The 57,573-nt window shown below is 39.9% G+C and carries 45 protein-coding genes; 14 read left to right on the top strand and 31 right to left on the bottom strand.

The window, feature by feature from the left end; genetic code table 11:
• Positions 1-231, bottom strand: a 231-nt coding sequence (locus B0B05_RS10120) for a DUF4372 domain-containing protein (protein WP_143745996.1), incomplete at its 3' end; no start/stop codon positions are given.
• A 483-nt stretch (positions 232-714) separates the two neighbouring features.
• Here B0B05_RS10120 and B0B05_RS10115 point away from each other — a divergent pair.
• Positions 715-1,707, top strand: a complete 993-nt coding sequence (locus B0B05_RS10115) for an LLM class flavin-dependent oxidoreductase (RefSeq protein ID WP_076783531.1) — start codon at positions 715-717, stop codon at positions 1,705-1,707.
• Here B0B05_RS10115 and B0B05_RS10110 read toward each other — a convergent pair.
• The 13 genes from B0B05_RS10110 to B0B05_RS10050 form a co-directional block, all read right to left on the bottom strand.
• Complete coding sequence (locus B0B05_RS10110; RefSeq protein WP_076783530.1) at positions 1,679-2,452, bottom strand: TatD family hydrolase; 774 nt, start codon at positions 2,450-2,452, stop codon at positions 1,679-1,681. The two genes, B0B05_RS10115 and B0B05_RS10110, sit on opposite strands and share 29 nt — an antisense overlap.
• A gap of 53 nt (positions 2,453-2,505) precedes the next feature.
• Positions 2,506-3,459, bottom strand: coding sequence for a GSCFA domain-containing protein (locus B0B05_RS10105; RefSeq protein ID WP_076783529.1), 954 nt, complete (start codon positions 3,457-3,459; stop codon positions 2,506-2,508).
• Between the two features lie 82 nt (positions 3,460-3,541).
• Positions 3,542-4,513 (bottom strand): polyprenyl synthetase family protein, encoded by a 972-nt coding sequence (locus tag B0B05_RS10100; RefSeq protein WP_076783528.1) that lies wholly within the window; start codon positions 4,511-4,513, stop codon positions 3,542-3,544.
• 109 nt (positions 4,514-4,622) lie between these two features.
• On the bottom strand, positions 4,623-5,768 hold the full coding sequence (locus B0B05_RS10095; protein WP_076783527.1) for an inorganic phosphate transporter: 1,146 nt from the start codon (positions 5,766-5,768) through the stop codon (positions 4,623-4,625).
• Positions 5,769-5,790: 22 nt separating this feature from the next.
• Positions 5,791-6,429 carry a DUF47 domain-containing protein gene (locus B0B05_RS10090; RefSeq protein ID WP_076783526.1) on the bottom strand — a complete coding sequence of 213 codons (639 nt, stop codon included), beginning with the start codon at positions 6,427-6,429 and terminating at the stop codon, positions 5,791-5,793.
• A 149-nt stretch (positions 6,430-6,578) separates the two neighbouring features.
• On the bottom strand, positions 6,579-8,261 hold the full coding sequence (locus B0B05_RS10085; protein ID WP_076783525.1) for a DEAD/DEAH box helicase: 1,683 nt from the start codon (positions 8,259-8,261) through the stop codon (positions 6,579-6,581).
• A gap of 200 nt (positions 8,262-8,461) precedes the next feature.
• Positions 8,462-8,839, bottom strand: a complete 378-nt coding sequence (locus B0B05_RS10080) for a PEGA domain-containing protein (RefSeq protein ID WP_076783524.1) — start codon at positions 8,837-8,839, stop codon at positions 8,462-8,464.
• A 96-nt stretch (positions 8,840-8,935) separates the two neighbouring features.
• Complete coding sequence (locus B0B05_RS10075) at positions 8,936-10,354, bottom strand: L-serine ammonia-lyase (RefSeq protein WP_076783523.1); 1,419 nt, start codon at positions 10,352-10,354, stop codon at positions 8,936-8,938.
• Between the two features lie 69 nt (positions 10,355-10,423).
• Positions 10,424-11,137, bottom strand: a complete 714-nt coding sequence (locus B0B05_RS10070) for a 3-ketoacyl-ACP reductase (protein WP_076783522.1) — start codon at positions 11,135-11,137, stop codon at positions 10,424-10,426.
• Between the two features lie 162 nt (positions 11,138-11,299).
• The gene (locus B0B05_RS10065; RefSeq protein WP_076783533.1) at positions 11,300-12,883 is read right to left on the bottom strand and encodes a calcineurin-like phosphoesterase C-terminal domain-containing protein; all 1,584 of its coding nucleotides are present in this window, start codon (positions 12,881-12,883) and stop codon (positions 11,300-11,302) included.
• A gap of 100 nt (positions 12,884-12,983) precedes the next feature.
• Positions 12,984-14,432: a SusD/RagB family nutrient-binding outer membrane lipoprotein gene (locus tag B0B05_RS10060; RefSeq protein ID WP_076783521.1), complete on the bottom strand. Its 1,449-nt coding sequence runs from the start codon at positions 14,430-14,432 to the stop codon at positions 12,984-12,986.
• A 9-nt stretch (positions 14,433-14,441) separates the two neighbouring features.
• Complete coding sequence (locus B0B05_RS10055) at positions 14,442-17,420, bottom strand: SusC/RagA family TonB-linked outer membrane protein (protein WP_076783520.1); 2,979 nt, start codon at positions 17,418-17,420, stop codon at positions 14,442-14,444.
• Positions 17,421-17,853: 433 nt separating this feature from the next.
• Positions 17,854-18,600 (bottom strand): glycerophosphodiester phosphodiesterase family protein, encoded by a 747-nt coding sequence (locus tag B0B05_RS10050; protein ID WP_076783519.1) that lies wholly within the window; start codon positions 18,598-18,600, stop codon positions 17,854-17,856.
• Positions 18,601-18,882: 282 nt separating this feature from the next.
• Between B0B05_RS10050 and ligA the strand changes: the two genes are divergently transcribed.
• Positions 18,883-20,886 carry an NAD-dependent DNA ligase LigA gene (gene ligA, locus B0B05_RS10040; RefSeq protein ID WP_076783517.1) on the top strand — a complete coding sequence of 668 codons (2,004 nt, stop codon included), beginning with the start codon at positions 18,883-18,885 and terminating at the stop codon, positions 20,884-20,886.
• A 147-nt stretch (positions 20,887-21,033) separates the two neighbouring features.
• Here ligA and B0B05_RS10035 read toward each other — a convergent pair whose 3' ends face one another.
• The 8 genes from B0B05_RS10035 to B0B05_RS10000 form a co-directional block, all read right to left on the bottom strand.
• Complete coding sequence (locus tag B0B05_RS10035) at positions 21,034-21,597, bottom strand: sugar O-acetyltransferase (protein WP_143745995.1); 564 nt, start codon at positions 21,595-21,597, stop codon at positions 21,034-21,036.
• A 289-nt stretch (positions 21,598-21,886) separates the two neighbouring features.
• Entirely contained in the window at positions 21,887-22,690 is an 804-nt protein-coding gene (locus tag B0B05_RS10030; RefSeq protein WP_076783515.1) for a family 1 encapsulin nanocompartment shell protein, read from the bottom strand.
• A gap of 94 nt (positions 22,691-22,784) precedes the next feature.
• The gene (locus B0B05_RS10025) at positions 22,785-23,804 is read right to left on the bottom strand and encodes a Dyp-type peroxidase (RefSeq protein ID WP_084173929.1); all 1,020 of its coding nucleotides are present in this window, start codon (positions 23,802-23,804) and stop codon (positions 22,785-22,787) included.
• A gap of 137 nt (positions 23,805-23,941) precedes the next feature.
• Positions 23,942-25,522, bottom strand: coding sequence for a DHA2 family efflux MFS transporter permease subunit (locus B0B05_RS10020; RefSeq protein ID WP_076783514.1), 1,581 nt, complete (start codon positions 25,520-25,522; stop codon positions 23,942-23,944).
• A gap of 76 nt (positions 25,523-25,598) precedes the next feature.
• Positions 25,599-26,714, bottom strand: coding sequence for an HlyD family secretion protein (locus B0B05_RS10015; RefSeq protein ID WP_076783513.1), 1,116 nt, complete (start codon positions 26,712-26,714; stop codon positions 25,599-25,601).
• Between the two features lie 43 nt (positions 26,715-26,757).
• Positions 26,758-28,059 (bottom strand): TolC family protein, encoded by a 1,302-nt coding sequence (locus tag B0B05_RS10010; protein WP_076783512.1) that lies wholly within the window; start codon positions 28,057-28,059, stop codon positions 26,758-26,760.
• A gap of 34 nt (positions 28,060-28,093) precedes the next feature.
• Positions 28,094-28,726 (bottom strand): TetR/AcrR family transcriptional regulator, encoded by a 633-nt coding sequence (locus tag B0B05_RS10005; RefSeq protein ID WP_076783511.1) that lies wholly within the window; start codon positions 28,724-28,726, stop codon positions 28,094-28,096.
• A gap of 193 nt (positions 28,727-28,919) precedes the next feature.
• Positions 28,920-30,026 (bottom strand): DNA polymerase III subunit, encoded by a 1,107-nt coding sequence (locus B0B05_RS10000; protein ID WP_076783510.1) that lies wholly within the window; start codon positions 30,024-30,026, stop codon positions 28,920-28,922.
• Positions 30,027-30,330: 304 nt separating this feature from the next.
• Between B0B05_RS10000 and B0B05_RS09995 the strand changes: the two genes are divergently transcribed.
• The 3 genes from B0B05_RS09995 (at position 30,331) to B0B05_RS09985 (ending at position 33,414) form a co-directional block, all read left to right on the top strand.
• The gene (locus B0B05_RS09995) at positions 30,331-31,611 is read left to right on the top strand and encodes a BamG family beta-barrel-assembly machinery protein (protein WP_076783509.1); all 1,281 of its coding nucleotides are present in this window, start codon (positions 30,331-30,333) and stop codon (positions 31,609-31,611) included.
• A gap of 85 nt (positions 31,612-31,696) precedes the next feature.
• Positions 31,697-32,227: an LPS export ABC transporter periplasmic protein LptC gene (locus B0B05_RS09990; protein ID WP_076783508.1), complete on the top strand. Its 531-nt coding sequence runs from the start codon at positions 31,697-31,699 to the stop codon at positions 32,225-32,227.
• Between the two features lie 128 nt (positions 32,228-32,355).
• Positions 32,356-33,414, top strand: a complete 1,059-nt coding sequence (locus B0B05_RS09985; protein WP_262488149.1) for an anhydro-N-acetylmuramic acid kinase — start codon at positions 32,356-32,358, stop codon at positions 33,412-33,414.
• Here B0B05_RS09985 and B0B05_RS09980 read toward each other — a convergent pair.
• Entirely contained in the window at positions 33,411-33,797 is a 387-nt protein-coding gene (locus tag B0B05_RS09980) for an SRPBCC domain-containing protein (protein WP_076783506.1), read from the bottom strand. The two genes, B0B05_RS09985 and B0B05_RS09980, sit on opposite strands and share 4 nt — an antisense overlap.
• A gap of 36 nt (positions 33,798-33,833) precedes the next feature.
• Between B0B05_RS09980 and B0B05_RS09975 the strand changes: the two genes are divergently transcribed.
• Positions 33,834-34,445, top strand: a complete 612-nt coding sequence (locus tag B0B05_RS09975; RefSeq protein ID WP_076783505.1) for an NUDIX hydrolase — start codon at positions 33,834-33,836, stop codon at positions 34,443-34,445.
• A 13-nt stretch (positions 34,446-34,458) separates the two neighbouring features.
• Here the strand turns inward: B0B05_RS09975 and B0B05_RS09970 are convergent, their stop codons facing one another.
• Together B0B05_RS09970 and gldJ are read right to left on the bottom strand one after the other, a co-directional pair.
• Positions 34,459-35,730, bottom strand: coding sequence for a UDP-N-acetylmuramoyl-tripeptide--D-alanyl-D-alanine ligase (locus B0B05_RS09970; protein ID WP_076783504.1), 1,272 nt, complete (start codon positions 35,728-35,730; stop codon positions 34,459-34,461).
• Between the two features lie 83 nt (positions 35,731-35,813).
• Entirely contained in the window at positions 35,814-37,418 is a 1,605-nt protein-coding gene (gene gldJ, locus B0B05_RS09965) for a gliding motility lipoprotein GldJ (protein ID WP_076783503.1), read from the bottom strand.
• A 158-nt stretch (positions 37,419-37,576) separates the two neighbouring features.
• On the opposite strand from gldJ, the gene porU reads away from it, so the two are divergent.
• The 3 genes from porU (at position 37,577) to B0B05_RS09950 (ending at position 45,100) form a co-directional block, all read left to right on the top strand.
• Positions 37,577-41,533 (top strand): type IX secretion system sortase PorU, encoded by a 3,957-nt coding sequence (gene porU / locus B0B05_RS09960; protein WP_076783502.1) that lies wholly within the window; start codon positions 37,577-37,579, stop codon positions 41,531-41,533.
• Positions 41,534-41,575: 42 nt separating this feature from the next.
• Positions 41,576-42,715: a type IX secretion system outer membrane channel protein PorV gene (gene porV / locus B0B05_RS09955; RefSeq protein WP_076783501.1), complete on the top strand. Its 1,140-nt coding sequence runs from the start codon at positions 41,576-41,578 to the stop codon at positions 42,713-42,715.
• A gap of 126 nt (positions 42,716-42,841) precedes the next feature.
• A complete protein-coding gene (locus tag B0B05_RS09950) occupies positions 42,842-45,100 on the top strand; it encodes an FUSC family protein (RefSeq protein WP_076783500.1) in 2,259 nt (752 codons plus the stop codon).
• Here B0B05_RS09950 and B0B05_RS09945 read toward each other — a convergent pair.
• On the bottom strand, positions 45,073-45,687 hold the full coding sequence (locus tag B0B05_RS09945) for a 4'-phosphopantetheinyl transferase family protein (RefSeq protein WP_076783499.1): 615 nt from the start codon (positions 45,685-45,687) through the stop codon (positions 45,073-45,075). The genes B0B05_RS09950 and B0B05_RS09945 overlap by 28 nt on opposite strands.
• A 140-nt stretch (positions 45,688-45,827) precedes the next feature.
• Between B0B05_RS09945 and B0B05_RS09940 the strand changes: the two genes are divergently transcribed.
• The 4 genes from B0B05_RS09940 (at position 45,828) to B0B05_RS09925 (ending at position 52,310) form a co-directional block, all read left to right on the top strand.
• Positions 45,828-46,202, top strand: a complete 375-nt coding sequence (locus B0B05_RS09940) for a hypothetical protein (RefSeq protein WP_076783498.1) — start codon at positions 45,828-45,830, stop codon at positions 46,200-46,202.
• A 180-nt stretch (positions 46,203-46,382) separates the two neighbouring features.
• Positions 46,383-47,468 (top strand): efflux RND transporter periplasmic adaptor subunit, encoded by a 1,086-nt coding sequence (locus tag B0B05_RS09935; RefSeq protein ID WP_076783497.1) that lies wholly within the window; start codon positions 46,383-46,385, stop codon positions 47,466-47,468.
• Between the two features lie 92 nt (positions 47,469-47,560).
• Positions 47,561-50,752, top strand: coding sequence for an efflux RND transporter permease subunit (locus B0B05_RS09930; protein WP_076783496.1), 3,192 nt, complete (start codon positions 47,561-47,563; stop codon positions 50,750-50,752).
• A gap of 190 nt (positions 50,753-50,942) precedes the next feature.
• Positions 50,943-52,310 carry a TolC family protein gene (locus tag B0B05_RS09925; RefSeq protein WP_173786364.1) on the top strand — a complete coding sequence of 456 codons (1,368 nt, stop codon included), beginning with the start codon at positions 50,943-50,945 and terminating at the stop codon, positions 52,308-52,310.
• 100 nt (positions 52,311-52,410) lie between these two features.
• Here the strand turns inward: B0B05_RS09925 and B0B05_RS09920 are convergent, their stop codons facing one another.
• Positions 52,411-52,935 (bottom strand): pyridoxamine 5'-phosphate oxidase family protein, encoded by a 525-nt coding sequence (locus B0B05_RS09920; protein ID WP_076783495.1) that lies wholly within the window; start codon positions 52,933-52,935, stop codon positions 52,411-52,413.
• A 160-nt stretch (positions 52,936-53,095) separates the two neighbouring features.
• On the opposite strand from B0B05_RS09920, the gene ahcY reads away from it, so the two are divergent.
• A complete protein-coding gene (ahcY, locus tag B0B05_RS09915) occupies positions 53,096-54,409 on the top strand; it encodes an adenosylhomocysteinase (RefSeq protein ID WP_076783494.1) in 1,314 nt (437 codons plus the stop codon).
• A gap of 185 nt (positions 54,410-54,594) precedes the next feature.
• Here the strand turns inward: ahcY and B0B05_RS09910 are convergent, their stop codons facing one another.
• From B0B05_RS09910 to B0B05_RS09895, 4 genes are all read right to left on the bottom strand, one after another.
• The gene (locus B0B05_RS09910) at positions 54,595-55,548 is read right to left on the bottom strand and encodes a transketolase family protein (protein WP_076783493.1); all 954 of its coding nucleotides are present in this window, start codon (positions 55,546-55,548) and stop codon (positions 54,595-54,597) included.
• A 69-nt stretch (positions 55,549-55,617) separates the two neighbouring features.
• Positions 55,618-56,469, bottom strand: coding sequence for a transketolase (locus B0B05_RS09905; protein ID WP_076783492.1), 852 nt, complete (start codon positions 56,467-56,469; stop codon positions 55,618-55,620).
• A gap of 126 nt (positions 56,470-56,595) precedes the next feature.
• Positions 56,596-57,153: a porin family protein gene (locus B0B05_RS09900; protein WP_076783491.1), complete on the bottom strand. Its 558-nt coding sequence runs from the start codon at positions 57,151-57,153 to the stop codon at positions 56,596-56,598.
• A gap of 127 nt (positions 57,154-57,280) precedes the next feature.
• Positions 57,281-57,573, bottom strand: a 293-nt coding sequence (locus B0B05_RS09895) for a transposase (RefSeq protein ID WP_143745927.1), incomplete at its 5' end; no start/stop codon positions are given.

The raw sequence follows: 57,573 nt of genomic DNA, 5'->3' as shown, positions 1-57,573 counted from the left end.
AGCTTTGTTTACTCCAAGATGGTTTAAATTCCCGGTGGCAGAACGTATCCCGTTACTTATATCCCGAACAGACTGGCTTTTTGCAAATTGGCAGAAAAGCATTGAAACCAAATGATTCCAGCTGCTGAATCCTTTAGTATGTTTATCGGTTTGTTTACTTGCAACTAATTTATTGAATTTTGAACGGTCTAATTTTGCAATAATCTGAGAAAACAATGTTATATTTGGCATCAGAGGGACGAGTTTGGTTGTGCAACCTCAAAGATAATTTGAGATACTTAATTCAACCCTCTTTTTTTTGACTTTTTTTTAAACGTTTAGGACGCGATTGATTGATAAACTTCTTATAAAACAAGAAATAAAAACATTCTTCACCAATAAAAATGTTATCTAGAAAAAAGACTGAGCTAATAATGATCGCAGTTTACACCACTCATATTTCTAATAAACATCTTGATAATTTTCAAAAAGACAAGTTTATTATAAGTGGTAAAGAAGTTTTTTATAGGTATAACATTATTTTCGCATCATAATGTTACTTTTATATAAGTGCTATATATTGTAAATAAACAGATGTATTAATAATTAAACAACTTAGTGTGATTATACTTGAAATTAATCCATTTACATTAATCATTTGATTTCTGTGATATTATGTCAGTATTTTGCTGTTGGTTTGTTTTTTGAGATAAGACTTCTACAAACCACAAAATTATGGCACTCAAATATTCTATCCTGGACCTGGCGACCATCGTTAAAGGTGACAGCATACACACAACTTTTAACAAATCCGTAAAATCTGCACAATTGGCCGAGTCTCTTGGTTTTGAGCGGTATTGGTTCTCAGAACATCACAACTTTCCAAATGTGGCCAGTGCAGCAACATCGGTTCTTATAGGCCATATCGCCTCTCAGACAACAACACTGCGTGTAGGTTCCGGTGGTATCATGTTACCTAATCATACAACTCTTTCTGTAGCAGAGCAGTTTGGGACTTTGGACGGTCTTTTCCCCGGCAGAATAGATTTGGGCTTGGGCAGAGCACCGGGAACGGATTCCCTTACAGCAAGCATCCTGAGAAGAGGCCAGCTGGATCCGCATTACAATTTTGAATATGCGATCAGAGAACTTCAAAAATATATGTCTGTAACAAACAGTGAAGCGAAAGTGAGAGCGATCCCTGGCGAGGGCGCTGATGTCCCGCTTTATATCTTGGGAAGTTCTACAGATTCTGCATTTTTAGCCGCCAAACTGGGCTTACCTTATGCTTTTGCTGCGCATTTTGCACCTTCTCAACTGGATGTTGCTCTCGAGATCTACAGGGAACATTTCCAGCCATCGGATGTACTGGATGAACCTTATGTCATGATTTGTATTAATGTTATCGCAGCTGACACAGTGGATGAAGCACATTATTTATCGACTTCCCACTTCCAGGCTTTTGTGAATATCCTAACGGATCAGAGACAACCACTTTTGCCGCCTGATGAGACCGATTTGACCCATATTTCAGACGAAGTGGCATTACATCTTAACAGGATGGCTGCCAAAACTTTTGTAGGCGACCATGATACTCTGAAAGAAAAATTAAGCCGCTTTGTAAAAGATTACCAACCAGATGAGATCATTGTCTCAGGAAACATCTACGATTTTGAAGCGAAACAGAACTCTTACAAGATTATTTCGGAAGTTTTGAAAACACTCTAAGTGCATTTTCTGTCGTGACCTGGTTGATTTCCGCGAAATCTTTTTTGTAGACATCCACCAGTTTGCCGGCAACAAGATCCAGATAGGCACTCTCATTCCTTTTTCCACGGAAAGGGACAGGTGGTAGATAGGGAGAATCCGTTTCCAGAACAATTTTATCCAAAGGAATTTGGTTGAGAAACTGATCTATTTTACCATTTTTGAAGGTCACAACACCACCAATACCAAGGATAAAATTAAGGTCTATGGCATGTTGAGCCTGCTCAAGATTTCCTGAAAAACAATGAAAAATACCGCGAAGCTTTCGATGCTTTTTTCTTTCCAGAACTTCAAAAGTCTCGTCAAAACTATCTCTTGTATGAATAACAATCGGGAGGTCTTTTTCTATTGCCCAGTCGATCTGTTGCTCAAAAGCTTTTACCTGAATATCCAGTGTCGATTTGTCCCAATACAAATCGATCCCGATCTCACCAATTGCGCAAAAGGGCCTGTTTTTAAGCCAGGTTTCTACAATTAGCAATTCTTTTTCCCAGGATTCCGGCTGAACAGAGCAAGGATGCAAACCCATCATCGCGTGGATCTTATCCGGGTATTGTGCCTCTAAATCCAGCATTTTACGATGCGTTTCCGAGTCTATTGCAGGCAAAAAAAACTGTTCTACGCCTTTATCTATCGCACGCTGAATGGCTTCTGCACGATCATTATCAAATTGTTCTGAGTAGAGATGGGTGTGGGTGTCTATCATAATGTTTGCGACTGGCAATTGGCAAATAGCTAATAGCGATCAGCCAAGAGCAATTAGCTGAATATCTTGTGTTTCACTTTTTGCTGTTGTGCAACAATTCTGGCATTGATTTTATCTAAAAACTCCTGATACTTAGGATTTTTATCGTCGGCGGTTTTATGATTAAGAGCTGTCATAATTTTATTATTTTCATTAATAAAAACCTTGGCTTCATCAGAAAAATAGGCATTCCCAAACTTTTCCCAAACATACTGAACTGCCTGTGAATTGGGATGGATGAGATCATCCTTGTAGAAACGGTAATCCCGAAGGTCATCCATCAGTATTTCGTAAACAGGCAGATAATGGCAATTTTCTTTACCAGAAACCGACTCGTGGATTGCAGTGATTAATTTTGATTTGCTTAACTGGTTTTCTACCATGCCGTCTTTTGTATGACGCACCGGCGAAACCGTGAACAAAATCTGAACATCATCTTTACAAATATCCAGCAGCAGGTCGATGGTTTTACCAATAGATTCGGTTAACTCCTGATGGGATAAAAACCGTTTTTCAAAAAACTTCTGCGGTATCTTGTGACAATTGGCAACCAACCTGTTTTGTGGTAAAAACTCATAGATATAGGACGTGCCAAAGGTGATAATCACAAAACCGGTGTTCTGCAAAAACTGATTGGCCTCCTCTATATTTTTATTGATTTTATCAAGTGTGATATGCGCAAAACGGGAATCAAAGGAGGAATGATGATCGAGACTGATATAGCTATCGTTGGCCAAAATCAGATCATTCTCCTGATATTCTTTGGCATCATAAACCTGCTTCACCGCCTGCAGGATAGAATATGGATTGAAGACCGTCCCAAACGGATTGCTGAGGGACTGGATCTGGCCTTCGGAAAACTTCTCGTGCATTTCCGATGCAAAACAGGATCCTATAGAAAAAATACAATCTTCTATCCCCAGTTTTTTTTCACTTTCATTAATCTCGACTTCTGTACGGAATTTCATTATTTCGATTTAACAATTTACCAATGTAGCAATTAACCAATGCTTGGATTACAGTTGCATTGGTCAATTAATACTTGTTATATTATGATTCTCTTCTCAAAAGATAGTTGGCCAGTTCACGGAACGGCAGTTTTCTTTCCTCCGGAAGATCAATTTTCTCCAGATAACTCTGCCCTATCTCGTTATGCTTCTGGATCAGGCGAAGGACTTTATCATCCACTTTGGTCCTTCGGAAAATTTTCTCGACACTGTATACTTTATCAATGTTATCTGTCTTTTTGGAAAACCAATAGTTAAGTTCTGATAACTCCTGCTCATTAGCATGCTCCAGAGCCAAAAGGTAGAGAATTGTCTTTTTGTTTTCGTAGATATCACCGGCATGTTTTTTACCAAACTGCTCCTGATTTCCAAAAACATCCAGGTAATCATCCATAATCTGAAAGGCAATCCCAATATGCTTACCAAAATTGTACATCGCCTCGGCATCCTTTTCCGAAGCACCGGCTATCAATGCACCAATCTGGAAAGACGAAGCACTGAGAACACCTGTCTTGTAGGTAATCATTTTGATATAATCATCATAAGTAACATTGGACATATTCTCGAAGTTGATGTCCAGCTGCTGACCTTCGCAAAGCACAGCTCCAGTCTCCGAAAATATTTTGATACATTTTTTGAAAAGCTCCGGCTCGAGATCCTCAAAAAACTGGTAAGCCTTGATCAAAAGCGCATCTCCGGAAAGAATCCCAACATTGATCCCGTGCAAAGTGTGGATGGTTGGTTTATTCCTTCTTAGAGGAGCTTCATCCATAATATCATCATGGATTAACGTAAAATTATGGAAAAACTCTATGGCCAGTGCGGGTTTCATGGCATCTTCCAGATTACCTTTGAAGAGATCACAGGCCATCAGAACCATGATCGGGCGAAGGCGTTTCCCACCATGGGAAATGATATAATTCATCGGGCTGTAAAGCTCGTCGGGCTTATTTTTAAAAGTATATTTTTCTATAGCTTCTGCTACGATTGTCTGATACTGATCCAGGAATTCCATTTAAAAAAATTGTTTACTGCAAAAATACGGTTTTGCATACTTTTAAAAAATAAAAACTCTGCCAAATAAGGCAAAGTTTTTACATTAGTCAATATTGTTATTTAAAAAGCTACTTAATAAGGGATACCAGAAAATAGGTAACTCCTGCAACAACTGCAGATACTGGTATGGTTAGAACCCAAGCCCAAAGCAGACTTACGGTTACACCCCACCTTACCGCAGATATCCTTTTGGTAAGCCCTACCCCAATAATTGATCCTGTAACGGTGTGTGTTGTAGAAACGGGAATACCAAAATGGTCTGTTATGAACAGTGTTAAAGCTCCAGCAGATTCCGCAGCTACACCTTCCAGCGGTGTTACTTTGGTAATCCTGGTACCCATGGTTTTGATGATCTTCCATCCACCACTCATGGTTCCCAGTGCGATCGCTACAAACGAAACCAACGGTACCCAAAGATAATGTTCTGTAAAGAAATTAAAACGGTCTGCAGATGGGAGGTTAACATATAACGGATCATTGATCAAATTAACATGGTAAAAAATCGCCGCAGCTCCAATGATCCCCATTACCTTCTGTGCATCATTGAGGCCATGCCCCAAACTAAACAGTGCAGACGATACGAGTTGTAATTTCTTAAAATGCCTTTCTGCCTTGTGTGGATTACTCTTCTTGTAAGCCTGAATAATCAGCAAGGTAATAATGATGGAAATTACCATCCCGATAAGCGGCGCAAGGAAGATAAACAAGAAAATAGGGATGACAACTTTGAACTTCACCACATCCTGTCCAAATAATTGTTTGAAAGCCAATGACAGCCTGTCATAAAACGAAAGATCTGGCTGAGCCAACGTAATCTGATGATAATCTATCAGCAGCGCATGCATCAGAGCTGCACCTATAAAGCCACCAATCAATGTATGGGAAGATGATGAGGGTATCCCGAACCACCAGGTTAAAAGATTCCAAAGGATAGCTGCCAAAAGCCCTGAGAAAATAACCTCGAGTGTTATATAATTTTCGCTGACGGTTTTTGCGATTGTATTACCAATTTTAAAACCACCCGGCAAAATGTAAGCTGCGAGGAAAAATGCAGCAAAGTTCCAAAGTGCTGCCCAAAGTACCGCCTGGAAAGGTGTCAAAACTTTGGTAGAAACGATGGTTGCTATTGAGTTTGCCGCATCATGAAAACCATTAATGTAATCAAATATAAGGGCAAGCGCAATGATAATAATAAGTAGAATAGGAAAATCCATTCGTATAATTTTAGGTTAACGCCTAAGCGTATTTTATAACGATGCTTTCCATTGTATTGGCTACATCTTCTGCTTTGTCAGTTACTACTTCCAGATACTCAAGAATAGATTTTTGCTTGATGATAAGAATGGCATCATTAGTTTCAAAAAGCCTAACGATGGCTTGGCTCAATACATCATCAGCAATATTCTCATAAGAATTGATCTTGATGCAAGACTCTTTTACTTCTGCAGGGTTTCTGAAATCTTTTAGGTTTTCCAACGCTTTTTTAACTTCGAGACAAGACTTGTAGATCAAAAGAGAAAACTCTGAGTAAACTTTGTTCTCAGGGCTTTTATACAAATAGATATATTTTGCTGAAGCATAGATGTAATCTGCAATATCATCCAAGCCAGATGCAAGATAGTTGATATCCTCACGGTCAAACGGTGTGATAAAGTTTTTGCCCAGCTGTACAAAAATCTCGTGGGTAAGATCATCCATTTGATGTTCAAAATCACTCATCTGATTGAGCAACGTCTCGTCATTGATATCAAACTCAAGCAATCCCTCGTGGAAGTTTTTGGACATCTGTACCAGTGTATCTGCGACCTGAAGAAACAAGTCAAAGAAGATTTTATCTTTTGGCTGAAAAGCCCTGAAAATATTACCTATCCCCATTTTTTTAGTTAATTTGTGCAAATATGATAAAAAACCAAGTCTCGGAGAAACTTTAATATTAATTTTTCATTAAGAATAAAAACAGCAAAAACCTGTTGATTAACAGGTTTTTACATATTATTTTTGATCAGGAAATTACAGATCGGTTCTTAATTCGCAACTTCTGCGCGCATTTCTTTTCCCCGAAACTTCATGTCGCTTAATCCGCTCATAACTTCATTTTTGAAAGACTTTTCTATTTCGAAAAAGCTAAACTTGTCCAGGATTTCTATATCACCGATATCCGCTCTTTTTTTAGATTTGGATGTCGCTTTGTTAATGATTTCCAGCATGTCCATTTTTTTCAGTTGATCTCTCTTCCCAAGGTTGAAAAAGAACCTCACCATATCTTCATTTTTGCGTCTTGGCTTGCTGCTTCTGTCGCTTCTCTCCCTTCTGTCACCACTGCGCTCGCTACCTCTTTCGCGGTCTCTGCCACGCTCTCTTCTGCTCGGTTTCTCGTCTCTGCTGAATTTTTGTTCAGTAATATCATTCCTGTTCTGATAGTATGTCGCCATCTCTTTCAACTGGAACTGCAATAACTGATGTACCAACTGCTCTTTTGTAAAGTTGGTAAGATCAGGAATCAGGCTTTGGTCAAAATCAAAGACATTCTCGTGTTCAGTAAATAGTTTTTCAAAAACACCGCCTACCTGAGCTTTGATAATTTCTTCACCAGTCGGGATGTTCTTCTCAGTCATCTCAATCTTGGTTTCAGATTTAATCTGTTTCAGTTTTCTGCTTTCTTCCGGTTTGATTAAAGCCATAGAGATACCGTCTTTACCAGCACGACCGGTTCTTCCGCTCCTGTGAACGAACACTTCCGGATCATCCGGTAAAGAGAAGTGGATAACGTGGGTCAAAGAGTCCACATCCAAACCTCTTGCTGCAACGTCTGTTGCAACCAAAATATCGATATTTTTCAGACGGAATTTCTTCATCACAGTATCTCTCTGCGCCTGAGAAAGATCGCCATGTAGTGCATCTGCTGCATATCCGTTCTGCATCAAGAAATCTGCAATCTCCTGCGTCTCCATTCTGGTTCTGCAAAAGATAATTGAATATTGATTCGGGTTTGAATCAATTAATCTCTTAAGAGCATCTTTTTTCTGCCTGTACCCTACTACATAATATTCGTGCTTGATATTTTTCTTAACGGCATTGATTGATCCAACAGAGATCCTGTGTGGATTGGTCAAATAGTTTTTAGAAATACGTTCTACTTCTTTGCTCATTGTTGCAGAGAAAAGAAAAGTCTGCTTAGTTTCCGGCGTTTCGCTAAGAATAGTTTCCAAATCATCTTTGAAACCCATGGAAAGCATCTCATCTGCTTCATCCAAAACTACCCATTGCACGTCAGAAAAATCGAGTGCTTTTCTGCCGATCATGTCTATCACACGCCCCGGAGTTCCCACAATAATCTGTGGCTTGTCCCGCAAGGAGCGGATCTGGTCCATAATGCTGCTGCCACCATAAACTGCAGTAGTTTTGATGTTTTTAAGGTATTTCGTGTAATTTTTGATGTCTTTGGTAATCTGAAGGCAAAGTTCACGAGTAGGGCAAAGCACCAATAATTGGATTTTACGACTGCTGTCGTCTATCATATCCAAAATCGGAAGCGAAAATGCTGCTGTTTTGCCTGTTCCTGTTGCCGCAAGTGCGATAAGATCGCGAGTATCTGTAGAGATAAAAGGAATAGTCTGTTTTTGGATTTCTGTCGGCTCTACGAAGCCGAGGTCGCCAATAGCCTGAAGAACTTCAGGACTTAGATTGGATTCCGTAAATAAATTCATTTAAAGATCGTCTAATTTGTTGCAAAGATACGAATTTTATTTTTGATAATGTAATGCCTTCTTTTTTAAGGATTTGTTATTAATGAATAATTAATATATCCAAGTCACTATACAGTCTTTGTATTGGTCAGATTATAAATAAAAAAAACCTCATCAGAGGTTATGATTTCTGATGAGGTTTTATATTAGGAATCAAAATATTAATTCTGCTTTAGCTCCACAGTATAAGTTTTTGGATCGTATTTTAAAAATGCCCCGGTACCCAAGTCGATACCAAATCCAATAATACCACCGAAAATAAGGTTAACCAAAGTCACAGCATTAAAGTTTTTTTCTAATTTCACCTCCTTAGACTCAAAGCCATCTTTTTTGATTTCTACCGTACGCTTACCCAAAGTTCTCTGAAACTCTGTAGTACAAGGCGTAACACACTTCTCAACACCCTGAAAGATCACCTTCGCTCCTTCTGGTTTTGTATTAAAAGTAATTGAATCTTTGGATCCTGTAAAAATTGTAGCACATGATGTTGTAGAAAGAATGACACTAAGTGCACAAGCAACAGTAAAGATTTTTTTCATAGTTTAGATTTTTAAATTAATTTTTGGCAAATATACTTTAAAAACCTTAACAACAATTACGGTAAACCGTAAAAATTAAATCTTTTTTTTAAAATTTTAACATTCTGCAACGTTTACTGCAACGGCAAGGCCTCCTTCGGACGTTTCCTTGTATTTAGAATTCATGTCCTGAGCTGTTTCCCACATCGATTGGATCACACTGTCCAGAGAAACTTTGGCTTTTGACGGATCGCCGTCCAATGCCAACGACGATGCTGTAATTGCCTTCATGGCACCCATAGAATTCCTTTCGATACAAGGTATCTGCACCAATCCGCCAATGGGATCACAGGTTAAGCCCAGATGATGCTCCATCGCAATCTCGGCTGCCATCAGAACCTGAGCCGGCGTGCCGCCTGAGATCTCCGTGAGTGCCGCCGCTGCCATTGCGGAAGAAACGCCCACTTCTGCCTGGCAACCGCCCATAGCAGCAGAAATTGTCGCATTTTTTTTGAAAATAGTCCCGATCTCACCTGCAACCAAAAGAAAACGGATAATATCATCCTGCGTATTATAATCTGTAAAAGTTTGCGCGTACATCAGCACAGCCGGTATTACACCACTCGCCCCATTGGTCGGCGCTGTGATAATCCTTCCAAATGAAGCATTCTCTTCATTAACTGCCAACGCAAAACAAGACACCCATTTGGTGACAGAATTAAAGGTTTTTTCCTGGCGCTTAACCATATCAAACCATTCATTTTTATTTTTGTAAACCTGTGTGCCGAGTAATCTTTCATTCATCTCCGATGCGCGCCTGGTTACATTGAGGCCGCCCGGCAAAATCCCCTTTTTATTAATGCTTCTGTAAACACAATCTTTGATACTTTCCCAAATTTCCAGTGCTTTATCCTTTGTTTCCTGCTGCGTACGCCAGGACTCCTCGTTCATCAAAACCAAGTCTGATATCTTATCAAGATTCAGTTTTTCACAATAATTGAGAATATCTTTGCCATGATGACAAGGGTATAAAGTCCTTATGCAACGGTCTTGCAGAGAGTTATCTTCGCGGGTTGCCACAAAACCACCTCCTACCGAATAATAATCCTGACTCAGCTCTTCTTCATCTTTAAAAACTACCTTGAAAATCATCCCGTTAGGATGAAAATCCAAAGATTTTTCTTTATTAAGAATCAAGTGGTGACCATAGATAAACGGTAACCAAACTTCGCCACCCAGATGGATCTGTTGTTCAGATTTTATTTTATCAATTTTTTCATCAATCTTATTGGTATTGATGGTTTGGTAGTTTTCGCCACTCAGCCCCAACATGCCGGCAATATCTGTCCCGTGCCCAATGCCTGTTTTTGCCAGAGAGCCAAAAAATTCTACAAACACTTCTTTGACCTCCTGTAAAGGTCGGTGTCTTTTTACAAGATCCAGAAACATTTGTGCAGCATTCCATGGTCCCATTGTGTGGGAAGATGACGGGCCGATGCCAATTTTTATAATATCAAAAACACTGATAGACTCCATTGAACAGAAGAGTAATTATCTGCTGTAAAAGTAATTGATTTTTTAAAAAACCTGCAACTTAATTATTTCTTAAGGATTGGTAGAGAAAATAGACGCATTGGCAATCATCGCTCTCCTGTTCATTTTGAGGATATCGCGTACCCATTCCGCAAAATCTTCCGGCTGCAGGACTTTATCGGGATTACCGTCCGTTAATCCACCATTAATGCTCATATCAGAAGCGATTGTACTTGGCGTCAGTGTAATTACACGGATGTTTTGTTTTCTCCATTCTGCCATCATAGACTGCGAAAGAGAAACCACTGCCGCTTTGGACGCTGCATAAGCCGACATATTTGGGCCACCTTTTAAACCTGCTGTAGAGGCAACATTCACTATATCGCCCTGGCCTTTTTCTTTAAGGAAAGGATAAACCGCTTTTGAAGTAAAATAAACACCAAAAAGATTGGTTTTAATCACCTGCTCCCATGTTTCGGAAGGCATTTCCTCGATACTGCCAAAGTCTCCGATGCCGGCGTTATTAATCAAAATATCAATTCCTCCCAACTCATTGGCCAGAGATTCGATGCCTGCTTTTACTTCCAATTCGTTATCGACGCTGAAAACGGCGTAAGCGACTTTCACACCAATTGCTTTCAGCTCATTCGCGGCTATTTTAAGATAATTTTCGTTTCTTCCGGTGATACCTACATTCACACCTTCATTGGCCAGTGCCAGTGCAACAGCTTTCCCCAATCCTTTTCCTCCACCAGTGATGATGGCATTTTTACCTTTTAAATCCATAACTTTATTATATTGTTAAAATACAAAATTACCTAACACCAGTTTAAAAATAGAATAATACTGCAGAATTAATAAAATTTTAGCATTCACACGGCCAATAAAAAGCCAGCTCCGAAAAGCTGGCCTGTAAAAAATAAAACTTAAAAAATGAAATCTAAAAAACTACGGAATGATAATATTATCCTGTACATCAAACTCTTCTGATGCGGAAAACTGATTACCATACATATCCTCGGCTTTTACCTCAACCTTGTGCTTGCCGAGCGTTAATTTGTTACCAAAACCAGCCACCCAGATGTGTTTTGCATCTTCTGGGTTAGAAGGCCTTCTGCCAGGAAATAGTTTATCTGTCATATCCCACTTATAAACCGATTGTGCAAAACTGGGATCTACGGTTTCTGTATAATCCATATCCTGCCATTTGCCGCCGTCTATCCTGTACTGAAGTTTGTCTTTTTTACTACCCATGAAGAAATTAGCCAAAATTTTCGCGGACGTTTTGGACGGAAAAGGAATCACTTTTGGTACATACAAACTGATCTGATAATCCTCCGGCTTGCCGGCTATTTTGTACTTAACGTTGTACTGATTATCATTGAAACTGATGAAAGAATAACCTTTTGCCGTACCATCTCTCATGGTAGAAGTTGGCAACCCTGTATCGTCGGCAGTGCCAGACCACCAATCGCCGCAGGTTGTACCTACATTATACTCATGAAGGTCTTTTGCACCGTTCCAGCCCTGAGCTTTCCCGTAAAAAATCTGCTGCTGGACGTGCGTATGTGCAGATAATAGCAAAGCGTTAGGAAATGGTGCCAGTGCATCAAACAACTTCTGACGATCGGCATTCCTGAAACTATCCTCATTATGATGCTCCAGAGGAATATGGAAAGAGATGACTATCAACTTATTCTTATCTACCAGCTTGAGATCATTCTGGATAAACTGAATCTGATCTTCGCGAAAACCGCCCCAATAACCTTTACCATCTCTTGGATCCGGATAGAGAATATCATCCAAAACCATAAAATGTACATTACCATAATCAAAAGCGTAATTGGCCGGGCCAAAATTGGACTCAAAAGTCTCGTCGGACAGCTGGTCCTCTTTGGCGTCATAATTCATATCATGGTTGCCCATAACATTATACCATGGCAATCCCATTTCTCGCATTATATCAGCATAAGGCTTTTGCAAACTGAGATCATCCCAAACCAGATCGCCCAAAGAGATCCCAAAAACCGTATTTTTCTTATTCGATTTGGCCTCGTGAACGATGGCTCTTTTAAAATAATCCAGTTCTTTTGCGGTGCGCGGCTGTGGATCTCCGAATACGAGAATATCAAAATTTTTATTTTCGTTCTGTTTATACAAAGCAAAATTTACTTCCTGAGGAAGTGCACCGGTAGGCGCAGTACCTTTATACTTGAAATCAGCCGGCGAACCATTAGGTTTGTACTGATAATAATACTGCGGCAGGTTGTTCTGATTAACGGGAACGCCGTAGCCGGAAGGTTTGATAACAAACACCGTTTGCCCGTCTGTAATTGGTAAACTGTATCGCCCGTTTTTATCTGTTAAGACAACCTGTGCACCGTTGGAAACGGAAACTCCGCTAATTCCCTTTTCCCGGTTTTCTTTTTTCTGGTTTTTATTAAGGTCCTCAAACACATAGCCTGAAACGGAAGTCTGTGCCAATGCCATTGCTGAGATCAGTAATGATGGTAATATCAATTTTATATTCATAGGTAGATATTTATATTTTTTCACCTCGTCTTTGTCAGTTTTTGCCAGCAAAGATATTGATGGTGATTTCATAACAATTTTATTAAAGATTAAGTGTCAGTTATTGATTCCACCAAACTTTTGTATTGACATTATCGCCACCAATAGCCTGAGAAGCCGCAGCGTAATTATCGTAGTTCTGAACCTTGGTAACTGTTGGATAAGGGATTCTCTCCGGCATTTTTCCGTCATTCAGTAATCCACCATTGTTCGGTAAAACAGGGAACCCGGTTCTTCTCTTCTCATACCATTGTTGGTGGTCTACAAAGAACAATCCCACATACTTCTGAAGCATGATGCGCTCCAACGTACCATCATAAGCGACTTTTGGATTGGCAAAGTAATTGGCAGGCACTACAGCGCCCCATTGTTCTATTGTAGCTTTTACACCATTCTCATAGTAAGTTTGTGCGCTGCCCGAAATAATCCCCCTGAAAGCGAGCTCCGAAAGAATGAACTGTAGTTCTGCATAAGGCATGATTAGGATTTTAAGCGGTGCTTTTGCCAAATTCTGATTGAGATTGGACGGCTGATAATCAAAGGTAGTACCGAAAGCATAGCCAGATGGTGCACCTTTGTAGCCAATATCAGTATTGTCTTTCAGTAATTTTGCTTTTGAAAAAAACAAACTGAGACGCGGGTCATTATTGGACTTCAAAGTCTCAACAAAAAATTCTGATGCTGCCCGGCCCGTGGTAAAATCCTGTGGCCTGGCAATAGGAGGCAACAGCGGCGCAACACCAGAGATGTCAAGCGTGGCTCCGTCTGCATTGTTTTGGAAAATCGGGTATGTTACAGGATCGCTTACAATCTGATTGATCCGCTCATAGACATTCACTTCGCCATTCTTTTTCAGGATTCTTGTAAGTAATCTTAATGACAATGAGTTACAGAACTTTTTCCATTTAACCATTCCTGCTGTGCTGGAGTTGGCTTGAAAAAACAGGTCGTTTTCACTCAATGTTTTGGTGGTGTCAAAAAGGCTGTTAGCCTCCTTCAGGTCATTAATCAAAAAGGTATAGATATCCTTCTGTTTATCATATTTTGGTCTTAGGATATTATCCTCCAGCCTTAGCGCTTCCGTCATTGGGACATCGCCATAAGCGTCTGTAAGGTTGGCCATAATCCATGCATTAAGAACTTTGGAAATGGCCAGGTAATTATTATTACCTTCTTTTTTGGCCGCTTCGTTCATTTCCTTTATTTGCTTCAGCCATTTGTAACTGGTGTTCCAAAAGCCGTTTCCGGTACTTTCCGTTAGATAATAGCGGCTAACCGAGTTGCCTTCATCGGTAAATGGTAAGCTTACCTGCATGATATCAAAGGTGAAACCGTCTGCCCGGTTATAACCATAAGAGCCCATCTCATACTGTATAGGAACCAGAAAACTTCCTACAGACGGCGCTTTTATTCTGCTGGTATCGGTGTTAATATCTTCGAAGCTTCTGTCACAAGAGTTGAGGCAGGCAACAGCGATTACAATTAGGCTTGATAAAAATATTTTTTTCATTGGATTGAATTAAAATTTTAAATTAACTTGGAAACCCACCGTTCTGGCTGTTGGCAACTGCCCAATTTCTGCGCCTGGTGTGATGGTAGAATCATTAAGAGCCGCCACTTCGGGGTCAAACATTGGGAACTTGGTCCACATCCACAGGTTTTTACCAAAGACGGCCAAGGTAAGTTCGGTAAGTTTAAGCGGTGCAATGACATCTTTTGAGAAAGAATAAGCAATTCTTGCATCCCTAAGTTTTACAAATGACGTGTCGAATGTGTTGGTCTCCACATTAGCCCTTCTGTAATAATCGCCATAATAAGAAGTCAACGAAACCGCTTTGGTATTGGGGCTGTAAGAACCATCGCTATTAAGCACTACACCCTGCCCGACAATAGTTCCGTTCGGGTTGTCCCTGCCAACAAGCGTATGCTCCAGTTTACCCTGCTCAGACATCTTATGGTGTGTTTGCGAATAAGCCATTCCGCCATACTGGCCATCAAATGAGAAACTTATAGTAAAATTCTTTATTTTGAAATCGTTTTGCAGACCGGCGCGCCATTTTGGAAAGGCATTGCCTACTTTCTCTACCCTGTCTGGCCTTGAAGGCAATCCTGTGTTGGCATCATATACCACATCTCCGTTGGCATTTCTTACCAGTTTGAAACCGTAAAGATCTCCCAACGAGCCACCAACTACAGCATTATAATACAGCACACCTGCCACGGATGATATAGTGTAATAACTTTCGCCTGCAAACTCCGGTGGCAACGAGGTAATTTTATTTCTGTTAAGTGACCAGTTGGCTGAGATATTCCAGCTAAAATTTTTATTCTTCACCGGTATAGCGCTCAGGCTCATCTCAACCCCTCGGTTTCGCACATTCCCTGAATTAATGATTCTGTAGGAATAGCCGGATTCTAACAATGTTGGTATTGTAATAATCTGATTATCGGTATCATTCTGGTAAAGTGTCACATTGTATGTCAATCGGTTTTTCAGCAAAGAAAAATCCATCCCGGCTTCTATATTGGTATTATCTTCCGGTTTTAGATTAGGATTGGGATAGGTTCCGGGTGTCAATGCGGAACCCTGGAAATCACTTGTTGAGTAATATTTGTCCAACATGTAAGGCGAACCTGCAACACCTACTTTGGCCCAAGATGCCCTTAACTTCCAATAATTAAAATTGGAACCTGAGAGTCCAAAAAGATCAGACAATATAAAACTGGTGCTGACGGATGGATAAAAGAAGGATCTGTATTCCACTGGCAAAGTGCTGCTCCAGTCGTTACGGCCTGTTACGTCCAGAAAAATTTTATTATCATAATTGGCACTTACCAACCCATATACCGAATTGGTCTGCTGATCAGAAGGTTTTGGCACCTTTGTTATAAGAGAGATCGCATTGTTCAGGCTATAATCTCCCACTACTTTGAGACCTTCGGCACGGTAGTCATTCATCACGTATTGATTGTAACGGATGCTTCCCCCGGCATTGGCAGAGATATTAAACTTGTTAAAATCTTTCTTAAATGTGATTAACAAATCATTGTTAAATTCATTATTCGTAATATACTGTTCTCTGTAAAACCCTTTGAGATAATTGGCAGAGCTGTATGGCCTTTTGGTGGTCCTTTTCTCGTCCAGCATTTCGATTCCGGAACGTAGCATGACACTAAAGTTCTTATTAAAATCATAAGTTCCTGTCACATTACCGGTAACCATTTTTTTTGCCACACCATTCAGCATTTGGTAAGCGATCATATAAGGATTATCGATATATGAACTGAACGGGTGGATCTGATCAATTCCTTCCTGACCCTGCTTCCAAAGCGGCTTGTACCAGTTAAGATCCACATTGGGGTTTTGGAAAATCATGAAGTAGGAAATCGACTGGTTGTTATAACCTGTTGCCGGCAAATTATCACTTTTTGTATTGGCGTAATTGAATTTGGTTGAAATCCTGAATTTATCCGTCACTTTGTGATCCAAGGAAAATGCAACATTGAAACGGTCAAAACCCGTATTAGGCATCATCCATTTGTTATCAAGATAAGTGAAAGAAGCCCGGAAATTGGTTCTCTCTGTACTGTTTTCAAAAGAAACGTTATTAGAAGAAGTCATTCCGGTTTCCCAGAAGCCCTTGATATTATCCTTATAAGGCCTCCACAATTTTCTCTCAGCACTTTGCCCGCCAGTTGCTGGATCATATTGGTAATAATATTGCCCATCGAATTTTGGTCCAAAAGCACTACTTGTACCGCCGGTGCTTACACCATCCGCTGATGCACCATAAGAATAATAAAACTCTCCTGCAGAATTTTTCGCCAAGGTTCCCTGCCCATATTCGTACTGATAATCCGGCCATTTCAACACCGAATCAAAACTCATAGAAGAATTAAAAGACACGCGCATTTTGGCATTCTTGGTTTTGCCGGATTTTGTCGTAATCATCAACGCGCCGTTTGCTGCCCTCGATCCGTATAATGCTGCAGCAGAAGCACCCTTCAGGACTGTTACAGATTCAATATCATCAGGATTGATACTGTTGGGACCATTACCAAGATCAATGGGTAAATCCCCACCGGTTCCCGCACCGTAAGCCTCTGTCCCCGTACCAGTGGTGGAATTGCTGAGCGGAACGCCATCTACAACAATCAGCGCATAATTACCATCAAGGTTAAATGATTTTTCGCCCCTGAGTGTAATTCTGGAAGAAGCCATCGGACCAGCACCCGCCGTCTGTATTTTTAGTCCGGCAACACGGCCTTCCATCCCCTGAGCCCAGTTATTATTCTGAATATTTTCAAACACATCAGCGTTCACTTTTTCGGCAACATAGCCTAACGACTTGTCCTGTCTTTTGATACCAAGCGCTGTAACCACCACTTCATCGATGTTTTTTACAGTATCTTTTTTAGTATTTTGCTGAGCTGCCATATTGACGCTCACCAGACCTAACAGAGATAATAGAAGTAATTTTTGAGTCTCTTTTCGCATACTTTTATTTTGTTTGCGCAAAAGTATAGTGTCATTATTTTTAACATTTTAATATGGTTTTAACATTTCTTAAAGAATAATTGAATGACATATTAATTTATTTTTAACAGGACTTACAACATATTATATCCCAACCCAATACGATAATTAAGAATTTTTAATGCGAATATGTCAGTGGGTTTGTTATATCTTATTTGTCCATCTTTTAAAACATCGAAATAAAGTTTAATTTATTGACTAATAGATATTTAAATAATCAAAATATTCTCAAAATCAATTGCAATTCATTATGCATAGCGTAATTTTATTAGGTGAGAGAAGTTTTTGGAGATTAAAAGCTCTACATCCGCAAAACTCTCTGATATGAATTCTCCGGGCACCAAAAAAGCCTGACTTAAAAAAAGTCAGGCTTTTTTAGCAAAATTTTTAATTTTTATCTGTCTTTAAAAACATCCGGCGTATTGGTGGTCACAAATCCAATCCCTTGTTTCTTAAGCTCATCAAAAACCTTCACATCATTCACCGTCCAGGCATTGGTAATCAACCCCAAAGATTTGGCTTCTGCCAGCCATGTTGGATTCTTTTTGAAGATGTTATAGTGGTAATCGATCCCGTCCAAGCCTTCTTTTTTAATCTGTTCCGGAGAAAGGTCACCATTTAGATATTGCACTTTGAAACTGGCGTCCACTTTTTTGATCTCCTTACAGATATTAAAACTGAATGAGATAAACTCACACTGAGATTCCAACTTCAGATCTTTGATCGCTATGATGGTTTTTCTTACCAGCTCGTCCTCCAATGCTTTTGTAGCAGCTGGTTTTATCTCGACAATCAGTTTTACCTTTGGGTCTTTTTTGCCTTGTTCCAGATAGCTTTTAAGTGTTGGGAAATTTTCACCATTGGATAATTTTACCTTTTCCAGATCTGCAAAATTGGTATCGGCAATGGTCATCCCGCCGTGGTGCTCATCGTGATTAATCACCAGATAACCATCCTTTGTCATCCTCACATCAAACTCAGAGCCGTAGATTTTGAGCTTTTGTGTATTTTCCAAGGCTTTCAGAGAGTTTTCTGTTGTTTCCGGTTGGGTTTTCCAAAAACCACGGTGGGCAATAATTTGGGTTTGTGCGTTCATCAAAAGACTGGTAACAAGTCCCAGTCCACAGATCATTTTTTTCATAGATAGATATTTATTTTTTTGAGGTCACACGATACTTTCATATTCTTGAACAATTTAAAAATAAGAAGTTTCCGTTATTTTACAATTCTCGCAGATTCTTCTGATTTTCCGAATTCTTAATTATAAATCTGCAAAATCTGTCATTATCCTGTCCGTTATTGCAACTGCGGCAAAGGTAGAGATAGAATATATCCTCTACTTTAATAAGAAATAAACATTTGTTAAATTTAATCTTAATTTTAACAGCAATACTTTTTATTTTTGTCCAAAATAATCTCACCAATGCCCGACAACATTCAGCAAAAGATAGAATCTCTGAGAGAAGAACTTCATCAGCACAATTACAGTTATTATATCCTGGATGAGCCTTCTGTTTCTGATTTTGAGTTTGACACCAAGCTGAAAGAACTTCAGGAGCTGGAAGCTGCACACCCAGAATTTGCAGATCCTAACTCTCCTACTTTGCGTGTTGGCGGTGGTATTACAAAGAATTTCCCAACCGTTCAGCATCAATATAGAATGTATTCTTTGGATAATTCTTATGATTTTGAAGATCTTGAAGACTGGGAAAAACGAATCATCAAAACCATTGATGAACCGGTAGAATTTGTCGCTGAACTTAAGTATGACGGTGCTTCGATTTCTATTCTTTATGAAGATGGGAAGTTGTCTCAGGCGGTGACGCGCGGCGACGGTTTCCAGGGAGATGAGATTACTAATAATGTCCGCACTATTTCTGATATTCCTTTGAAACTGAAAGGCGATTTCCCGGACAGGTTCTTTATCCGAGGCGAAATTTATCTGACAAGAAAAAACTTTGAAAAAATCAATAAAAGCCGTGAGGAAGAAGGTTTGGATTTGTTTATGAATCCTAGAAATACCGCCAGCGGAAGTTTGAAAATGCAAGATTCGGCAGAAGTTAGAAAACGTGGACTTTCGGCAGTTTTGTATCAATATATTTCGGAAGAATTTCCTGCAGATACACATTGGGAAATCTTAGCAAAAGCCAAAAATTGGGGTTTCCGAGTTTCAGAAGACCAAGCAAAGTTATGTAAAACGTTGGATGAAGTAAAAGAATTCATCACGTTTTGGGATACTGCAAGGCACAAATTACCTTTTGAAATTGACGGTATTGTTTTGAAAGTCAACTCATTAAAACAGCAAAGACAGTTGGGTTTCACAGCCAAATCGCCACGTTGGGCTATGGCTTACAAATTCAAGGCAGAGAAAGTAGAAACCCAACTGGTAAGTGTTTCTTATCAGGTGGGCAGAACCGGAGCCATCACACCAGTTGCTAACCTGAAGCCTGTTCTGCTTGCCGGAACAACCGTAAAACGGGCATCCCTTCATAACGAAGATATTATCAAAAAGCTGGATCTGCACGAGCACGATTTTGTATATGTGGAAAAAGGCGGTGAAATTATCCCGAAGATCGTCGGCGTGAATACGGAGAAAAGAACACTTTTGCAAACGCCAATCGAATATATTAAATTTTGTCCGGAATGCGGGACAGAACTGGTAAAGATCGAAGATCAGGCGATCCATTTTTGTCCCAACGAGCTGCACTGCCCGCCACAGGTTGTGGGCAGGATGATCCATTATGTTTCCAGAAAAGCCCTGAATATAGAAAACCTCGGTGGCGAAACGATTGAACAGCTCTACAGGGAAAAATTAATTGAAAATCCTGCCGATTTTTATACGTTGAAAAAAGAACAGCTTCTGCCGCTGGAAAGAATGGCAGAAAAATCTGCGCAGAATATCCTGGACGGTATCGAGAAATCCAAAGAAATTGCATTTGAAAAAGTGCTTTATGGCATCGGGATCAAACACGTTGGTGAAACGGTTGCTAAGAAGCTGGTGAAAAATTTCGCTACGATTGATGAACTCAAAAATGCCACACTGGAAGAGCTTTGCCAAGTAGAAGATATCGGGATGAAAATTGCGGTCAGCATCCTAGAATTTTTCAGCAACTCAGAAAATATCCTGATGATAGAACGCCTGAGATCTTATGGCGTGAAACTGGAAAAGGGCGAAAATACCAATGAAGTTTTGTCCAATGTCCTAGAAGGTAAAACGTTTCTCTTCACGGGAAAACTCTCACTTTTCACCAGAGAACAGGCCGAAGAAATGGTGGAAAAACATAACGGAAAAAATATCTCTGCGGTTTCTAAAAACCTCAACTATCTGGTGGTTGGCGAAAAAGCCGGAAGCAAGCTGAAAAAAGCGCAGGACATCGGGACGATTACCATTCTGGACGAGCAACAGTTTCTGGATCTGATCGGCTAAAACTTAAAAACATCAAACTAAAAAAGACACAAAAAGAAACACTTAAGTTTTTAAAATTAATTTTAAAACTATAGAAAGGACATTAAGTTTTTAAATTTTAGAATTTATTTTAATTGTAAAACTTTTGGGACTTTTGTGGTTAATGCTCTAAATTTCTTTGATGACTTTACAAGGATTTCCCACGGCTAAAACATTAGCAGGGATATCTTTTACCACCACACTTCCAGCGCCGATGACTGCATTATCGCCAATGGTAACGCCCGGCAGAATACTGCAACCTGCGCCAATCCATACGTTGTCTCCCACGGTAATAGGAAGCGTATATTCCAAACCTTTGTTTCTGGTTTCTGTATCAAGAGGATGATTAACGGTATAGAATCCACAGTTTGGTGCGATGAAAACATTATCTCCGAAAGTTACTTTCGCGCAGTCCAGAATCACAACGTTGACGTTGGCATAAAAATTTTCTCCAATTTCGATATTATAACCGTAATCGCAGTAGAATGGCTGCTCGATAAGGAACATTTTCTCTGTTTTACCGAAAAGTGTTTTGATAATGCCTTTTCTCTCTTTCATTTTGGACGGCAAAATCTGATTGTAACGGAAACACAAATCTTTGCTCCTCTGCCTCTCTTCTACCAAAGCAGCATCGCCTGCATCGTATAATTCGCCGGAGATCATTTTCTCTTTTTCAGTGAGGTTATTCATCATCTATTTGTAATAATAATTTTTTAGAGATCATAAGACATTTTCAGGTCAACACCTATACTTCATTAAAAAGGATTCTGATTATTTTCAATTCTCGCAGATTATTCCGATGGCGCAGATGCTCAAATTTAAATCTGTAAAATGTGACTCATTAGCGGGAATATTGTGAATATTATACTTCTATTTTTCGGTATGTCATTAATGTTCATCTCTATAATTTTTATAGGCATGTAATACAAAAACCCAGAACTGCTACAATCCTGAGTTTTCTATCAATTGATTTATTAAAAAGTTACTCTGCAGGATCCAGCACAACGACAGCCTCCGAAGTATAAAACTGGAAGGTAAAACTCTCCTGAAGATAGAGCTTCACCGAAGTATCAGTATGGCTTAGATAACCGATGGAAATGTCCTGGCCAAGAGTGAGCTTAAAATCACCACCACGGGTAGAGATTACAAAACCACCTTTGATTGCCGGTGCCCAGATAATTTCGCCATCAATCAGTTCCTGCAGGTGGTGCAGCATTGGATAACCTTCATCGCTCCCGCCACTGGCCACCGTATAAGCATCAGCTCCCAGAACCAAAACATAAGGCCCGTTGACTCCGGCAAACCTCAGTTCACTTAATGCACGGGCAATTGTGTCGGGATAATTTTTGATGCTTGCCGGCAGTTTGAGCGCACGATTGCTGCTGCCTTCACGAATCCCCTGAATGCCTGCCGCGGCATAACCTTCAAAAATGGCGCGGTCCTCTGCAAAAGCTATTTTCTCTGCAGCGTCTTTTAACGGCTGCCAGTCTGAGTCTGCGGAACCGCGTTCGACATCATCAATCGCCTCTCGTGTCAGTTCAAAAGGAACCCGGAACTCAACCACTGGGTTTACTTTGCGCACAGCCGCCTGTACCCCTTCGCCCGGTGACTCAACTGGCTGAATATGCCCAGTGCCAACGGCAGAAAGATCAAAACCATTAGGGCCGTCAACATCTACCACTTTTCTTGCGGCAAGATATCTTTTGAGTGTGCGTACCGCTTCTTCTTCGATTTGCGCCCACGCTCCTTCGGAAATGGGAGCCAACTTACGGTGTAAATTATTCATATCGTTTAGTTTTTTATATAATGTGTAAAATTTGATCAATATAAAGGCATCGTTACTCTGATGTTTCTATCGTTTTAACTTTGCCAAAGCTTACTTATTTTAAAGAGCCAATTCCCAAAGAGCCGTCATTTTTTGGCAGTACGGTATCCACGGCTTCCGGATGATTTTCAGTTGATGTCGTTTCTTCATCTCCAGAGGAAAAATCATCTAGCATATCCATCGTCGGAACAAAAAACAGGCTGCCGGTTTTTGCGGTGCTAAAATCCAGCAAACGGTCATAATTGCCTGGAGGATTGCCAATAAACATATTGTTAAGCATCAATTTCACCGTGTTGAAAGTACTTGCATAAGCAATGAAGTACGTTCCCATCTCGTTGGTTGACATATTACCAAACGGAAGGTTATCGCGGATAATTTTGAAATCATCACCCACATTGGCCAACGCTGAATGTGAATTTTGGGGTTTGATGTTATCCGTCATCTCTACATCGCTGTCTTTGTAGCGGCCAAAAACTTTTTCCTGTTCTTCTACCGGAAGTGCCTTAAAGGCCGCCAAATCATGAATATACTTTTGGACAAAAAGATAACTGCCACCTTTGTAAACCTCATCATCATCACCAATTAATCCAAAATATTCGCGCAAATTGCTTTCAGGATTTTCGGTTCCGTCTACAAAACCGAGAATGGAACGGCCATCCCAATACCTAAACCCATGCACCTCTTCCACGCAATCGGCCACCGGAGAAAGTACTTTGGCAATATCTGCCGCCATATCATAACAGATGCTTGAATTGGATCCTTTCAGGTGAAAATGCAAATCGCCTTTGGTAGAAACGGCAGTATAACGGCTTCCAACAATGGGTTCAAATTCCTCCAGCTCTTTCGGTAATGGTTTGGGCAAATCCAGCAAATGCCATGCATTGTAACCAATTCCCATGACACAACTGGCGTTATCATCCGGAAAACGGACATAAGCAGAATGGTTAAGGTTGATTACCAAAGCACAAATGCGCTGAAAAGCTTCTTTGATTGATGCACCTTCCTTAAAATTCCAAACCGTAAAAATGGTGTTTGTTCCGTGATTGCCGAGTACATCCTGTGGTCCCTGTCTCATGTGTATGTTTTGATTCGGTTATTAACAGTGGCTAATTTAGGAAAAAATCAATGAATATTGCCTATTTATAATTTTAAAATAAAAAACTCAGGGCCACTGACGATCCTGAGTTTTTTAACAAACAACTTTAAAATATATTAATGCGCCGAACTAAGGTCTATTTTTTCACCTTTGTTTTTTCGTTCTCTTACAAATAATACAAACGGAATGCATATTAAAAACATAAGTCCCAAATAAAGGAAAACGTCCATATAAGAAAGCACCGTAGCCTGCTTGGTTACAGAATAATCCAGCATTTGGTAAGCCGCCTGCAAGGCTTTATCCGGTGACATGCCTTTGGCTATAAAGCTCCCTTTGAGCGCGGCCACTCTCTGCTGAACATCAAAATCGTTAACGTCAAGATGCGAAACAAGATTGCTCCTGTAAAGTTCACTTTTGTTAGCAATAAAAGTGGTAATTGCAGCAATACCAAATGACCCACCCAACTGACGCATCATACCCGTAAAAGCAGCACCCTGACCAATTTCCGGCCCTTTCAGTGTACTGAGCGATAACGATGTGATCGGAATAAACAATAATCCTAATCCCATACCTCTCACAATAAGCATCCAGAAGAATGCATCTTTTCCTGTATCCGGTGTCAGGATCTTATAACCCCAGAAACTGTAAACAAAGAATATAAACAAGCCTAATGCGACCAACACCTGCTGCTTAGCGCCTTTGGTAAGTAATTTCCCAATAATCGGCATCATAAATGCAGTCGTCAGCGCAGCCGGGATCATCAGTGCTCCTGACTGTAAAGCGGTCCAACCTAAAATACTCTGTGTATAAAGAGGAACGATAAATGTTGAACCATACAAACCAAAGCCTAAAATAAAGGACATTACCGTACCAATTCTCAGGTTACCGTTTTTGAGCACCCGAAGTTCTACAATCGGATATTTGAAGGTTAATTCTCTCCAAATGAACAATATAAATCCTACTACCGCAGTAATAGTCAGTACAATAATAGCCTTACTGTCAAACCAGTCGTCCTCGTGGCCTCTTTCCAAAATATATTGTAATGAGCCAACAAATGCGGCGAGTAATGCAATCCCAAGCCAATCCACATCGGAAGCTGATCTTTTCTCAGAATACCTCGGGCTTTTCACAAACTGTAAAGTCAGCAGCGTTGCAATAATCCCCAACGGAATATTGATATAAAAGATATATGGCCAGCTGTAATTATCTACAATATAACCTCCCAGTGGCGGCCCAAGAGTTGGTCCGATAATAACTCCCAATCCGTAGATGGCCTGCGCCATGCTCCGCTTCTCGATTGGGTAGGATTCTGTAATGATGGTTTGCGAAGTCACCAGAAGTGCTCCACCGCCAATACCCTGGCACAACCGGAAAAACACAAGTTCCCAAATGTTGGTTGCATTACCGCAGAGAAACGAGAATACTGTGAATATGATGATGGATGCCGCAAAATAATTTCTACGCCCAAACTGCTGAGACAGCCAGCTGGTCATTGGAACGATAATCACGTTACCAATGGCATATGCCGTAATAACCCAACCCACTTCTGACAGTGTGGCTCCCAGGTTACCCTTCATCTCATTAAGTGCCACATTCACGATTGTGGAATCCACAATCTCCAAAAGTGCACACATAATCGCCGTAATGGTAATGATGGTTCTGCGAAATCCGTATTCTACTAATGAATCGTCTTGCATAATTTTTGAGTTGGAAGATGGAAAATGGAAGACTGAAGTTTAAAACTCCATGCTTCCTTCTTCCAGCTTCTTTATTTTATTTTAATGAAACCACAGTTTTAACATTCATCCCAACACGCAGTTTTTTCATTATATCCGGGTTAAGGTTATCGAAAGTGATTTTAACAGGAAGTCTCTGAACTACTTTTACAAAGTTTCCACTTGCGTTATCCGGAGGCAGCAATGCAAATGCAGAACCTGTTGCGGGAGAAAAAGAGCTGATGGTCCCTTGGAATTTCTGATCCGGATAAGCATCAATCTCGATTTCTACTTTTTGGCCTTCTACCATTTTCTCAACCTGAGTTTCTTTATAATTGGCAATAACCCATTTTTGATTACTTAACACAATACTGAACAATTGTGAACCAGCTTGAATAAACTGACCTACCTGCACAGGGATTTTTGAGACATAGCCATTTTCTTTAGCCGTGATGACGGTGTAAGAAAGATTAAGCTTTGCATTTTCCACATCTACCTGTCTTTGTTTTAGTTGCGCATTGGCAACGCCAATCTGTTGAGACGTCGCGTTGGATTGCGATGTTACCACGCCAGTCTGTACATTGGCCTGATTTTTCTGATCCACCAAAACCTGCAGTTGTTTCTCAGCAGTCTGATAAGCCGCCAAAGCCTGCTCATATTGTTGTTGTGTGATAGAATGGTCTTTTACCAGTTCCGAATATCTTTTCACGTCCTGTTGCGTTCTCCATACATTCACTTTAGCTGCTTCTATCTGTGCATTAGCAGTCTGAACAGCTGCCCTGGAATTATTAATACCAGATGCTGCCGCCGCAGAACCAGCCTGAGCGGAAGCAATATTACTCTGGGCTGTTCCCAAAGCTGCTTCTGCGGAAGAAACCGCCATTTTTTGATCTCTGTTATCCAGAACAATCAGTGTATCTCCTTTTTTAACATACTGATTGTCCTTTACTTTTACCTCTGCCACATAACCAGATATTTTTGAAATTACCGGGCTGATATCCGCTGCAATCTGCGCATCATCGGTCTCCTCATGTGCCTGACCGTATTGATATTCTCTAACTCCGAAAAATATAGCAGCTATAGCTATTATTGCCAGTATGATATAGAAAATAGGACCTTTTTTCTTTTTTGCAGGAACCTCTCCCTGTTCAAATTTTATATTGTCTTGTGCCATTTTATTGATTTAAGTTTTTTATTCTAAGTTTAAAGTCATTTTATCAGTTGTTATTAATGATCCCTGTAGTCTGTAATAATTTTTTGTGGGCTAATGCCGCATCAGCTTTGGATATTACCACATTCACGTTGGCTGTAATTCTCGCCGTATCAGCATCCAGAAGGTTGGTAATTGTTTCCAGGCCTGCATTATATTTATTAAGTGTGATTCTGTAATTTTCCTCCGCCTGCTCCAATGCTCTCTGATAAACATCTATTTTTTTGTGGGCGTAGAGATCGTTTTGATAATCCCTTTTTACTTCCAGTGTTACATTATCATTCAGCAAATCATTGTTGGCCGCCAGTTCCTGTTCTCTTGCTTTGGACTGCATCAGGCTGGAGTTCTTTTTCCAGATATTAGACAGATTGTAAGAAAGTCCTACCCCAAAATTAACAGCATTGGTAATCGTTAAAAGCTTCGGGATATCTGCTGCAACATATCCGCCAGTGAGGGCTAACGAAGGAAGGTTTTCTGCTTTGGCAGATTTTGTCCCCAGTGCCGCCGCTTTTCTCTGCAAGTCAAGCGCCTGAAGATCTTTTCTGTTTTCTCTGGCGAGATTAAGATAATAATCATCCGGCTTGCCAAGGTCATCAGCACCAATATAATTAGAATCAACCTCAATTTCTGTATTATCAGGAAGGCCCAACAGAAGATCCATATTAATATTGGCAATGCTGTAGTTGTTCTGTGCTTCCATCAGCTGTAGCTCGATATTAGAGGTCTGTAGCTGCGCTTTTAAACGGTCATTTCGGGCAATCACGCCATTGTTCTCCAACTTAATAAACGACTGATCTCTTTTCTGGGACGATGCCAGATTCTCCTGAAGAAGTTGGACAACCTGTGACGCTTTGAAAAGATTATTATAAGCTTGCGAAATATTATACGCAATAGCATTTTTGTCATTTTCCGAAGTTAACTTAGATGCCTCCACCAGGTATTGCGCAGACTGGATGCCATATTTTATCCTGCCTCCGGAGTAGATTGGCACCGATAAATTAGCGGAGCCGTATAAAACCTGGCTTACCTCCGGGCCACCGCCGGCAACACCGGGGATCTTGATATCCACATTAGGCTTAAGCGGAAGATACATATAAGTCCCGGAAACTTTGAACTCCGGCAACTGCCTGTTTTTAGCTTCCAAAAGATTAGCTGTAGATTCCTCAATTTTAGCCTGATCTATCTTCAGGTTCTTGCTGTTTTCTATTCCTAGTTTTACAGCTTCCTGAAGGCTTAACATTCTCTTTTCCTGTGCGGAAACTGAGCAAAATGCCAATATTAGAAATGCTGTTGTTAAAATTTTATTCACTGTTTTATGATTGTTTATTTTTATTGATGGTCAATTATTGTGCTTTGTATCCAATCATATCCCTCAGGACGCTTTTGACATGGGCACCAGCTTCCTTAAAGTATTGATCCTCAAAATGTTTCTCATCAAAATCCGGATTATTCTTTTTAAGATATTCTTTATAGATCTTCATCCCGTGCATGGCGTTGAAGATTGTGCCGGAGATGGTACACTGTAAAAGATGGTAGGATGGCCTTTTTGTAAAAACCCCTTTTTGCAGACCAATTTCTATAATCTGTTGATTGATTTCTATATAGTTGATTTTTGAAGCCTTTAGAAAATTCTGGATATTTTTGTTTTGGCTGATTACCTGCTGGGTATGGACTAAGAGAAAAAAGTCTCTCAACCGCTGTACCCTGCTGACAAAATTATCCACAAACATGTCTATTTTCTGGATTTCGCTAAGCTCATCATTACCCAAAATATTTTTGGCAAAGTTAAGCCCTTCTTCCATCCGCCACTTAAAAAGCTCTTCCAGGAGATTTTCTTTGGAACCAAAATAATAAGAAATCATCGATACATTCACTTTGGCCTTGGCTGCAATATCTCTTACCGAAGTACCATTATAACCATTAGCTGCGAAAAGTTTCTCTGCAACCATAATAATATGTTCTTCTTTAGTTGGCATATTTTATTTTTTTAGCGCAGCAAAGTTAAATCAAAAATCACATTCAATCAAACATTTGTTTGATTAATTTTTTATTAACTAATTATCGATTGGATCAATCTTCCTAAAAAGTTTTGCTATTTCCTTCTAAAAAAGAAATTAGCAGGTCCTAAAGGATGCACAAAAAAAAATAAAAAATGAATCTTCGCCAATTTTACAGCGCCGGCTTGTGAATGTACCTTGTCAGTTTAATCCCCATATCTGTCAGTACAATCTTAGAATTGGCGTTTCTGGAGATATGGTAAGATGCCTCGCTAATTTCCTCTACGATAGAGACGATGTTGGCACCATGGATAAAGCGCGAAAATGACTGCCAGTTAAAATTGCCCTCATTGAGTTTTTTGTAGACCAGGTTATCATTACCATAATTCTGCAGCATCGCCAAACGGAAGATCTCAATACAGTAATTAAGGAATTTGAGTTGCTTCTCCCGGTTCCATTCAGCGATTTGCCTTGCCCATTTCACAATTTCGCGCAAGACTTCCGGCTTTTTCTTGGCTTGGAAAGCATTACGAACCCATTGGATAAACAGAGTTTCGAATTCTGAAGCCGAATCACTATTCTTTAAAAGAGACTGTGCCAGATTCCAGTCGCCTTGCACCTGATAAGCAATTTCTTTTGCAGCGTCGTGCGCCTTTAGCTTCTCTGCGATCTCTTCGTCAGCAATCCTGGGTATATTGACGATCTGGCACCTTGATAAAATGGTTGGCAAAATATCATTGGTGTTTGGTGCGCACAGGATGATGTAAGTATTTTTGGGAGGTTCTTCCAAAAATTTCAGGATTTTGTTGGCCGCAGCAGCGTTCATCTTATCAGCCCTCCAAACAATAAGGATTTTACTGCCCCCTTCAAAACTTTTGAGGTTAAAGCGTTGCCCAATATCTTCAGCCTCGTCTGCAGAGATGAAAAACTGCTTGTTCTCCGATTCCAAAAAGCTCGTCCAGTCATCGAAAGAGGAATATGGATTAGCCAAAACCATCTCTCTGAAATTATCGAAAAAGCGTTTGCTCAATGAAACATTTTTTTCCGAAAAAACCGGAAAACTGAAATGCAGATCAAGATGATTAAGGTTCTCAACTTTATGTACTGATGCCGGATTTTCTTTAGCAAAAATCTCCTGTGCCATGGCCAAAGCCAAAGGCAATACACCAAAGCCTTCTTCACCTACAAAAAGCTGAGCATGCCCTACCCTTCCATCATGGATGCTGTCTTGCAATAATTTTTTGGTGGATTGCTGGCCTATGATCTCGTCCCATTTCATACGTAATTATCATTTTTTTTAAAAAGGTCGTATGCAATCGCCCAAATCAAAATGAGTCAACTTTAACAAAATTGTAATCGGCGATTTCATAAGAGCAAAGATAAATATTAGATTTTAGTTGACAGATTTTAGTTGACAGATTTTCTGCAAACAGATCAAAACGACAAACGGGGACAATCTTATATTGTAAGGTATTGGTTGCTAAAGATCCCGCAATTGCCGTAAGGACTTAACAAACTTTAACCGAAATATATTTTTGCAATTCATTATTAATTAAGATATTTGCGCATTGAAATTTTAAAGGATGAAAAGAATTTTTGTTTTATCATCAGTGGTAGCAGGATATTTCCTCAATGCGCAGAGCATCGGTAATTCACCGTATGGCGCTTACGGAATCGGAGATGTAAAATATGATAATACAGTTGATATCAGTTCTATGGGTGGGATTTCTACGGCATATATCTGGGATTTTAATAATAATTTTAATTTCCGGAACCCGGCTGCAAATACCAATCTGGAGCTTACAACACTAAAAGTTGAAGGTGCTAATGAAAATAATTATTATAAGTCTGACTATAATAATATGAGCAGCACCAAGCATTCTACTTATCTTTCTAATATTACGATTGCTTTCCCAATTTCTAAAAAAATAAAATTTGGGATGGGTTTCCAGCCCTACAGCTCCAAGTCTTATAATGTTTTGACGACGTCTCAGCTCAGTAATAACGCTGATATCACCGAGGCACACCACTTCCACGGCGATGGTACGCTTAACACCGTGCAGGCTGCTTTTTCTTATCAGGTAAGCCCGGAGTTTGCATTAGGTCTTAGATCTAATTTCTATTTTGGAAAGCTTTATGATATAGAGGAAGCCTCTTTTACAGGAGCCGAATTGATCAGTGGGTACAGCAATAGTTACAGGATTGAGACGTTTAACTTTACACTGGGTACCACTTATCAGAAAAAGCTGGCCAATGATCATAAACTGACTTTGGGAGCAACTTATACTTTTGGTAACACCGGAAGTATGAAAAACATCTATACAAACAGTACCTATTACTATCTTTTGGGTGATACAAAAGCTTCTGAAACCATTATCGAGGAAAAGACTACTTATGATAAGAAGTTTTTGCCACAGGAGGCATCTTTGGGTCTAGGCTATGGCCACGACACCAAGTGGTTTTTGGGCGCTCAGGTAGATTATAAAAAAGGAGAAAACTTTAACTTCCTTGGACAGACACTGGCCTATCAGGATTCTTACAGATACTCTGTCGGAGGTTGGTATTTGCCAAACTTTAATAATTTCCGTTCTTATTTTTCCCGAGTTATCTACCGTTATGGTGCCTATTATGAGAAGGGTAACCTTCAGATCAACGGAACCAATATCAACAAGTATGCAATTACTGCAGGTGTTACCCTACCTTTCCAGAAAAGTACCATCAACCGTATGAACAGTATCGATCTTGGCCTGGAACTTGGAAAAAGAGGAACTCTGGATAACAATATGATTCGCCAGAATTTTATAAATTTGAGAGTTGGAATCAATTTCGCAGATAAGTGGTTTGGTAAACGCCTTTATAATTAATGAGCGGATATTGATAATCTCCATGAAAGATTATTGCTTGAACATATTTAAACTAAAAACATCACAACAATTCATTTTGTTGCTGATGTTTTTTCTTATCCAGTCCTGTGAAGAAGATCTTACCAAGATCAATGCTCAGAAAAAAACCAACTTTGCATCGCAGGTGATCTATAACGGTAATATTATTCAACGGGATTCGGGGCTTGTGAAAGTCAACTTCCGCGCGCCGCTGATTGAGAAATATGAATTGATAGATTCCCCATATGTAGAAGCAAAAAAGGGCATCTATCTTGAGTTCTTTGATAAAAAATCGAAAACCCCGGGCAAGATATGGGCAAAGTATGCGAAGTACAATGAGAAAAGGGATTTTTATTTTGCCAAAGGCCGTGTAAAAGTCATTACAACGGAAGGGCAAACCTTTGTGATGGAGACTATCAATTGGGACAAACGCAACAAAAAAATGTATACCAAAGATACCGTATTTGTATCCGACAAAGATGGGAACATCCTGGTAGGTTCTCATGGAATGGTTGCCAAAGATGACTTCTCCGAGTATACTTTTTTCAACAATTCCGGCAGTTTTAACTCTACCAATTTACCGGCAACCAGCAAGTAAACCGGCTAATTGCTGATAGCAATTTTAAATAAATGTTAGAATTAAATAATATATTGAGATCAGTAATTCTCTATCTATTTTGCACTGAGCAGGTTCATAATTTGACTTCTATAAAACAATTCTAAAATTTGGAACATCAGGTTTTTTTTGCCATTGGTCTAATGTCCGGCACTAGTCTGGATGGCCTTGACATTTGCTATGCCCAATTTATCAGAAATGACGACGGTTGGGATTTCCACATTCTGAGTTCTGAAACGATCCCGTATTCTGCAGACTGGGAGCAATCGTTAAGAAATGCCACCCATCTGTCCAGCGAAGAACTTTTGCAACTGAATGTTGATTATGGTTTCTTCCTTGGCGAAAAAATACAGGAATTTGTCACAAAATATAACATTGAAAATCCAGATCTGGTCGCTTCACATGGCCACACGGTTTTTCATCAGCCCAACAAAAAATTCACCCTACAGATTGGTGATGGCAGAGCCATAAAGTCTAAGATCAACACAACGGTTATCTATGACTTCCGGAGTCAGGATGTGATATTGGGAGGTAATGGCGCTCCGCTGGTTCCAATTGGCGATGAATATTTGTTTTCTGAATTCGACGCCTGCCTTAATCTTGGCGGATTTTCTAATATTTCTCTGAAAAGAAACGGAAAACGAATTGCCTTTGATATAGTTCCGGTAAATATTATCCTGAATTACTTGGCCAAAAGACTGGGCGAAAAGTATGATAAAGACGGTGATTTTGCAAAGTCCGGAAGCATTGATACGAATCTTCTGGAGCAGCTTAACCATTTAGAATTTTATCAGGAAAAAGCCCCAAAATCTCTGGGAACAGAATGGATTAATCAACATATAGTTCCTCTGATCAAAGATCAGAAACCAGAAAACCTTCTCGCTACTTTCACCGAACATGCCGCCTTACAGATTGCACAGATATTAGAAGATTACAAGGTCAGAAATGTGTTGGTAAGCGGCGGTGGCGCTTATAATTCTTACCTGATAGAAAGGATAAAAGCAAAGACCAAAACCGAAATACATATTCCAACAAATGAAATTATTGAATATAAGGAAGCTTTGATTTTTGCTTTTATGGGTGTTTTGAGATTCCTGAATCTCAACAACGTGTTGTCATCTGCAACAGGAAGTCTACAAGATCACTCCAGCGGGCTGATTGCTGATTAAAGCTGCTCGATTTTATCGGTCAAAGAATTGATAAAATTCTGCAACGGCTTTTCTACCATCATTTTGATAAACGGATTAAATTTCCCGTCAAACAGAAGTTGTACTTCGGTTTGGTTTACACTTACTGGGTTCATAGTTCCTGTCAATGCAAAATCAAGGCTGGAGCTGGCAGATTTTAGCACCACTTCTTTATCAGACACATTTTCTATTTTCAGGGCAATTTCCGGCATTCCTTTGAGTCCAAACTTAAACCCGTTATCCTTTACCTCAAATTTTTGCAGGCCATCAGGCATCAGATCTTTATAATCTTCCGGTTTTTTCAACATTTCTGCCAATTCCGATGAAGATTTATTTACGATAATTTTTCGTCCTTCTAGATTCATTTTTATATTTTTGTATTAATATTAAAAGCCTTACAAATGTATAAAGTTTTTATCAATGAGAAAGAATTAATTTTGAGCAGAGAGCCTCAAAACAGTCCTAAAACACTGAATTACGATGGCACGCATAGCTTTGATTTCGCTATTGATCTGCTTGAAAATACGGCATCGCAAGGCCTTAATATTTACTGTAATGATATTGATCGGTTGTGGGCAGATTTTGGAAATTACTTCAAAAAGATTGACGCTGCCGGCGGTATCGTCCTTAATAAAGATCACAAGATTCTTTTTATACACCGCCTCGGAAGATGGGACCTGCCAAAAGGGAAACTTGAACCCGGCGAATCCAGAGAAGTGGCTGCCGTAAGAGAAGTGGAAGAAGAATGTGGTATTTTTGACCTCGAACTCAAAGACTTTATCAATTCTACCTATCACATCTATACCGACCGCGATGGTAAGAAAATCCTGAAAACAACCTATTGGTTTGAGATGTTTTATCCCGGAAACAGTACACCAAAACCACAGGTAGAAGAGGGCATCAATGAAGTTGGCTGGAAAGATGAAAACGATATTAACCTTACGATCTTACCGTCTACTTTCCAGAATATAAAACTGATTTTAGATAATTTCAAAAGTAAAAAACCTCAATAACTGAGGTTTTTTTTTATAAATAATCAATCACTTTTTCCAAAGCAATTCCTCTGGATGCTTTGAGAAGTACATTGTTTTGCTGCACAGGATGCGCTTTTATATAATCAATCAATTGAGCAGTATCTTGAAAAGCCAGATCAGAGAAATTAATTGCTTTGAAATTAGGGCCTACAGTAATGATCTCATCAAAGCCGCTAGCCTCTGCCAAATCAAGGATCTGCTGATGCTCCTTCTGGCTCTCGCTGCCTAACTCGAGCATATCGCCGATAATGATCAGCTTGCTCCCCTCAAAAGTTTTAAAATTTTCTAATGATGCTTTCATACTGCTGGGATTGGCATTATAAGTGTCCAAAACCAACGTAATATTCCCCTTTTTTTGAATTTGGGACCGCATATTAGACGGGAAATAATTTTCTATTGCTTCTTTTATAGTGTTTATATCGATCCCAAAATACAAGCCTAATGTTACAGCAGCACAGATATTGTCATAATTGTAATTACCGGTAAGATTAGAAAAAATACTGGTGCCCTGATAATCTACACCTACAAAATGTTCTTTGTAAACAGGTTGATAATGATAATCAGAACCAGCTGAACCAAAAGTGATGACGTTGTGATAATCACCGGTCTTTTGCTTTTGGATGTCATCATTCTGATTGACAAGAATCTTCTGATGGTACAGTTTAAGATAGTCATACAGTTCAGATTTGCCTTTTATTACACCCTCGTAACCTCCAAAACCTTCTAGGTGTGCTTTCCCAAAATTGGTGATATACCCGATTGTTGGCCTTGCAATAGTGCAAAGGAAGGCAATCTCTTTCTGATGATTGGCGCCCATCTCTACCACGGCAATCTGATGCTCATCTCTTACCGAGAGTATCGTAAGTGGTACGCCAATATGATTATTAAGATTACCTCTTGTGTACTGCACATTCTTCTCAGAAGCTAAAACCGTACTGATTAATTCTTTGGTCGTGGTTTTCCCGTTGCTACCCGTCAATCCAATTACCGGAATAGCCAGCTTTTCTCTATGGAAAATAGCCAGCTCCTGCAAAAAGTCCAGCGTTGAAGGTACATAGAAAATATGCTGCTGTGGATCAGAAAAATACTCATCTTCTACAATTACTGCAACTGCGCCATCATCGATGGCTTGTGCAGCCCTTTCTGCAGCATTATAGTTTTCACCGGAAAATGCAAAAAACAGGTCGCCGCGTCCTATCTTTCTGCTGTCTATTACAACATTGGCAGAACGCAAAAAAATGGGATAAAACTCATTAACATTCATGATTCAAAAATATTAAAATGCCCTCAGATAAAACAAAAAAACAGCAGAAAATTCTGCTGTTTTTGTATTACTAAATTTAGATATTACCTTTTTGTACGTGCTGACTTAACATTCTTAGCATCCTGTGCTACACGGAAACCAATCCACCCGTAACCTTTTGTCTGATTTTTAAACCTTCTCTGTCCCGGATCCAGCCAGTATGCAGAATCTAACCAAGAACCGCCTTTTACCACTCTGCTGTAATCATTGATTTGAGAAGTAGCCTGTTTCTTGTCTTTTTGCAAAACAACATTTCCGCTTTTATCGACGATGAATTTTTGTTTTACAGAATTGTACATATTAAAGTATGTACTGTCGCTTGGAGGTGTACCACCAGAATCCAGCGAAGACTGGAAATCACCATCACGGTAGTTTCTGTTGTCTTCTACAGTTTTTCTTTCAAATTCTCCTGGCAAACCTTTGTAAACCAAACGGCCATCTGCCAAAGTATCATATTTGATTTCTGTATTACCTACTTTTTTGTAAGATCCGTCAGCGTTTTTAACAGCCTCTACAACAACATTACCTCTGTAATAGTTAAAATCGCTGAACTCCTCATCAATCATTGGCCTGTAGATATCCGCTACCCATTCTGCAACGTTACCATACATCCCGTAGATCCCAAGATCATTGGATGGATATTGTTTAACATCAGACGTTGTAGGCGATCCGTCATTTTTCCATCCTGCAACACCGGAGTAGTCACCACGACCCATTTTGAAGTTGTCAAGATACATCCCTTTGTTACGACCTTTTTTACCTTTCAGATTAGCAATCTCTATGTTTTTACCCAGATAGTTATTGTATTCTCTGTTTTTCTGAAGGCCCAATGCTGCAAACTCCCACTCCACTTCTGTAGGAAGCCTGAATTTTTCTACGATACCGGAGGTTGCATTTCTGTTAGCAGCAGCAATCTTCTCATTAGAAGTCTTGATACCACTTTTCTGTTGAAGTTTTTTCTTATCAATATAGCTTTCCAGTTCTGCATCATTAGACTTAAACTTATCCATATTGAAAGTAGCACCTGCGGTAGCAGCCTTATCTGCAGAATAAATATCTTTAGAAATTACGCCTTGTCTCATGAGCGCTTTTTCGTTTGCCCTCTCGGTTAACCAGTCACAATATTTGGTAGCTTGCAGCCAAGAAACCCCGACCACAGGATAGTAATCATACTCTGGTGATCTGAAGTAAGTTTCTGCATAATCGTTTCTGGAAAGTTTATTATTCCAAACCAAGGTATCTGGCAAAGCACCTGTATAGATATGCTTGAAACTAGGATCTGATGAAGGGAAAACAAATTTTAGCCACGTTGTATATTCCCGATATTCTGAGTTGGTAATTTCAGTATCGCCAATGAAAAAAGAGCTTACCTGCATTCTTCTTGGCGTATTGTTCCAGTCATGCATTACATTGTCTTCTACCAGCCCCATTGTAAAGGTACCACCTTCCACATAGACCATTCCTGGCCATGCTTTTGGCTTTTGCTGTTTGCCAGAGAAGAACCACCCGTCTTTTTCGTTTGGTTTCCACCCGGTTTTGCTCACAAAGCCTTTTGTGCCACCACCTTTTTTGGTACCTCCGCCGCCACAACTCACCAGCAGCATTGATGCACCTAAAGTAATTACAGAAAACAACCTAATTTTTTTCATAATATGATATAGAAATTTTCAGAGTACAAAGAAAAAGGAAATTCTTTAATTAATCAAATATTGGATCCTTTTTTTTGATTAAACGCAATTAAATTATTTTTATTATATATCATTTTTTTAAAAAAATCGTTTATTTTGTAATCTTAATAATAATGTTGATGAAATTAAAGCTTTATATTGTTGTTTTATGCCTTATTTCTGCATTTTTTGTAGCCCAAACAATTACTTTGCAATGGGAAGGTTATAAAGAAAACGATTATGGTACAGAAAAAGTTACCTACCCTTTTTTCACAAATCACAGCTATCTTGTTGACAATAACTCTGTTTATGTGTCGCTAAGTTACAAAACAGACAGCCAGGTTGTATTGGATCAACTCCAGTGGCAGGAACTTTCGCCCAGGGATGTTAAAGATCTTAGTATTAACTCGCTTTCATCAAACCCGCGCGTCAGCATAAGTTATGATATGGATGACAAACAGCAACAATATGCTACTATCAACGCAGAAGCTCTGAAAGCAGAGAACAACAAAATCTATAAACTGGTCTCTTTTACGATTGCAAAAACCGGAAAAAAAGTATCTGCGCTGTATAAAAACGGAGCTCAAAAAATAGGATCTACGGATAACCCCTTGAAATCAGGGACTTTTTATAAAATCCGGGTAGATAAATCAGGTGTTTTCAAAATAACAAAGCAATTCTTACAGCAGAATGGCCTTAACCCGGCCAACATCAACCCAAGAAATTTTCGGATCTATGGTAATGGTGGCCTTATGTTGCCAGAATATAATCAGGACTATCGCTACAGTGCGCTGCAGCAGGACGCCATACAGGTTGTTGGAGAGGAAGATGGTGTATGGAATGATAATGATTATACCTTGTTCTATGCTCAGGGTCCTAATGGCTATAATCTCTTTGGTTCCGGTAACAGAAGAACGGATTACCGAAGTGACCAGACCAAAAACGTGGTTAATATCTATGAAAATTACGCCTATTATTACATCAATTTTGATATTGGCCCGGGAGATCGTATCACCGAGTTAGATAATGCAGTTCCTACGCAACTGATCACACGGTATGATGATTATCAATATATTAACGAAGAAAAATATAATCCTATCAAGTTAGGAAGGAACTGGATAGGTGACGTAATACCAGGCTCTAAAGAACTAACTTTTACGACTAAAAGCCCCATACAACCCAATGATGTCATTAGCTTTAAGACTCAAATCATTGGTTATACAGCACAGCTTGGCTCGGCACAAATATCATTTAATAATAATTCCACACAAAGAAATATTTCAGCCTCAGATTCTGATTATGTAACTATAAAACACGAAGGTTCTTTATCTAATCTTACAGGCAACACCTTACAATTTAATTACTCTACCAATACCAGTTCCAGCCCCAAAGCTGCTTTTTATTTTGACTACGCAGAGGTCCAGTACAAAGAGGATCTGGTATTCAATGGCACCCAAATGAATTTCCGTTCCTATGATATTGCAGAAAACAGTAATAACCTTTATGGCTTTTCTATGGGAAATAATGCCGGCGCCGAGCAGGTCTGGGATGTTTCCGACGTTACAAAGCCTAAAAGAATGATCAATAAAAATACTCAGAATAATATTTTTAATTTTGGGTATTTGGCGAACAGCAGTTTTTTCAATAATGAATTCACTGCTTTTAAAGCTGCCAGCGCATTTGATCCTGTTTTCGTAGGCCGCATAGAAAATCAGGACCTTGCCTCATTAAGTAATGTAGATTATCTTATTATTACACAAACTGCGATGCTGTCGCAGGCGGAGCGGTTGGCTGCTTATCATCGCTCAGATGAAAGTTATAACGTTCAGGTTGTAGATGTTAATAAAATATATAATGAGTACAGCAGCGGAAGCAAAGATATTACAGCCATACGGGATTTTGTAACCAAACTCAATACATCATCAGGAACTCTAAAATATGTTCTGCTCTTGGGTGATACATCCTATGATTTTAAGAACAGAATATCCGGCAATACAGACATCCTGCCAAGTTATCAAAGCGAATACAGCTCTGACGTAAAAAGCAGCTACGTTACAGACGATTATTTTGTGATGACATCGCTTCAGACAGCTACAGACATTGCCCAAATTTTACCTAACGTGCCTATCGGGAGATTACCAGCTGCCAATGTGCAGGAAGCAAAAATCCTTATTGACAAAACACTGGCTTATTATAATGCACTCCCAGGGCAGTCCAATCCTTTTGGTGAGTGGCGTATGAAAATGGATTTTGTAGCAGATGATGATTTTGATGGAGACGGGCCTGGTAATATTGGAAAACCCTTTCATAATCTTGTAGATTACGCCATCAAGCAAACTTTTGAGACCAGTACAGACAAGCCTGAATACAATATCAAAAAACTTTATCTCGATGCTTTCCAAGCTGTTACAAGCGCAGGTGGGCAACGTTTCCCGCAGGTTAATCAGGCCATCACCAACGACGTAGGCAACAGCCTTTATCTCTTTTATTTTGGGCATGGCGGTGTAAATGGTTGGGCACAGGAACGTATTTTAACCTCTACAGAAGTTCAGGGTTTTAACAATTATACTCCAGTTTACAGTCGCTTCCCGTTGGTATCCACCATCACCTGTGAATTTACACTTTGGGATGAGCCGGGTGCCAACTCTGTGGGTGAACAGATGATTAAACATAACACAGGAGGTGCAGCTGCAATGATTACCTCCAGCAGGGCTATTTCTGTAGATTATGGCAGAAAGCTGACACCACTTTTTACACAGAAACTTTTTAATCTTGATCCTGTCACCAAAGATTTTGCAACGCTGGGAGACGCACACCTGGCTGCAAAGAGACTATACGGACTCACTTATTACCCAGGCAGTGCCAATGCATCTGTCTCAGACCACCTGAGGGTTAACTTCTTGGGGGATCCTGCTATGAAACTCAGCAGGCCAAAGAAATTGATTGATATTGTCAAAATCGATTCCCCTGATCCTGATAAAATAAGAGCTCTGGATTTTGTAAAAGTCACCGGACATGTGACAAAAGCCGATGGTACTGTGGATAATACTTTTAATGGCAGAGTCGCCATCAATATCTTTGATAAAAAGATTACTAAAACGACGCTTAATAATGATAACCTGCCCGATTTGGCCAACAAACTCACTTTCCTGGAGGAACCGAGCGCCATTGTAAAAGCTTCGGGTAAAGTAACCAATGGCCAGTTTCTGGTTGAGTTTTATGTACCAAAAGATATTAACTATACTGATGGTGATGGTCGTATAATGGCCTACGCCGATAATTTTGCAAGTGCTGGAGCTGGCAGTGGCAAAAAGAGTTTTGATGTGTTCACCAATCTTACTAAAAAAGTTGGTGGCATTAATCCTAATGGTATTAATGACACAGAGCCACCAGCTGTCAACCTTTATATGAACAATATCAATTTTGCCAATGGAGGAATTACAGACCAAAACCCGATGCTTTTGGCATGTGTAAAAGACAATATGGGCATCAACTCCACAGGTTCGGGTATTGGGCACGATATTACATTTGTATTGGATGGCGATGTTGTGAACACTACTGCTATAAATGATTATTTTTCCTCAGGAGATGGTAATGGCTGCACCAGCAACCTTGCGGACTATCAAAAAGGATCCGTTACATTCCCTTTAAAAAATCTTACACATGGAGAACACCAGTTGGTTTTCAAAGTTTGGGATATCAACAATAATTCTACCTCATCTACGTTAAACTTTATAGTAAAAGATGAATCCGATAAAAAACTAATCGTCAACAGACTTTTAAACTGGCCAAACCCTTTTACCAATAAAACTTATGTACAGTTTGAGCATAATTGTGATGACATCCTGGATGTGAATGTGCAGATATACACCATCACAGGGAAAATTGTAAGAACATTGTCTGCGACCGTTTCCGCAGAAAAATCATTAGAAGGCTTCCGTACGCCAAGACAGGCTATAGAGTGGGATGGGAAAGACGATTTTGGAGATACTGTAGCTAAGGGAACTTATATTTTTAAGATATTTGCCCGTAGCCAGAATCAGGAGAAATGTGCAGGAGGTGCTACTGCGGTAGAAAAAATGGTATTATTAAAATAAAAATTAAACATATCGGTAAATTTTTACCTTAAAAGAAAAAAAATGAATTTCACAAAACGATTATTTTTAGGTTTGGGACTTGCATCAGCTGCTTTTGCTTATTCCCAAAGCAATCAGACCGTACTTACCGGTGCAGTATTTTTAAGAGTCTCTCCAGATGCCAGATCTGGTGGTATGGGGGATCAGGGTGTTGCTACCAGCTCGGATGTTTTCTCACAATACTGGAATGCTGCAAAATATCCTTTCAGTAAAGTATCCTCTGGTGTTGGTCTTAACTACACACCTTGGTTAAGCAAAATTACCAACGACACATTCCTGTTTTATCTTCCTTTTTACACTTTCATTGGAGATGACGAGCGTTCTACGCTGAGTGCGAGTATCAACTACTTTAATATGGGTGAAGTACAACTGAGTGAATTGCCTTTGGGTGGCTCGGGCGAACCGATCAGTTTAGGAACTTCTACACCTAATGAGTTCTCTGTGGACGTTGCATACGGATTAAAATTATCCGACAATTACTCAATGGCAGTTACTGGTAGATTTATAAGATCAGATATTGGTGGCGGTTTCAATTCCAACAGTACGCTGAAAGCTGCCAACACCTTTGCAGTAGATGTTTCCGGATATTTTATGTCGCCTAAACATGAGAGTATCAGTGGTTACGAAGGCCGCGTAAAAGGTGGATGGGCAGTACAAAACCTAGGACCAAGACTTGATTATACAGGGGACGAAAACTCAAGATCTTATTTGCCAACTATTGCGAGGCTAGGTATTGGATACGATTTATTGATTGATGACCAGAACCGTTTCAGCCTAAGTGGCGAGGCTTCCAAACTATTAGTTCCCGGACCTGATGAAACAACGGGAATCATCCCTAATGTAGGTGTTATGGAAGGAATTGGAAAATCATTCGGGAACAAAAAAAGCATCATGTTCAGCGGTGCTGCAGAGTATTCTTACGATGATGCTTTTGCATTGCGTGCCGGCTATTTTGCAGAATCTCCGGAACAGGGTTCCAGGCAGTATGCAACCGTGGGTGTTGGGCTTAAGTACGCGTCTTTTGGCCTGGATCTCTCCTACTTAATCAATACTTCCAAAATTAACACAGCACTGGATAACACCCTGCGATTTGGACTGACATGGAATATTGGCAGCGAAACCTATAACGCTCAGGATTATTAATTAATCTTATTTTTATATAATCCCATAAATCTGCCAGAGCAATTGCTTTGGCATTTTTTTTATTAAGATTGATGTGATGTAGTGTGAATGGTACTTTCACAACATTACTTTGTGTAAATTTGCAATATGAACTACAGTTCCGAACTCAAAAAATTCTTAACCAGCCAATATATCTATTCCGGAGCCAGGATTGCTCTTGCAATAGTGATACCCAGTATTATTCTGGCACAATTTGGTCTGCTAAAAGAATTTTTCCTTTTTCCTCTCGGGACAAGTTTCGTAGGACTTACAGATCAGCCCGGCCCCTTTATCAGACGGAGAAACACGCTGGTCCTCTCTGTCATCACATTCTCATTAATAGCTCTTATTGCAAGCCTTGTAAAAGTATTTCCCGTTGCTGTTTATCTGGAAATCATAGTTTTCGGATTTTTTTTCTCGATGATTGGTGTTTATGGCTCCAGGCTGGCGACATTTGGTTCACTATCTCTTGTGGTCCTGAGCATCTTTATCGATGGGCATCTTACAGGTGATGACATTGTCAAAAGTACGGTGATATTTTTTCTGGGTTGTGTTTGGTTTTTTGTTGTCTTCATGGTGGTTTCTACGCTTCAGCCTTATAAACTGGCGGGCCAGGTTGTAGGAGAAAACTATTTGGAATTGGCTGATTACCTCAGGATCAAAGCCAAATATTACACAAAAAACCCTGACTTTGATACATTGCTCAATCAATTGATTTCACAACAGATTAAGATCAAAAATCATCAGGAAGATACGCGTGAAATTGTTTTCAAGACCAGAAAAATTGTTAACGAATCTACAACACAAAGCCGGATTCTCATGCTGATGTTCCTTAACTCGATCGATTTGTACGACAAGCTACTCACCACAGAAAACGATTACAAAAAGATGCACGAGATGTTTGGCCGTACCACCCTTCTCGAGAAGATCCACAACTATCTTTTGACAATGGCCGATGAGATTACCAACCTGGGGATTGCACTGCAAAGCGGATCTACATTTAAGCAGATCACCAATTTTGACACAGAACTAAAAAATATTTACGACGATTTTTTTGATTTCCGCTCGCACAATTTTTCTCCTCAGGCTATGGAGGACTTTATGATGATGCGCCTGATCCTCATGCGTATTACAGAGATTACCGATGAAGTCAATACCATTATGAAGGTCAATTCCCAGGACATCAAACTGGCAAAAAGCTTGTCTTCCGGGCTTGACTATTCCAAATTTTTACCCAAAGAGGAGAAACTTAACTATAAGATTTTCATCTCGAATTTTTCGCTCAGTTCAAGGCATTTTCGCCATGCCATACGCGTAACCGTTGCATTGCTGATTGGCTATATGGTTTCTAGATTTGAGATATTAGGCATCGGACATTCTTATTGGATCCTGATTACCATTATCGCGATCCTGAAGCCCGCGTACGCTACCACCAAGCACAGGAACCTGTTGCGCCTCTATGGCACCTTGATTGGCGCAATCATCGCTTACGCCGTACTTTATTATATTAATGAACCGGCCATCCTTCTTGTCATTATGCTCAGCAGTATGATAATGTGCTTTAGTCTGTTAAAATCCAATTATTTCTGGGCAGTCCTTTTTATGACGATATACATTTTTATGTCGTTCAATTTTCTGCGCCCCGGCAATGTTAACCTTATCTTTAAAGACCGATTGCTGGATACTTTGATTGCTGGTGCCGTAACATTTTTAGTTGCTTATTTTATCCTGCCGGTTTGGGAACATACGCAGAATATTGATCTGATGAAAAAATCTTCACGTAGCAATCTGGATTATTTCCGTTTTGTCATCGATCATTTTCTTGTAAAAGACATAAAGGATGAGGAATTCCGCCTCAGGAGAAAAAATGCCATTATAGATCTGGCTAATCTTTCCGACAATTTCCAGAGGATGATTTCTGACCCTAAAAATCAACAGAGAAAACTGGAAACTGTTCACCAGTTTGTTACTACTACCCATCTTATTACAGCTTACACGGCTTCATTATCCCAGTATGCAAAATCAGGGCATCAATTTCCGGAGATCGATTTCGAAAAATGGAAGATCAAGATTTCTGCTGAGATGCTGCGAACATCCTCGTTACTTTATAAGAAAGACCTGGATGAGCAGATCCGGTCAGAAAGCCATATCAAACCAGAAGACCATGTCGCCGACCTGCTGGAAAAAAGGCGTGCAGAACTGGAAACCCAAGCCCTGTCTGATGAAAAAACTTTTACCATCAGCCATCTTACCGAAATCAAAAATATTAAGGAATTACTGGAACTAATCTATGACGTCGCCAAAGATCAACGAAAAATTATTGAAGAGTATCTTATCTATCAGTCCTCAACGACAGCTAAGCAATAGTTCTCAAAAAAAGAAATTTTTGCATTGAAGAAATCCTCGTTTTCAGCGTCATAAACCCTGCTACTGACACAAAAATTATCAGAAAGCTGAAACGGTAACACATCATAATGTTTCTTGAGGGACCAGTGCTTGCTGTGATGGATCTTATACAGCGCTTCTTTCACACACCATATTGCTGTGAGAAAATCCACCTCCTCGCGGTTGTCTATATAGCTGTCCTCGTTCAGTATAAACTTGTGTCGTATCTTTTTTATCTTCTCCTTCCGTTTCTCAAGGTCTATGCCTACTCTGTTTTTTGAGACAGCCAAAGCGGCCAGCGGAAAAGAATGGCTTACCGAGATTTGGAAATCTCCGGGTATAAGGTAAGGTTCGCCACTGTCTCTGTAAAGGATTTTATAACCAGGCAACACCGTTTTCAGCATTTTACGGACCATCAGGGTCTCCAGAATCTTATTGGGATGATAACTGAGTACTTTCTCTCTGTTTTCAGGTTCCAAAAGAGCATCTGGGTCCAGCGTTTCAGTACTGTCATATTGCCAGATAAGCAAAGTGACAGAGTCTGTTGAAAAATCTTTGTAAAGCGGCATTACTTTTAAAAACGTTAAAATTACAAAAACACGCACGGTCTGCAAAATTTACTAAATGTAAAGCACAACTTAAAAATGCCTTAAAAATGCATCCTTAAGATTATTTTAACGTTTTAACATACTAAATTTGCAGTATCAAAATGAGAAAAGGAATAATATATCTGCTTATGAGTATTTTTCTGCTGTTTGTAGCAGAAAACAGCCATAGCTTTGATATTCAGACAGATTATAATAATCAGTCTGTATTGCTTCATCTTTTCTCTTTTTCAAAAAAATACCATCTCAACCATTCTGCTGAGAAAAATGTAACCAAACATATTGCAGATTCTGTAGATTTTGCCGAGGAAATAGGATGTAGCCTTATCAATCCGTACACGCTTGCCACAGCGCTAAGTTTTGCAGGTTTAGCCTATATCTTTCAGTTAACCAAAACCGAAAACTTTATTCGCTACAAACATCAGGTTTTTATCGCTGCGGTAAAACGGTTTATCCTTCTGCGGTCTATCCGCATTTAAGATCACTGCTGCAGTCCGGTTATAAACAATCGCGGCCAGCCCAATTCTGAATCCAAATATTTCAGGCGAATAATTTTGACGGTTTGCTGCATCAGTTCCATCAATAATTATTCTCTGCCATTAATTAAAATAAATTTTGCAACCGTCAGGTTCATTAGTTCTTTAAAAAAATTTAAAATTATGAATAAAAGAGTAGCATTCTCTATGGCACTCAGCACACTGCTGGTCATCTTCAGCTGCAAAGAAAAAACAGAAGAGAAAGAAGACGCTGCGGTATATCCGGTAACTTCACCTGTTAAGATGGATACCGTGATCAATAAAGATTATGTCGCGCAGATACAATCAGTAAAAAATATCGAAATCCGCGCTCAGGAAAAAGGTTTTCTTGAGAAAATATATGTAGACGAAGGACAATACGTACACGCCGGCCAGACGCTCTTCAGGATTATGCCGCAGATCTACCAGGCCGAGCTGATGAAAGCCCAGGCAGAAGTAGAACAGGCCAAAATAGAACTACAAAACTCCAGCACGCTGGCCAATAATAACATCGTCTCCAAAAACGAAAGAGCCATGGCCAAAGCAAAATTAGACGCAGCCAATGCAGAAGCCAGACTGGCAAGCATTCATCTTAACTTTACTAATATCAAGGCGCCTTTTTCCGGGTATATCAACAGATTACCGCTAAAACTGGGGAGCCTTGTGGATGAAGGTGATCTGCTGACTAGCCTGTCTGACAACTCGAGTGTGTATGCTTATTTTAATGTTTCTGAACCGGAATACCTTAACTATCAGACGCATTCTGCGGACCGTGGCAGCAATCAGGTTTCCCTGATTATGGCCAATGGCGAACCTTTGCCGGATAAAGGGACTATCACCAATATAGAAGGTGAATTTGATAATGAAACTGGAAATATTGCCTTCCGGGCCAAATTCCCCAATCCCAATCAGTTGCTTAGAAACGGAGAAACCGGTAAGGTACAGATGACCGTGCCACTTAAAAACGCATTGATTATCCCTCAAAAAGCAACTTATGAGATTCAGGATCAGACTTATGTTTTTGTTGTGGACAAAAACGGCAAAACCAAATCCAAAAATATTAAGATTGCTTATGAACTTCCTGATGTTTATGTAGTGGCATCTGGCCTAAATGCAGGCGACAAATTCTTGCTGGAAGGTGTACAAAAAGTAAAAGATGACCAAAAGGTGAAAACCAAATTCCAGGATCCTAAAAAAGTTTTGCAATCTCTTAAACTGGAAGCTAACTAAAAACATAATTGATAATTGATCGTTGATAAATGATTTTTTACTTAAAATATGTTTTATCTACCATCTGTTATCTCAAAAAAATATAATTTTTTATGTTTAAAAAATTTATTCGCAGACCCGTTCTGTCGATAGTGATCTCACTGATCATCGTATTTATGGGAATTTTATCTCTGGTAAAACTTCCTGTCACTCAGTTCCCATCTATTTCTCCACCAAAGGTAAATATCGTAGCAGATTATCCGGGCGCTAATAATGAGCTGATGATAAAATCTGTTGTTATCCCTCTGGAAAGAGGGCTTAACGGCATCCCTGGTATGAAGTATATGACCTCCAGTGCAGGTAATGACGGCGAGGCCAATATTCAGGTGGTTTTTGATTTGGGTACAGATCCCAATGTAGCCGCCGTGAATGTCCAAAACCGTGTATCATCCGTGGTTAATAAACTTCCGCCATTAGTAGTTCGGGAAGGTGTAAAAATCAGCCGGGAAGAACCAAACATGCTGATGTATATCAACTTGTACAGTGACGACCCAAAAGCGGATCAGAAATTCCTTTTCAACTATGCGGATATTAATGTCATGTCTGAATTGAAAAGGGTAAACGGCGTTGGTTTTGCCGACATCCTTGGTACAAGGGAATATGCGATGCGTATTTGGCTAAAACCTGACCGAATGACGGCTTACGGCATCTCGTCAGACGAAGTGATGGAGGCACTTAACGAACAGAGTTTGGAGGCATCACCGGGAAAAACCGGTGAAAGTTCCGGTAAACGTTCTCAGTCTTTTGAGTATATTTTAAAATATCCAGGTCGTTTCAGTAATGAAAAAGATTATGGCAACATCATCCTCAAATCTAACCCAAATGGTGAGTTTGTAAGACTGAAAGATGTAGCAGATATAGAGTTTGGTTCATCAATGTATGACATCTACTCTACACTTAACGGTAAACCGTCTGCTGCCATCACGCTTAAGCAGTCTTACGGTTCCAACGCAAGTGATGTTATCAAAAATGTGAAAGCATTGATGACCGATCTTCAAAAGTCTTTTCCAAAAGGCATGCATTATGAGATCTCTTATGACGTTTCCCGATTTTTGGATGCATCTATAGAAAAAGTAGTCCACACTTTGTTCGAGGCCTTTATATTAGTAGCCATTGTGGTGTTCCTTTTCCTTGGTGACTGGCGCTCAACACTAGTGCCGACGATTGCCGTTCCGGTATCATTGATTGGTACTTTTGCAGTGATGTCTGCCTTTGGGATTACCCTGAATTTGATTTCATTATTTGCTTTGGTAATGGCCATCGGTATTGTGGTGGATGATGCGATCGTTGTGATAGAAGCCGTTCATGCCAAGATGGAGGAAAAACATCTCTCGCCACTCAAGGCCACCGAAGAAGCCATGCATGAGATCAGTGGTGCTATTATTGCCATCACTTTGGTAATGGCATCGGTTTTTATTCCGGTAGCATTTATGTCTGGTCCAGTGGGTGTTTTCTACCGTCAGTTTTCGATAACTATGGTTTCAGCGATTATCCTCTCCGGGATAGTAGCATTGACACTGACTCCGGCACTCTGTGCGTTATTTCTGAGAAGCCATCATGGCAAAGAGAGAAAAAGAACACCAATCAATCGGTTTTTGGATGGTTTCAATAACCTTTTCACCATCGGAGCTAGTAAATATCATAATTTATTGACTAAGGTAGTCACCAGAAAAATGGTAACATTGCCACTGTTATTGGTATTTTGTTTGGGAGTATTTTTCCTAAGCAACAAACTGCCAACTGGTTTTATCCCGAGTGAAGACCAGGGTATGATCTATGCCATTATCCAGACGCCGCCGGGATCTACATTAGAAAGAACCAATCAGATTGCATTACAGTTACAAAAAGCCTCAGAAGGGATTGACGGTGTCGCATCTGTATCATCATTAGCCGGTTATGAGGTACTGACAGAAGGTACAGGTTCTAACTCAGGAACCTGTTTGATTAACCTCAAAAAATGGGACGAAAGAAAAGAATCTGCCGCAGAAATTATAGAGCAACTGGAGGAAAAAGCTAAAAATATTCCCGGTGCGAATATCGAATTTTTCCAACCGCCATCTATCCCAGGATATGGTGCTGCCGGAGGGTTCGAATTAAGATTGCTGGATAAAGCCGGAAGTGGTGATTATCACAAAATGGAACAGGTCAGCAACGACTTTGTCCGCGAACTGAAAAAACGCCCGGAACTAGGTTCTGCCTTTACCTTTTATTCTGCAAGTTTTCCGCAGTATATGCTGAAAATCGATAATGATCTTGCGGAGCAAAAAGGCGTAACCATAGAGAAAGCGATGGATAACCTGTCCACTTTGATCGGTTCCGATTATGAGACCAGTTTTATCCGTTTTGACAGGCCATATAAAGTGATTGTACAGGCCGGCCCTCAGTACAGAGCCTTGCCAGAAGACCTTCTCAAACTTTTTGTTAAAAATGACAAAGGTCAAATGGTACCCTACTCCGCTTTTATGCACCTTGAAAAAGTGTACGGCCTATCCGAAATTACTCGGCATAACATGTACAACTCATCCGAAGTGAGCGGAACACCGGCACCGGGCTATAGTTCCGGAGATGCGATCAAAGCCATTCAGGAAGTGGCGGACAAAACTTTACCAAGAGGATTTGGGATCGACTGGGCCGGGATTTCTAAAGACGAAGTGTCCAGAGGTAATGAGGCCATATACATCTTCCTTGTATGTTTGGGCTTTGTTTACCTGATACTTTCTGCGCAGTATGAGAGTTTTGTTTTGCCTTTGCCAATTATTTTCTCATTACCAACAGGGATATTTGGTGCATTTTTCTGCCTTTATTTGTTTGGATTAGAGAATAACATCTATGCACAGGTGGCCATGGTAATGCTCATCGGGCTCCTCGGTAAAAATGCCGTGCTGATTGTCGAATTTGCGGTACAGAAGAAAGCCGAAGAAGGATTATCTACCAGAGATGCGGCATTGCAAGGTGCGGCACTTAGATTCCGTCCGATCCTGATGACATCATTTGCCTTCATCGCCGGGTTGATTCCGTTGGCTTTGGCTACTGGGCCTGGTGCAATTGGTAACAGAACGATCGGTACGGCAGCAGCTGGTGGTATGCTTATAGGAACGGTTTTCGGACTGATGATTATCCCTGGTTTATACTACATCTTCGCCAATATAGCAGCCAAAACCAAACTGACTTATTACGAAGAAGAACATCCATTTACAGAAAACACTAAGCCTTACGAACACGATGGAAAATTTGAAGATCAATAAAGATATAAACCCATTATATATGGATCTACCCGAAACAGATAAGCTAAACCCGCAGCCCGACTTGAGCGGAAATCCTTTTGTGAGGAGGAACGACGAACAAAAGATTGGGAGCGGAAGGCGGATTAAGCTGCCCAAAAATATCTGGGTCATTGCAGCTGTGTCATTAATACTGATTGGATGTAAAGCACCGATGGCTACCAAAATCCAGGATCGGGTGAAGGAGACTTTGCCTCAGAGTTTTGAAGACCAAACTGCCTCCGAAAATAATTCCGGGCTTACGCCATGGAAACAGTTTTTTACCGATCCTAACCTCGTTAATCTAATTGATGAAGCACTTAAGAACAATCAGGACCTCCTGATTACCCTTCAGCAGATTGAGGTTGCGAAAAGCGACGTAATGTACAAAAACGGCCGGCTTAGCCCTACTGTTGCAGCAAAACTAGGTGCCGGCGTTAGCAAAGCCGGCAGATATACCTCTGAAGGTGCCGGCGATGCCACGACTGAAATAAAACCTGGGAAAGATATGCCTGATCCGCTGGGTAATTTTGAAGGCGGCCTGGTAGCAGACTGGGAAGTAGATATCTGGCACAAGCTGAGAACCGAGAAACAATCGGCTGTGGCACATTACCTGTCAACGGTAGAGGGTAAGAATTTTGTTTTATCAAGCCTGATTGCAGAGGTGGCTGACAACTATTACGGACTGCTTTCGCTTGATAATCAACTGGATATTATCCATCAGTACATTGATTTGCAGAAAAAAGCGCTGGAGATTGCCAAAATCCAGAAACAGGCGATGGCGGCAACGGAACTGGCTGTGAAAAAATTTGAGGCTGAACTGGCAAAATCCAATGCCACAGAGTATGATCTTAAACAGCAGATTACGGAAAAGGAAAACCAGATCAATGCTTTGTTGGGAAGATATCCTCAGCCGATCGTAAGAGCAAAGGAAAGCTTTATGACGATTGTTCCGCAAACGGTTTACACAGGCATCCCGTCTCAATTATTGGCAAACCGTCCCGATATTAAACAGGCAGAACTTGAACTAAAGTCTGCGCAGCTGGATGTGGAAGCAGCGAGAAAAGAATTTTACCCAAGCCTTGACATCAATGCGACATTGGGTCTGGAAGCTTTTAAACCGTCGTATCTGGTAAAAATGCCGGAATCTATTGCTTACAATCTGGCCGGGGAACTGGCAGGTCCACTGATTAACAAGAGTGCTATACAGGCGCAGTTCAAATCTGCTGATGCAAGGCAGATCCAGGCATTGTACGAATATGATAAAACCATCCTGAGTGCTTACCTGGATATTACCAACCAGATGTCTGCGATCAAAAACCTGGATCAGTATTATCAGATGAAGGCCAAAGAATCTAAGGCTCTTGACGAAGGGATTGACATTGCCAATCAGCTTTTCCGCAACTCGCGGGCAGATTATCTTGAGGTTCTGATGAACCAGCGTGATGCTCTGGATGCCAAAATGGAACTCATCGAAGCGAAAGAAAGACAGTTGAGCACCGTTGTAGATATCTACAAAAGCTTAGGTGGCGGCTGGAAATAAAAAGCATTCATTTTTCTCTCTATAAAGAAAGGCTCAGTTTGTAAAAAACTGAGCCTTTCGCATTTTATCAGAAACCTATCCTTTTTTGCTTTCTTTTGGATTATTTTGTCTGGTGATTCTGGTCGTTACGGTGTTCCAGGATTTCCATATTTTCATTGACGAAATAGGCACTTCCAAAACCATTGACATAGGCACCTTTTACAGGATTAAGCGCAATCATGATAAAATCGGTCATTTCATCCAGGATATCTATGATTTTACCGTGTCTTTCTTTTAGTTTTGAAGCAATTGTTTTCCATTCATCCGTATCTCTTGCGATTTGGGAAGGTATGGCTTCTATCGTCAGACGTTCTCTGGCGTAGATCTGTTTGGTCGCAGATTCATCTTCTATCAGCATAACCGATGTTTTCCTTCCTTCTGCCAGATTCTTGGTATGTCTTGCCATAAAAGATACCAAAATGTAGAACCTGTTATCAATTTCCACAAAAGGAGCGTAGCTGGAATTGGGATTACCTTCTGCATCTACTGTTGCAAGGATAACACTTTGGGTTCTGTCTATTAATTCTTTCACTTTTGGAGCAACTGGTTTTGCCTGTCTCTGTGCCTCCTGAGTTTGTTCGTTCATAATGTGTAGCTTAATTATTTCAAAAATAGTTATTTAGAATTAAAATAAATAAATTATTACAATAATTATTATCACAATACAAACCCGTTTCTCTGTTTTTATATTTTGATTATTAGTTGTAATTTTGCGGTTTAATTTTATAAATATCATAATTATAAATATGAGCACAACAACACAATACGTTCCTTATAAAGTTAAGGATATTAGCTTAGCCGAATGGGGAAGAAAAGAGATTACTCTGGCAGAAGCCGAAATGCCTGGGCTAATGGCCATCCGTGAAGAATATGGCCCGTCTCAACCATTAAAAGGTGCCAGAATCGCAGGGTGTCTCCACATGACCATTCAGACTGCCGTTTTGATAGAAACCCTGGTTGCTCTAGGTGCTGAAGTAACCTGGTCTTCTTGCAACATCTTCTCTACCCAGGATCACGCTGCTGCGGCAATTGCTGCTGCCGGTATTCCTGTTTATGCTTGGAAAGGCCTTAACGAAGAAGAATTTGACTGGTGTATCGAGCAGACGCTATTCTTTGGTGAGGACAGAAAACCATTGAATATGATTTTGGATGATGGTGGTGATTTGACCAATATGGTTTTTGATAAATATCCGGAATTCACAAAAGATATCAAAGGGCTTTCCGAAGAGACTACAACTGGTGTCCACAGATTGTATGAAAGAATGAAAAACGGGACTTTGGTAATCCCTGCCATCAACGTGAATGATTCGGTAACCAAATCAAAATTTGATAACAAATACGGATGTAGAGAATCTGCAGTAGATGCCATTAGAAGAGCTACCGATGTAATGTTGGCTGGTAAAAGAGTGGTTGTTTGCGGATACGGCGACGTAGGCAAGGGTACTGCGGCGTCTTTCCGTGGAGCCGGTTCTATTGTTACCGTAACCGAGATTGACCCAATCTGCGCACTGCAGGCTGCTATGGATGGCTACGAAGTGAAAAGACTGGATACTGTAGTTGACAACGCGGATATCGTCATTACAACGACTGGTAACTTCAATATTGTAAGAAAGGAACATTTCCTTAAAATGAAAGATAAAACCATCGTTTGTAACATTGGCCACTTCGACAATGAGATTGATATGGCCTGGTTAAACGGAAATTATGGTTCTACAAAATCAGAAGTTAAGCCTCAGGTTGACATTTACAACGTAGAAGGCAAAGAGATCATTATCCTTGCAGAAGGCCGTCTGGTAAACCTTGGCTGTGCAACTGGTCACCCATCATTTGTAATGTCCAACTCGTTCTCTAATCAGACTTTGGCTCAGATCGAACTTTGGACCAACTCTTCAGCTTATAACAACGAAGTTTATATGTTGCCAAAACATCTTGATGAAAAAGTGGCCGCGCTTCACCTTAAAAAATTAAGTGTTGAGCTGGAAACGCTTTCCCAGGAGCAAGCTAACTATATTGGTGTTCCTGTGGAAGGGCCTTTCAAACCGGAATATTACAGATACTAAATGCAGGAGGTCAGAAGTCGGAAGATGGATGACGAAAAATGCTTAAAGACGTTCCAGATTTTTCTGGAGCGTTTTTTTTTATATTATGGTTTATAAACAATGTGAAATCACCCTATTGTAAAACAAATATTACAAAAAAAATCCACCAAAAAATGGTGGATTAGACTACGTGAGACCGCAAATATTTACTTGGTACGCTCAATAATTCTTTTAACGGCTTTTATCACGGCTTCGGCATCTACCTGATATTTTTTCATCAGTTCCGCCGGTGTCCCGGACTCACCAAATGTATCATTAACAGCAACAAATTCCTGTGGTGTTGGCCTTTTTCTTGCCAAAACTCCGGCAACAGATTCTCCCAAACCACCCAGAAAATTATGTTCCTCAGCTGTTACCAGCTTACCGGTTTTTTCTACAGATTTCAGAATAATCTCTTCATCCAGAGGTTTGATTGTATGGATATTGATAATCTCACAAGAGATCCCTTCTTTTTCAAGTTCTTCAGCTGCCAGCAATGATTCCCATACCAAATGGCCGGTAGCCACAATGGTAACATCTGTACCTTCCTGCAAAAGGATTCCTTTCCCAATCTCAAAAGGCATATCTTCAGGAATAAAAACAGGAACCACAGGACGCCCAAATCTTAGATAAACAGGCCCGTTGTGCTCCGCTGCTGCCAAAGTAGCCGCCTTGGTCTGATTATAATCACAAGGATTAATAACCGTCATACCGGGAAGCATCTTCATCATCCCGATGTCTTCCAAAACCTGATGCGTGGCGCCGTCTTCTCCCAAAGTAAGACCGGCATGCGATGCTGCAATTTTCACATTCTTGCCTGAATATGCAATTGATTGACGGATCTGATCATAAACTCTGGATGTCGCAAAATTAGCGAATGTTCCTGCAAAAGGAATTTTCCCATTGATGGTAAGTCCAGCGGCTAAACCAATCATGTTGGCTTCAGCAATCCCTGTCTGGAAGAAACGCTCCGGTGCTTTTTCTATAAATTTCTCCATCTTAAGAGAACCAATGAGATCAGCACAAAGGGCAACCACATTAGGATTTTTATCAGCCAGTTCTGCTAAACCAGCTCCAAAACCAGATCTTGTATCTTTTTTTTCTGTATATGTATATTTCATTATTTGATATTTGAAGAATGATAATTGATAAATGATATAAGACTAAATAGAATTAAATCATTTTTTTAGTTAATAATCAGATACTTCGTCTAATGCTAATTGTTGTAATGCCCTTTCCAATTGCTCATCATTTGGCGCTTTGCCATGCCAAGAGTGGCTGCCCATCATATAATCTACACCTTGTCCCATCTCTGTATGAAGTAGTATCACCACTGGTTTACCTTTTCCGGTTTCGGATTTTGCCTTCTCAAGAATGGCAATTACCGCTTCCAGATCGTTACCATTTTTTTCTTCTAATACCAACCATCCAAACGCTTCCAGCTTGGCATGCAGATCACCCAAAGACAAGACATCATCGGTATCACCATCTATCTGCCTGCCATTGTAATCTATCGTTGAAATAATATTGTCTACTTTTTTTGCCGCTGCGTACATAAAAGCTTCCCAAACCTGACCTTCCTGCAGTTCGCCATCACCATGCAATGTATAAACCAGTGCATCATCATGATCCAGCTTTTTACCCTGGGCTGCGCCTAAAGCAACCGAAAGCCCCTGCCCTAATGATCCCGAAGCTACTCTTATACCAGGCAATCCTTCATGGGTTGTCGGGTGCCCCTGCAGTCTGGAGTTCAGTTTTCTGAATGTAGCCAATTCTGCTACCGGAAAAAAACCAAATCTGGCCAGTGTACTATAAAACACAGGTGAAATATGGCCGTTGGAAAGGAAAAAAAGATCTTCGTTTTTACCTTCCATAGTGAAGGGGAGTTTATAATTCATAACATCTCCGTAAAGTGCTACGAAAAACTCCGTACATCCCAATGATCCTCCGGGATGGCCACTATTTACAGCATGAACCATTCTCAGAATATCTCTTCTGATTTGCGTAGAAAGGCCTTTCAGCTCTTCGATTGATTTGCTCATTTTATTAGATTTACTTTCTGGCGAAAATACAACTTTTTTATGAGGCCAAAAAATGATCTTGCCCTGATAATTGGCATAAAAAAAACCGCTCGGATGAGCGGCTTAATTTTATAAAAACATTACTGTTTACTTGGCAAACTTATAGGTAAGCCCAAATTGGAAAACGCCATTTTTGGATGAATCACCATTGTTATTTTTAACAATATCAGTAACGCCTGCAACATATCTTATGTTGGCTCCAAAGTTGGATGTAAAATCATATCCAATACCCAAACCAACACCAAAATCGAAGCCGTTAAATCCATCTTTAACATCTAATGAATGCCCTCCAGATTTAAGTTTTGAACTGATTAAAAAGCTAAATTCCGGACCCGCTTCCAAGTAAAACTGTGGTGTAGCCTTGTACTGGAACATCACTGGCACAGAGATATAGTCTAGGCTTAAAGTAGTATCTGCAGAGCCATCTGCTTTAACTCCCTTACCACTGTAAAGTACCTCTGGTTGGATATTAAACGATGCTGACAATGGTACATTGACAAATGCACCACCATAGAAACCAAATTTTGCTTTGCTGTCATCAGAGTTAGAAACACTGGAAACATTAGCTCCAGCTTTCAAGCCAAAAGTTTGTGCATTAGACAATCCAAAAACAGCTATAGCAGCTGCTAAAAATAATTTTTTCATAGTTTGTTATTTTAAATTATTAATTATGATGATAATTTCGTTAACATTCAATTAATACTACAAAATTAAAATTTTATTTCAATAAACATCAAAATATTGAAAAAATTTTATGTATATCCGTTTTTAATCATACTGCTGTAATATTAGCAATAATGAGCCTTTCGAATAGTTTGTCTCCGAAATATCTTCGATTTAGTTTGTAAATAAATTCGTTGAGATACAATTGAAGATATTTTCTTTTGATTTTATGATAATTTCCCAATAGATTTCTTTTAGCATTGCTGATGGTGATGTGAACCCATTTTAAGGTTTCGTTGGTAGTTTCTTTATCAGATTTTTCGGTGATATGAAGTTCAACAAAATCTGAAATATCAACGTATGATGTGCTTTTATCCGTGAAAACAATGCTTTGATTATCAA

Source organism: Epilithonimonas bovis DSM 19482 (genome assembly GCF_900108115.1).
Classification (GTDB): Bacteria; Bacteroidota; Bacteroidia; order Flavobacteriales; family Weeksellaceae; genus Epilithonimonas; species Epilithonimonas bovis.
The sequence above is the reverse complement of the archived record's forward strand: the minus strand, read 5'-3'. Positions and strand labels throughout refer to the sequence as shown.

Coding starts and splice junctions, on each gene's coding strand:
- B0B05_RS10115 (WP_076783531.1), top strand. CDS start 715: ATGGCACTCAAATATTCTATCCTGGACCTGGCGACCATCGTTAAAGGT.
- B0B05_RS10110 (WP_076783530.1), bottom strand. CDS start 2,452: ATGATAGACACCCACACCCATCTCTACTCAGAACAATTTGATAATGAT.
- B0B05_RS10105 (WP_076783529.1), bottom strand. CDS start 3,459: ATGAAATTCCGTACAGAAGTCGAGATTAATGAAAGTGAAAAAAAACTG.
- B0B05_RS10100 (WP_076783528.1), bottom strand. CDS start 4,513: ATGGAATTCCTGGATCAGTATCAGACAATCGTAGCAGAAGCTATAGAA.
- B0B05_RS10095 (WP_076783527.1), bottom strand. CDS start 5,768: ATGGATTTTCCTATTCTACTTATTATTATCATTGCGCTTGCCCTTATA.
- B0B05_RS10090 (WP_076783526.1), bottom strand. CDS start 6,429: ATGGGGATAGGTAATATTTTCAGGGCTTTTCAGCCAAAAGATAAAATC.
- B0B05_RS10085 (WP_076783525.1), bottom strand. CDS start 8,261: ATGAATTTATTTACGGAATCCAATCTAAGTCCTGAAGTTCTTCAGGCT.
- B0B05_RS10080 (WP_076783524.1), bottom strand. CDS start 8,839: ATGAAAAAAATCTTTACTGTTGCTTGTGCACTTAGTGTCATTCTTTCT.
- B0B05_RS10075 (WP_076783523.1), bottom strand. CDS start 10,354: ATGGAGTCTATCAGTGTTTTTGATATTATAAAAATTGGCATCGGCCCG.
- B0B05_RS10070 (WP_076783522.1), bottom strand. CDS start 11,137: ATGGATTTAAAAGGTAAAAATGCCATCATCACTGGTGGAGGAAAAGGA.
- B0B05_RS10065 (WP_076783533.1), bottom strand. CDS start 12,883: ATGAATATAAAATTGATATTACCATCATTACTGATCTCAGCAATGGCA.
- B0B05_RS10060 (WP_076783521.1), bottom strand. CDS start 14,432: ATGAAAAAAATATTTTTATCAAGCCTAATTGTAATCGCTGTTGCCTGC.
- B0B05_RS10055 (WP_076783520.1), bottom strand. CDS start 17,420: ATGCGAAAAGAGACTCAAAAATTACTTCTATTATCTCTGTTAGGTCTG.
- B0B05_RS10050 (WP_076783519.1), bottom strand. CDS start 18,600: ATGAAAAAAATGATCTGTGGACTGGGACTTGTTACCAGTCTTTTGATG.
- ligA (WP_076783517.1), top strand. CDS start 18,883: ATGCCCGACAACATTCAGCAAAAGATAGAATCTCTGAGAGAAGAACTT.
- B0B05_RS10035 (WP_143745995.1), bottom strand. CDS start 21,597: ATGATGAATAACCTCACTGAAAAAGAGAAAATGATCTCCGGCGAATTA.
- B0B05_RS10030 (WP_076783515.1), bottom strand. CDS start 22,690: ATGAATAATTTACACCGTAAGTTGGCTCCCATTTCCGAAGGAGCGTGG.
- B0B05_RS10025 (WP_084173929.1), bottom strand. CDS start 23,804: ATGAGACAGGGACCACAGGATGTACTCGGCAATCACGGAACAAACACC.
- B0B05_RS10020 (WP_076783514.1), bottom strand. CDS start 25,522: ATGCAAGACGATTCATTAGTAGAATACGGATTTCGCAGAACCATCATT.
- B0B05_RS10015 (WP_076783513.1), bottom strand. CDS start 26,714: ATGGCACAAGACAATATAAAATTTGAACAGGGAGAGGTTCCTGCAAAA.
- B0B05_RS10005 (WP_076783511.1), bottom strand. CDS start 28,726: ATGCCAACTAAAGAAGAACATATTATTATGGTTGCAGAGAAACTTTTC.
- B0B05_RS10000 (WP_076783510.1), bottom strand. CDS start 30,026: ATGAAATGGGACGAGATCATAGGCCAGCAATCCACCAAAAAATTATTG.
- B0B05_RS09995 (WP_076783509.1), top strand. CDS start 30,331: ATGAAAAGAATTTTTGTTTTATCATCAGTGGTAGCAGGATATTTCCTC.
- B0B05_RS09990 (WP_076783508.1), top strand. CDS start 31,697: ATGTTTTTTCTTATCCAGTCCTGTGAAGAAGATCTTACCAAGATCAAT.
- B0B05_RS09980 (WP_076783506.1), bottom strand. CDS start 33,797: ATGAATCTAGAAGGACGAAAAATTATCGTAAATAAATCTTCATCGGAA.
- B0B05_RS09975 (WP_076783505.1), top strand. CDS start 33,834: ATGTATAAAGTTTTTATCAATGAGAAAGAATTAATTTTGAGCAGAGAG.
- B0B05_RS09970 (WP_076783504.1), bottom strand. CDS start 35,730: ATGAATGTTAATGAGTTTTATCCCATTTTTTTGCGTTCTGCCAATGTT.
- gldJ (WP_076783503.1), bottom strand. CDS start 37,418: ATGAAAAAAATTAGGTTGTTTTCTGTAATTACTTTAGGTGCATCAATG.
- porU (WP_076783502.1), top strand. CDS start 37,577: ATGAAATTAAAGCTTTATATTGTTGTTTTATGCCTTATTTCTGCATTT.
- porV (WP_076783501.1), top strand. CDS start 41,576: ATGAATTTCACAAAACGATTATTTTTAGGTTTGGGACTTGCATCAGCT.
- B0B05_RS09950 (WP_076783500.1), top strand. CDS start 42,842: ATGAACTACAGTTCCGAACTCAAAAAATTCTTAACCAGCCAATATATC.
- B0B05_RS09945 (WP_076783499.1), bottom strand. CDS start 45,687: ATGCCGCTTTACAAAGATTTTTCAACAGACTCTGTCACTTTGCTTATC.
- B0B05_RS09940 (WP_076783498.1), top strand. CDS start 45,828: ATGAGAAAAGGAATAATATATCTGCTTATGAGTATTTTTCTGCTGTTT.
- B0B05_RS09935 (WP_076783497.1), top strand. CDS start 46,383: ATGAATAAAAGAGTAGCATTCTCTATGGCACTCAGCACACTGCTGGTC.
- B0B05_RS09930 (WP_076783496.1), top strand. CDS start 47,561: ATGTTTAAAAAATTTATTCGCAGACCCGTTCTGTCGATAGTGATCTCA.
- B0B05_RS09925 (WP_173786364.1), top strand. CDS start 50,943: ATGGCTACCAAAATCCAGGATCGGGTGAAGGAGACTTTGCCTCAGAGT.
- B0B05_RS09920 (WP_076783495.1), bottom strand. CDS start 52,935: ATGAACGAACAAACTCAGGAGGCACAGAGACAGGCAAAACCAGTTGCT.
- ahcY (WP_076783494.1), top strand. CDS start 53,096: ATGAGCACAACAACACAATACGTTCCTTATAAAGTTAAGGATATTAGC.
- B0B05_RS09910 (WP_076783493.1), bottom strand. CDS start 55,548: ATGAAATATACATATACAGAAAAAAAAGATACAAGATCTGGTTTTGGA.
- B0B05_RS09905 (WP_076783492.1), bottom strand. CDS start 56,469: ATGAGCAAATCAATCGAAGAGCTGAAAGGCCTTTCTACGCAAATCAGA.
- B0B05_RS09900 (WP_076783491.1), bottom strand. CDS start 57,153: ATGAAAAAATTATTTTTAGCAGCTGCTATAGCTGTTTTTGGATTGTCT.